Here is a 57,034-nt window from a genome sequence, read left to right as displayed (position 1 = left end):
GATGGCTGTCCTTGCGGTGATGAATCATCCGCACAAAGCGGTTCTCGTGCTAGTGGGAACCATGTTCATCATGGCGGCGATGCGCGCGGTGTGGCCTGGTCGCCCATGGTTTGCTTCACGTCGTCGGTGGGCCGATGTTGGGCTCTATGTCGTTCTTGGAGCGCTTATTTGGTACTTCTCTCCCTACACCGCAACCCTCGGCCTCGGTTAATGTGACCCAGTAAACATTTGTTTCATATTGTGGGCAGTGCTGACTTCTTGTTCTAAACCTGAGACTCTTGCCAAGTCCGTAATCAATCACAAGAGGTTTATGCAATGAGAAAGTTCCTCGAACAAAGCGGCATCCTTTTATGGGTGCTGGCGGCTATTGTTTTGGCTTTGGTCCTCGGCTCCGTCACCGTCGGTGGATCCCACATTATGCCCTCCGCTCTGGGCAATGTGTTCGTCACTTTCTCTACAATTTTTGGCCAGTTCCTCTCCTTCTCTATTCCGCTGATCATCATCGGCCTGGTAACCCCTGCAATCGCAGACCTCGGTAAGGGAGCCGGCCACTGGCTGGGACTCACCGCCGCTCTTGCCTACGCCTCGACGATGTTCGCAGGTTTCTTGACCTACGGCGTGTGTGCGTACTTCTTCCCGAAGGTTCTTGTTGGGCAGCTGACTCAGGTCGAAACTCCGAAGGAAGTTCTCAAGACCTACTTCACCATCGAAATGCCTCCGGTCGTCGGCGTGATGACCGCGCTCTTGCTCTCCTTCGTTATTGGAATTGGCCTGTCCTTGGTGCCTCGGGGCGTTCTGCGTAAGGGCTTCATTGAGTTCCGCGCGATCATCACCCGCTTGATCGAGAACATCATCGTTCCGCTACTTCCCCTGCACATCTTCGGTATCTTCTTGAACCTCACCTACACCGGCGAAGCGGTTCACATTATGCGCACGCTCATCCGCGTCGTCGTGATCGTGCTCATCCTCGAAGTTGTCATTCTGCTCACGCAGTACTTTGTTGCCGGTGCGGTTGGCCGCGTCAACCCCTTCAAGGCCATCTTCACCATGCTCCCGGCGTACTTGACCGCTTTGGGAACCTCGTCCTCGGCAGCAACGATTCCTGTCACCTTGCGCCAGACCCGAAAGAATGGCGTGTCGGATGCTGTCTCTTCGTTCACGATTCCTCTTTGTGCAACGATCCACCTGGCAGGATCGACCTCGAAGATCTTCGCCTTTGCCTTCGCGATCGTCTACACCCAGGGCATGACCGTGACCACTACGCAGTGGGTCGGATTTATCTTCATGCTCGGTATCACCATGGTTGCTGCTCCGGGTGTCCCCGGCGGTGCAATTATGGCGGCAACCGGTATCTTGCAGTCGATGCTGGGCTTCGATGATTCTGCAGTTGCTCTGATGATTGCCACCTACATTGCGCTGGACTCCTTCGGAACTGCAACGAACGTGACCGGTGACGGTGCAATCGCGATCATCATGGATCGCGTCACCGGCGGCAAGTTGGGGCCCGAGGGCGATTCCGAGCACACTCGTGAGCTTGCCTTCGATGGAATGGCATACCTCCACAAGGTTTCTGTCGAGGGCGTTGTGAGCCCCGAAGAGCTGGCAGAGTCTGCTGCTCTGAACGGCACGACCATCACCGAGAGCGGTCGTTCCTGAACAATTTCTCACCGCGAATTTAAGGTGGATGCAACGGCGTGCATTAAGCAATAGACTTAATGCACGCCGTTCACTGTTGATCACTGTGGGAATGGAGCATGACTGTGGAGCAAGTCGCCTTCGATAGCACGTCAGAACCGATAAAGATCGGTGTCCTTACCTCTGGTGGGGATGCACAGGGAATGAATGCCGCGGTTCGCGCAGTCGTTCGCACCTCTCTTGCCCGAGGCGCTCGCCCCTTTGCGATCCTCGACGGTTGGTCGGGCGCAGTGAAAGGTGGCGATAGCATTCGCCCCATGACCTGGACCGATGCCTCGGGAATTCTTGCACAGGGCGGAACGGTCATCGGTACCGCTCGTTGCCCAGAATTTCGCGAGTACGAAGGCCGCCACGCAGCGGCACTGCACCTGATCGAACAGGGGATCGACCGCCTCGTCGTCATTGGCGGCGATGGATCGCTGTCGGGAACCGAAGAATTCCGCACGGAATGGGCCCAGCACCTCAGCGAGCTGGTCAATGAAGGCCAGATCAGCGCTGAACAAGCGAAAGCGCACGAACGCCTCTACATCGTCGGACTGGTTGGTTCCATCGATAACGATATGGTCGGCACCGACATGACGATCGGCGCGGACACTGCACTGCACCGAATCGTTGACGCAATCGACCAGATCTCTTCAACCGCGGCCTCGCACCAGCGCACCTTCATTGTCGAGGTCATGGGACGTCACTGCGGGTACCTTCCCTTGATGTCTGCGGTCGCAGGCGGCGCAGACTATGTCTTCACTCCTGAAGACCCGGCTCGCGACGGCTGGGAAGACGAGATGGTCAACCTGCTCAAGGAAGGGCGCGCTGCAGGGCGACGCGAATCGATCATCATCGTCGCCGAAGGAGCAATGGATCGCACGGGAAATCCCATTACTTCCCAAGACATTGCCGATGCTTTCAAGGAACGTACCGGCGAAGATGCGCGAATCACCATCTTGGGTCACGTTCAACGAGGCGGTACCCCCTCTGCCTATGACCGCTGGATGTCGACCTTGCTTGGCTACGCTGCGGTTCAAGAAATCCTTAATCCCGCAGATCCTGATGTTGCCTCGATTCTGGGCGTGCGGCACAACCGCGTGACCCGCATTCCGCTCATGGAAGCGGTTCATGAAACTCGCGGCGTTAAAGACCTCATCAAAGCTGGGGATTTCCAGGCAGCGCAGGCTGCTCGAGGTCGTTCCTTCACTGTGATGGTGGGGATCAACCAGCTTCTGGCGACACCTCCTCATCTCGCGGACAATCCCCCGAAGGAACGCGGCAAGCGTGTCGCTATTCTGCACGCCGGTGGCCTCGCGCCGGGCATGAACACCGCGGCACGCGCAGCGGTCAGGCTCGGCATTGCCAAGGGATGGACGATGCTCGGAGTTGACGGCTCATGGGCCGGCTTGGCAGATAATCAAGTGCGTGAATTGACGTGGGAAGACGTTGAAGGTTGGGCTTTCCAAGGCGGTGCTGAACTGGGCACTCGTCGCCCGATTCCCCCCGTCAATGAATACTACGCACTGGGCCGCGCGATCGAGCGCAATGAGATTGATGCGCTCTTGGTCGTCGGAGGCCTGAACGCTTACCTTGCCGTCAAGGAAATGACGACCGAATTGGATCGCTACCCGGCGTTCCGCATCCCGATCGTTCTGGTTCCGGCCTCGATCGATAACAACCTCCCCGGTGCGGAACTGGCAATCGGTACCGATACTGCGCTCAACAACGCGGTGTGGGCGCTCGATCGGATCAAGGAAAGCGCCGCGGCCTCGAAGCGGTGTTTCGTAGCGGAACTCATGGGGCGCCGCTGCGGATACCTAACCCTCATGGCGGGCATCGCCTCGGGCGCGGAATACGCCTACTTGAATGAAGAAAACACGACTCTGGCTGAAATTGACCAGGACGCACATCGCATGCACCAGACCTTCGAAAACGGGCGTCGACTTTTCCTTGTCGTCGTCAACGAAGAGGCCGATGCGCACTATAACCGCGAATTCCTCGCTAACGTTTTCGAGGCCGAAAGTGGAGGTCTCTATGATGTGCGTTCCTCCGCGCTGGGCCATCTCCAGCAGGGCGGAACTCCAACTCCCTATGATCGTCTTCTTGCGACTCGCCTGGTCAATGCTGCTCTTAACGAATGCGCAGACCAGTTTGCCGAGGGGCGAGCACAAGCCGTCTACGTAGGCGATATGGGGAATGCAATTCAGGTGCGTCCTGTTGAGCACATGTTCGATGACCTCGACTTTGCAAACCGGCGCCCCTTCAACCAATGGTGGCGCGATCTTCGCCCGATTCTGGCTGCAGTATCGGTGCAAGCCCCGCCGCGTGAACTACAGCCAGTGACTATTATTCAGGCTGAGGGCTTTGGCCACTGAGCGGGAATACCGGAACTTTCGATAATCAGGAGAATGCACGATGAGCGCAATTGACCCGACGACGACCCCTGCCTGGGCGCAACTGGACGAACACGCGGAGGTCTTTAACCCTGACCTGCGCGCATGGTTCCAAGACGATCCGCAGCGCGCCCAAAAGTGGACGCTGAATGTGGCGGACCTGCATGTCGATCTGTCCAAGAACCTGATCGATGACGCGACTTTGGAACAGCTTCTTGCGCTGGCCGATCAAACCGAGGTCTTCGCTCTTCGTGACGCGATGCTGCGAGGCGATCGCATCAACGTGACCGAAAACCGTTCCGTCCTCCACACGGCATTGCGCCGCGCAGCGGGTGAGGAACTCATCGTCGATGGGCGCAATGTTGTCGCCGATGTTCGCGAGGTTTTGGAGCGTGTCTATTCTTTCGCAAACCGCGTCCGCTCGGGTGAATGGGTTGGTGTGACCGGCAAGCCCGTGAAGACCGTGGTCAACGTGGGAATTGGCGGCTCTGATCTGGGTCCCGTCATGGCCTACGAAGCCCTTAAGCCCTACGTCCAAGAGGGCTTGGAGTGCCGTTTCATCTCCAATATTGATCCGACCGACGTGGGTGAGACCACCAAGGATCTGGACCCCGAAACCACTCTGGTGATCGTCGCCTCGAAGACCTTCACCACCCTGGAAACCATCACCAACGCACACGCCGTGCGCGACTGGTTCTTGAGCTCCCTGCGTGCCAAGGGGATCATTAACAATGATCCCGAGCAGGAGAAGGATGCCATCTCCAAGCACTTTGTCGCCGTTTCAACGGCTCTGGACAAGGTTGCGGAATTTGGTATCGACCCGGCGAATGCTTTCGGATTCTGGAGCTGGGTTGGCGGACGCTACTCGGTAGATTCTGCAATCGGCACCTCGCTTGCAATCGCCATCGGTCCCGAGCATTTCGAAGAATTCCTCGGCGGAATGCGCGCAATCGATCAGCACTTCGCCTCGGCAGCGCCGAAGGAAAATCTCCCGCTGATCATGGGCCTGCTCAACGTCTGGTACTCGAACTTCTTGGGTGCTGATACCCACGCAGTGCTTCCGTATTCGCAGTACCTGCACCGTTTCCCCGCCTACCTCCAGCAGCTCACCATGGAGTCCAACGGTAAGTCCGTGCGCCGCGATGGCTCTCCGGTCTTCTACGACACCGGTGAGGTTTTCTGGGGAGAACCTGGCACCAACGGTCAGCATGCCTTCTACCAGCTGATTCACCAGGGAACCCGTATGGTTCCGGCAGACTTCATCGCCTTTGCCCGCCCGACTTGGCCGATCCGCGACGGCGAAGCTGATATGCACGAGCTGTTCTTGTCGAACTTCTTTGCTCAGACTAAGGCGCTGGCTTTCGGAAAGACCGCAGAAGAGGTTCGCGCCGAAGGAACCGCAGAAGAGTTGGTGTCCGCCCGAGTCTTTACCGGTAACCGTCCGACGACCTCGATTATGGCGCCCGCGCTGACCCCCGCTGTCCTCGGCCAGCTCATCGCCCTCTACGAGCACATCACTTTCGTTGAAGGCGCTGTCTGGGGACTGGATTCCTTCGACCAGTGGGGCGTGGAACTGGGCAAGGTTCTCGCCAAGCAGATCCTCCCCGCAATCGAGGGCGACCAGAGCGTTTTGGCCCAGCAGGATTCCTCCACTCGCGAGCTCATCGAGTTCTACCGTGCGAATCGCTAAGGGATAGCCGCAGGCTTGTGCGGGTCGTAGTCATTGCCGAGGCAGTGGCTGCGGCCCGCTTTTTTCTTGCCTGGGGTGGGGCTTAGGAATCCTTAGACGCTTCCTGCCCTCTGTAAAGGAAAGGTCCTTCAGTGGCGGAGGTGTTCGTGCTGCGCGTGCGAAATCGATTCAACTTGGAAGGTCGAATGAGCGATTTCGACAGGGAAATGGTGCATTGCGCACTCGTTCAGAGAGTGAATAATCTGGTCGCGCTGGCCGGCGGTAACCGCCTCGGAAACCTCAATATGTGCGGTAACGGTCACCAGGTTTGAAGCTACCGAGCTCACGTGAAGATCGTGAACATCCTCGACCAAGGGTATTGACAGCATGTGCTGACGGACCTGTTCAAGATCAATCTCTGCGGGCACTTCTTCCATCAAAATCCGCAGGGTTCGAAGCAATAACATGCACGCACGCGGAGCCATCAAGAGTGCGATGAAAATCGAGGCTAGTGCATCCGCGCGACTCCATCCGCCAATTAATTCAACAGTTGCAGCAATGATGACTGCAAAAGAACCCAAAGCGTCGTTTGCCACTTCAAGAACGGCTGCGCGCATATTGAGCGATGCGTGGCGCCCACCGATCAACACCATCAGCGAGAGCGCATTCGCGACCAAGCCCAAAACCCCGACCCACAGCATGGGCGCTGCGTGGACCTCAACGGGGGAGACCAGACGCTGGATGCCTTCAATGGCAACCAAAAGACTGATGATAACCAACATGCCTGCTTGGAAGGCTGCAGCAAGAACTTCCGAACGTGCCCATCCCCACGTCCGTCGATTATCACGAGGGCGCATGGCCAGGCTCGCAGCGATGAATGCAATGATCAATCCCGCAGAGTCAACCGCCATGTGTCCGGCATCAGCGGCAAGAGACAAAGAAGATGTGAAGAAAGCAGCAACAAGTTCTGTGAGGAAAATCGTTGCTGTGATTGCTAGTGCGATCGCAAGCCTTTTCCGAGAAGCACTGTGGCCGTGTGAGTGATCATGTCCATGCGAATGATCATGACCGTGGGAATGCGTGTGTTCGTGGCGGCTCGCTGATACTTTTTCCGCAGTATCTTCGCAGGCATTCTCGCTCTGCCCAGCGCAGCACCTCGACTCTGAGTGTGATTCCTGAGGGCTTGGCGTCAGTGGGGATTCGGACATAGTGAATAGCATAGTGCCCTGTCTTCGGCGAAGACAGGGCACTGAGAGCGAACAGTCCTGTTGATCAGAGTGTCAACATGACCTTCGTCGCGCGACGTTCATCCATGGCAGCGTAGCCCTCGGCTGCCCGCTCAAGAGGCAGAACCAGATCGAAGACAGCGCCCGGGTTGATCTCGCCGCGGTAGATCAGGTCGATCATCGTGGGTAGGTACTTGTGCACGGCCGCAGGTCCGCCAAACGTGTGGACCTCGGCAAAGAACATGCGGTCCATGTCCAGTGAGACGCCGTGGGGAACGCCCACGAAGGACAGGTGACCACCGGGACGCACGCAGCCGAGCGCCTGATCGAAGGATGCCTCGTTGCCGACCGCCTCGACGACGCCGTCTGCGCCAAGGCCGTCGGTCAGTTCCTTGATGCCGGCGATGCCCTCCTCGCCGCGCTCTTCTACGATGTCCGTCGCGCCGAACTGACGGGCCAGCGCCTGGCGATCCGCGTGACGCGACATCGCGATGATGCGCGAGGCGCCCAGCTGCTTCGCACCGATGATCGCGCCGAGGCCCACGGCCCCGTCGCCCACGACGACGATCGTCTTCCCGGGAGCTGCCCCGGCCTCGTCAGCGGCGAACCAGCCGGTGCCGAGGACGTCGGAGGCGGCAAGGAGGGAGGGAATCTGCTCCTCTGTTGGCATCGCAGGGGTCTTCACCAGAGTGCCATCCGCGAGGGCCACGCGTGCGTATTCGGCTTGGGTACCGCCGGCGCGCATGGCACTCCTTGGGTAGAAGAATTTATTCCCATAAAGCTAGTCCGTAAATAGCTGAGGCTGCAGTTGATAGAGCGCGATTTCACTGAAGGCAAAGAATGCTTTCCCAGCCCGCTGATTCGTAAGCAAGTACACTGAAGCCCATGGCTTTCACTGTTACCAGCGTTAATGTCAATGGAATCCGTGCCGCACACCGCAAGGGTATGATGGAGTGGCTCGACGCCAACCCCTGCGATGTTCTTCTTCTCCAAGAAGTCCGTGCGGATGAAGAAATCGCCACCGAACTACTGGGCGATTCATGGGAAAGCATCATTCTTCCCTGCCGAATTAAGGGACGTGCTGGCGTTGCAGTTGCAGTGCGCAAGGATAGCGCTCACATCAGTGGAGAACCGCGCCTTTTCCTGGATGACCAGGAAACCGATGTTGATTCTGGACGCTGGCTAGAAGTGGTGGTTGAAACCAAGGCGGGGCGCGTTCGCGTCGTTTCCGCCTACTTCCACTCGGGTGAAAAAGACACTCCCAAGCAGGACGCGAAGATGGCGCATCTTCCGCGTATTGGCCGCCGCATGGGAGAACTCTTTGCCGAGGCCGCGCAGGGGCAAACGGGCGTCCTCGGGACCGTCGTTGCTGGGGATTTCAACATTGTTCGCAGCCGCTCCGATATTAAGAATTGGACCTCGAACCACAACAAGCGCGCGGGTGTGCTCGATGAGGAAATCGCATTCCTGGATCAGTGGCTCGACGCTGGATGGCATGACGTCATGCGTGATCTTGCCGGTGATGTTCAGGGGCCCTACACCTGGTGGTCCCAGCGCGGCCAAGCTTTTACCAATGACACGGGTTGGCGCATCGATTACCAGTTTGCGACTCCCGCGCTTGCGGAGAAGGCAACCTCTTTCGCGATTGGTCGCGCGGCCTCGTACGAGGAACGCTGGAGCGACCACGCACCGCTGTCGGTGAGCTACGAACTCTAAATACTCAGGCGCTTTCGAAATCAAAAAGCGCCATGGAGGAGTAGACGCCGTTCTCGTCCACGCGGTCTAAGCGGAATCCGGGAACCATCCACGAGGCCTCGTAAGAGCCGATGCTCATCGCGCGGTCCAGCGCCTCATCGGACACACCCTGCGCAAGGGTTACGTGTGCGTGATAGGGGAATCGAGCCTCGGCGTACAAGGGACCGGAGCGGATATCCTCCGCCAAGAAGGTGCACTCGCGCGCGCCCTCGGCAAGAGAAAGATAGACAACCGGTGAAACCGGGCGGAAAGTTCCCGTCTCACCCAAAGTCACTCGGAAAGGCGTGTAGCGCTGCGCAACCGTGCGCAGGTGCTCGATCACGTCCTCGCGGCGGTCCTTATCCACTGCTGTTGGTGGAAGAATCGTGATGTGGGCGGGCACTTTTGTTCCCTGCTCATCGCCCAAACCGACGCGAATATCCGTCAGCGCGCTCACCCAGGGTTCAGGTATCGCAACGACAACGCCGAGCCATTCTTGGCCCGGTAAACGCTGAGGGAGATACATGAAACTACCTGAAATGGGGAATACGAACTCGCCCATGGTACATGGGGAGACCGGCGTCGAGCACATCGAGTCCACAAGCATATCGGCGTAAGGAAGATGCCCAATGCGCTACGCTGAAGACACTGTATTGATCGATTCACCCAAGGAAGTGTGCACGTGGATCTGTCCTGGTCAGCCGCTCTGAGCGCCCAAGAAGGACGCAAACTCGCCGGCGAACTTTTTGAAGAAACTTTCGGCTACCAGCCGCTCGATGTATGGTCGGCACCCGGGCGCGTCAATGTTATTGGCGAGCACGTCGACTACAACGGGGGCCCCTGTCTTCCCATCGCACTCCCGCATCGAGCCTTCATCGCCTACGCCCCCCGCGAAGATCGTCTTTTGCGCTTAGTTTCGCCTCAGACTCGCGAGGCCGTCGATGAGCTGGACCTCGACAAGGTTGCGCCGCGTGGCTGCGAGGGCGAAGTTATTGGCTGGGCCTCGTATCTTTCCGGCGTTGCGTGGGCGCTTGAGAAGGCCGGTTATGGGCCGATTCGCGGCTTTGACGCTGCACTCTACTCCTGCGTTCCCCGCGGTGGTGGGCTTTCTTCCTCTGCTGCCCTTGAATGCGCAATGGCCGTCGCCATTGACGAGGCCGAAGACCTAGGCTTGGCCGGCCCGCTGAGTGCGCCCAGCGATAAGGGGCGAGCAATCCTCGTTGAGTGTGCGCGCCGCGCAGAAAACGAGATTGCGGGAGCAAACACCGGGGGACTGGACCAGACCGCGTCGCTGCGTTGCGAAGAAGGCCACGCCCTTGCATTGGATTGCCGCGATATGAGCGTCGAACACATCCCCTTCGATCTCGAATCTCAGGGGCTTGCGCTGCTCGTTATCGATACGCGGGCTGCGCACTCCTTGGCGGATGGACAGTACGGACAACGCCGCGCTGATTGCGAAGAGGCCGCCCGACTCCTGGGCGTGGAACAGCTCGTTGAGGTCGAAGACCTGCAAGGTGCCAGCGAGGCTTTGGAAGATGAGAGGCTCCGTAAGCGTATGCGTCACGTTGTCTCTGAAATTGCGCGCACTCGCGCGTTGATTGACCTCCTCAAGGAAGGCCCACTGGAAGGCTCGCGTGTCCAGGTCGTCGGTGCGCTCATGAATGATTCGCATGATTCTCTGCGCGATGATTACGAGGTGTCGTGCACGGAACTTGATGTCGCTGTGGACGCTGCGCGCGGCGCGGGTGCCTATGGTGCGCGAATGACAGGTGGGGGATTCGGAGGCAGTGCCATCGCCCTGGTTGATCGCGAGCGTGTGGAGGAAACCGCGCAGGCGGTTGCGCGCGCATTCGCTGATCATGAGTTGGGGGAGCCGGCGTTCATTGTTGCCGTTCCTTCTGCTCCCGCCGGCAAACTCTGAAGTACTCTCAACGCATAACTTCACAGGTGTGCCACCTTCTTCCTGGACGCAGATGCGGGGAGGGGGTGGCACAATCGTTCTATGACTTCAACGGATCCTTGGATGGTTGTGGGCCTGGGTAACCCGGGCGCACAGTACGCGAATACCCGTCACAATGTCGGGCACATGCTCGTGGATCTGCTCGCAGCCAATGCGGGAGTACAGCTTGTCGCCCATCGTTCAGGGACCCACTGTGCTGATATCCGACTGGGAATGCTTCCCGGGGGCGTTCCTGGACCGCGAGTGATTCTGGCAATCAGCGATTCCTACATGAACACTTCTGGAGGTCCCATTGGACGCCTCGCGAAGTTCATGAATGTCGCGCCTTCGCGTCTCTTGGTCGTTCACGATGATCTTGACCTTCCTGAAGGTACTCTGCGCTTGAAGACCGGGGGCGGAGAAGGCGGCCACAACGGTCTCAAATCAATCTCCCAGGTCCTGGGCACACGTGACTACAACAGGCTACGAATCGGAATTGGTCGCCCACCGGGGCGTATGAATCCCGCTGATTACGTGCTTGCGCGAATGAATCAAAACCAACTGACCGAGCTCGCAGTGACCATCGCCCAAGCAGGAGACGTTGTCGAAGATATCGTCACCACAAGTTTCAGTGAGGCGCAGCAGCGCTTGCACACGCAACAGGGAGCCTAAGTGCCGCAGTTTTCCTCTCTTCTCCCATCATTCGAAGGCGACGCAGCACTATCGCAGGTGCTCGAATCCGTTGACCAGGGGATCTCTGGTTGTGCAGTTGCTCCCGCTGGCGCGCGTATTCCCCTCATTGCATCGATGGCTGCTCGCCGAGGTGGAACAACCTATGTCGTGACCCCAACCGGGCGCGAGGCCGAAGAAACGGCGCTCGCCCTGCGCGCGTGGATCGACGAAGTCGAGGTCTTTCCTTCGTGGGAGACACTGCCGCATGAACGCCTCTCACCTCAAGCAGACACCATGGCTCAACGCATCGCGGTGTTGCGGCGCCTTGTTCACCCGCAATCGGGCGATGAACACGCGGGAGGTCTCAATGTTGTTGTGATTCCCGTTCGAGCGCTCATGCAGCCCATCATTCATGGGATTGCTGATCGTGCCCCCGTGCGCGTGAAGTCCGGGGATATCGTTGACCTCCCGCACTTGGCTCAAGACCTTGAAAACCTGGGCTACGAGCGTGTCGATATGGTCGAGCGGCGCGGACAATTTTCGGTTCGTGGTGGCATTCTTGATCTATTTCCCCCTCAAGAAGCGCACCCTTTGCGCATCGAATTATGGGGAGACGAAGTCGATGAAATCCGAGCCTTCTCCGTATCTGATCAGCGAACTTTGGGGGTTGTGGAGTCCGGTGTGTGGGCGGTTGCCTGCCGGGAGCTACTGCTGACCCCACAGGTTCGTGCCAAGGCCCGAAATGAAATAGACCAGCTTCCCGGCGCAGCCGAAATCCTGGAATTGGCATCGCAGGGAATCGCGGCTCCCGGCCTCGAATCTCTCGCTCCAATCTTGGTCGGGGGAATGGATTCTTTCCTCGATCTCATTCCTGCTGGCGGGCTCTTTGTTGCCGTTGACCCCGAGCGCATTCGTGCTCGCGGGGCGGACCTGGTTGCAACCACAGAGGAATTTCTCGCCGCGGCCTGGTCTCAGGCTGCCGGTGGGGGAGCAGTGCCCCTTGAAGCAGGCCAGGCCTCGTTCATCCCATTGGAAGAAATCTGGGGAGCGCAGGGGCGTCCTTGGTGGGACCTGACGGCTCTTCCTCCCGCGCAACTTGCTCAGGCAATCGCTGAACAGGGTGGAAGCCTCGCGAAGAATGAAGACGAAGAGGCGCAAACCTCGGGAGCGCTCCTGAAGAAAGAAGCACACTCCGTCGTTGTTTCAGACGAACTGGTTGCTCTGGGTGCGCGGGACGTGCGCCCCTATCGAGGCGATTATGCGCGTGCTCTCGACGATATCCGGACTCTGCTCCGGGCAGGATGGACGCTCATTCTTGCGGCTGAAGGAGAAGGCCCTGCCCGTCGTTTGAACTCCATTGCGACGGATGCGGGAATCGGAAGTCGCATCGTTGAAGAGTGCGATCCTTCGCAGGACCCTTCGGTGCTCTACGTTGTCTCAGCTCCGCGAACTCGCGGTTTTGTTGCGCCCGAACTCAAACTTGCGATCATCTCCGAATCGGACCTATCCGGGCGCGTGGGTGCAACAACCCGAGATATGCGGAAAATGCCCTCGCGCAGGCGTAAAGGAGTCGATCCCCTCACGCTTCATCCGGGGGATTACATCGTTCACGATCAGCACGGAATTGGGCGATTCATTGAGCTTGTCTCCCGCACTGTTGGACGCGGGGAAGGACAGGTTACTCGCGACTATTTGGTCTTGGAATACGCGCCCTCAAAGCGTGGCCAGCCCGGTGATCGACTTTTCATCCCAACCGACAGCTTGGATCAGATCTCGAAGTACACGGGTTCCGATCAGCCCGCACTGACCAAGATGGGCGGCGCCGACTGGGAGAAAACCAAAGCAAAAGCCCGCAAAGCCGTCAAAGAAATCGCGCAGGAACTCATTCGCCTCTACGCGGTGCGTCAAGCAACGAAGGGACACGCTTTCGGTCCGGACACCCCGTGGCAACGCGAGTTGGAAGATTCCTTCCCCTACGTGGAAACACCCGACCAACTCGTCACTATCGACGAAGTGAAAGCCGACATGGAAAAGCCCATGCCCATGGATCGCCTTCTCACGGGCGACGTGGGCTATGGGAAAACCGAGATCGCAGTCCGCGCGGCCTTCAAAGCAATCCAGGACGGCAAACAGGTCGCCGTCTTGGTTCCAACGACGCTTCTCGTCCAGCAGCATGCCGAAACTTTCGCGGAACGTTACGCGGGATTCCCCGTCACCATCGGCACGCTCTCGCGCTTCTCGACGCCCAAGGAAGCGGAAAAGGTCAAGGAAGGCTTGGCCTCGGGAGGAGTGGACCTGGTCATTGGTACCCACTCGCTGCTCTCCGGTGCCATTACCTTCAAGGATCTGGGCCTAGTCATCATCGACGAGGAACAGCGTTTCGGTGTCGAGCACAAGGAAACACTCAAAGCCCTGCGAGCCGATGTGGACGTCCTTTCAATGTCCGCAACGCCCATCCCCAGGACCTTGGAAATGGCAGTTTCGGGTATTCGCGAGATGTCGATTCTTCAGACCCCGCCCGAAGAACGCCAGCCCGTCCTCACTTTCGTCGGAGCACACACCGACGCGCAGGTCAGCGCAGCCATTCGACGCGAGCTTTTGCGCGACGGTCAGGTCTTCTACGTGCACAACCGCGTGGACTCCATCGCCTCGGTCGCCGCGCATATCCAAGAACTTGTTCCCGAGGCGCGGATCAGAGTTGCCCACGGAAAGCTCAACGAGCACCAATTGGAAAGCGTCATCGTTGATTTCTGGAACCATGATTTCGACGTTCTGGTGTGTACTACCATCGTGGAAACCGGCCTCGATATCTCCAACGCGAATACTCTGATTGTTGATCGTGCGGATACTTTCGGCTTGTCCCAATTGCACCAGCTGCGTGGTCGCGTGGGCCGAGGCCGTGAACGTGCGTACGCGTACTTTTTCTACCCCTCTGACCGCCCTCTTTCAGAGATGGCACACGAGCGCCTACAGACGATCGCCCAGAACGCTGATCTGGGTGCGGGACTTGCGGTTGCCCAGCGAGATTTGGAAATCCGAGGCGCTGGTAACCTCTTGGGCGGCGCGCAGTCGGGACACATCGAGGGCGTGGGCTTCGACCTCTACGTCCGAATGGTCGCAGACGCGGTCGCTGCCTTTAAGGGGCAACGAAAGGAAGAAAAGAAGGATCTGCGTCTGGACATTACCGTCGATGCACACATCCCAGAGGGCTACATCTCCGCTGAACGCCTACGCCTTGAGGTCTACGGCAAGATCGCGGCGGTTGAAACCAGCGAGCAGGAAAAAGATCTGCGCGAGGAGCTGGCTGACCGCTACGGTCCTATTCCCCAGCAGGTTGACTTGCTCTTTGAGATTGCTCGTCTTCGTTCGCTCCTGCGTCGCATGGGTATTGATGAGCTTGCAACGCAGGGAAAGTACTTGCGGATTCACCCCATCGAATTGAAAGAATCTCAGGCGATGAGGCTCAAGCGCCTGTACCCGGGATGCGTCGTGAAAGCTGCCGTTCGTCAGTTGCTCGTTCCTCTGCCGATGACGGCGCGTATCGGTGGTGTCCCCTTGACGGATCGTGCACTCATCGACTGGATCGAAAACCTGATGACGAAGGTACTCAACCCACCGCAGGCGTCTCAGGCCTAATCAGAGCGCTACACTGACACCTATACAGAGTGATTTTCCGGAGGATATAGTCATGGTTTCTCTTTCACGCGCATCGAAGGTGGCGGCAATCTTGGCCGTGTCTGGATTGGGCCTTGGAGCCTGCTCCGCGCACCCGGGAACTGCAGCGATCGTCGGTGATTGGAGCGTGAGCGAGGCAGAACTGGACCTGTCCAGTCAGCAGCTCAGCGCATTGATGGGACAGCAGGTCGATGCAGCGCAATTCCTTCCGGATATGAGTTCTTCACGTGCAGTGGGCCAAGTTGCTGAAGAAAACGGCGTGACGGTGAGCGACGAAGAGGTCATGCAACAGTTCCAGCAAATGGGGGAGCGCGTTGTTGCTCGTGGAGGACAGAGCACCCCTGTGGCAGAACCGACCCCCTTCTTGAAGACGATCGTCAAGGATACTTTGGCCCTGCAAAAGCTTCGTTCAATGGGATTTTCCTCCGAAAAATCCCAGGAGCTGAGCAACCAGATTTCGCAGATTATGCAGTCGACAAAGGTTGAGATCAATCCGCGCTACGGCACCTACAATGCGCAAAGCAATGAGCTGACTCAGACAGTTTTCGGCGACGTCGTCCGCTCGAGCTCTGCCGCTCAGCAGGGGAGCCAGAACTAGTCGGCGGCTCCGCGTGGGCGTATGAGTCCCACGTGTCTGAAATGTGATGTATCGCCCACCCGTGAGGGTGGGCGATACGGCATTTATGGGGACCTATGTCTAATTTGCGCCAATGTGTCCTTGATCGTGACGAGGAAAACGCGTGTGAGTGCCCGCGTAGTACTGATGGAGTGGCCCCGAATGTACTAGCGTTAGATACGACAGTAGTCACGTAGTTAATCGATTGGAGAATTAACGTGGCAAGCATTGAAGCAATCGGAGCTCGCGAGATCCTCGACTCCCGCGGTAACCCCACCGTTGAGGTTGAGGTCATTCTTGAAGATGGCACTTTCGAGCGCGCAGCAGTTCCTTCTGGCGCCTCCACCGGTGCATTCGAGGCCGTTGAGCGTCGCGATGGCGACAAGGGTCGTTACCAGGGCAAGGGCGTTCAGGACGCCGTTGATGCAGTGAACGACATCATCGCCCCCGAACTGATTGACGAAGACGCTTCCGACCAGCGTCGTATCGATGAAATCATGATCGAGCTGGACGGCACCCCCAACAAGGGCAAGCTCGGCGCCAACGCAATTCTCGGTGTCTCCCTTGCTGTTGCAAAGGCTGCTGCCGAGTCCGCAGGTCTGCCCCTCTACCGTTATCTGGGCGGCCCCAACGCTCACATCCTGCCCGTTCCCATGATGAACATCCTCAACGGTGGCTCTCACGCAGACACCAACGTTGACATCCAGGAGTTCATGATTGCTCCTCTGGGTGCACCGACCTTCCGCGATGCCCTCCGCTGGGGCGCCGAGGTCTACCACACCCTCAAGGCTGTCATCAAGGAACGTGGCCTGTCCACCGGTCTGGGCGACGAGGGCGGTTTCGCACCGAACCTCTCCTCTAACGCCGCTGCACTCGACCTGATCATCGAGGCCATCGAAAAGGCCGGCTTCAAGCCCGGCACCGATGTTGCACTCGCCCTGGACGTCGCCTCCTCCGAGTTCTTCAAGGATGGCCTGTACCAGTTCGAAGGCGAAGGCCGCTCGACCGACTACATGGTCACCTACTACGAGAAGCTCATCCGCGACTACCCGCTGGTCTCCATCGAAGACCCGTTGTCGGAAGACGAATGGGACGCATGGACCGCTCTGACCGCCGAAATCGGCGATCGTGTCCAGCTCGTTGGCGACGACCTCTTCGTCACCAACCCCGAGCGTCTGCGCAAGGGCATCGAGCTGCGCGCTGCTAACGCTCTGCTCGTCAAGGTGAACCAGATCGGCTCCCTGACCGAGACCCTGGATGCCGTGGAAGAAGCACACCGCAACGGCTACCGTTCAATGACCTCTCACCGTTCCGGTGAAACCGAGGACACCACCATTGCGGACCTCGCGGTTGCCACCAACTCCGGCCAGATCAAGACCGGTGCTCCCGCTCGCTCCGAGCGCGTGGCGAAGTACAACCAGCTCCTGCGCATCGAAGAGGATCTCGACGTTGCAGCAGTGTACGCGGGTCGTTCTTCCTTCCCCCGCGCTTCCTTCTGAGAAGCACATACTGACACGCTCCTAGGAGCGTGACCTAGGGGTGGGTGATGAGAAATCATCACCCACCCCTTCGTTATGCGATTCAGCCCTCAATTGGGAACACATGAGTTTTATGTTCTGCCCGTCTTGCCGGCTTGAGGCACCATAGGGATATGGCTCAGAAACCCAGAAAAGGACGCCCAGTCGTCCCCAACGCCCGCAGACGTCAAGCTGCGGCTGAGCCTGATACCCAGCGACGGCCTCGTCAGGTGGGAAAAACCCCGCACGCGCGCGCTCAAGGGACTCAAAGCACACCAAGCGTGCGCACAACAACGCGAGTGCGTCCGGAACGCGAAGCTTCCAGATCCCGCGCCCAAGCCACGGAAAACGTCGCGAAGCGCCCCAGCTCGGTCTCTTTCGGCGGTATCGAAATCTCAATGCGTATTTTGGGATTGCTCCTTCTTGGGGCTCTTCTCGCGCTGCTCCTCGTTCCTTCCTTCATGCAGCTGTGGAGCCAAGAACGCGAACTTGCAGCGATCAAGGCAAAAGTTCAACAAACCCAGGCGGACAACGACGCAAAGCGTCAACAACTCGAACTGTGGTCGAACCCGCAGTACATCGCCTCACAGGCGCGAGAACGCCTCGGATACGTCAAGCCCGGAGAAACTCAGTACTCCGTCTTGGACCCCGGTAAGGACTACCAAGACCAAGCCCAAGTCGCGGCAGCACGCGAGGCCGGCCCCGCTCGCCCGTGGATGCAGGTTCTCTCAATGACGGTCGAAGAGGCAGACCACCCGACGGGAAATATCCAGACCGCACAAACAGGCGGAAATGCGCCATCTCCCTCGCAGTCGGCGACTCCTGAAACCAGCGCAAGCACGCAAGGAACTGGCAACTGATCGCGGCGTGCCACGCCGGCCAGATCCACTGTGTGGAAACACTCCCTCCCTCAAGGCTTTTCGCGTAAAATAATCCGGGTTTGTCTGAATGTGGAGGAATGATGAACGCAATTACGCCGGCTAGCACCGAGGATCTTCAAGTTCTCGAAGAACAATTGGGACGTGTTCCCAGAGGGGTCGTCGGGATCGCCGCGCGTTGTATTTGCGGGAAGCCAACCGTTGTTGCGACGGCGCCCAGGCTCGAAGACGGAACTCCTTTCCCGACAACGTTCTACCTGACCAGTCCCGGAGCGGTCCGCGCTTGCTCGACACTTGAAGCAACCAAGGTCATGGAAGACTTCAATCAGCGCCTCACCGATGATGAGGACCTCCGCGCCGCCTACCAGCGCGCTCACGAGGCCTACATTGCTTCCCGCGAGCAACTCGGCAAGCAGCTTGAGCTCGACGTTCCTGAAATTCACGGGGTATCCGCCGGCGGAATGCCCACGCGCGTCAAGTGTCTGCATGCAGTGGTCGGTCATGCGCTGGCAGCGGGGGAAGGCGTGAACCCGATCGGTGACCTCGCGCTCGAGATGATGCGCGAACGAGGCCTGTGGGATCGCCAGTCCTGCACCTGCTGATGCGCGGTGCGTGTCAATTTCTAGAAGAAGTGAAATCCCCAGAAGGAATGGAACGATGACGCGGGTAGCGGCAATTGACTGTGGAACAAACTCAATTCGACTTCTTGTTGCAGACGGCGAAACCCAGGGTGAGCGCGTGATTTTGAACGATCTCACCCGTCAAATGCGGATCGTGCGCTTGGGACAGGGCGTTGATCGTACGGGGCGCCTTGCTCCCGAGGCAATCGAACGCACTCTCGCAGCGGTGCGCGAGTACAAGCGGATGATCGACAACCTGGGTGCAACGGACATTCGTTTCGTGTCGACATCTGCAATGCGCGACGCTGAAAACCGTCAGGAATTTATTGAGCCGGTGAAAAACCTCCTAGGCGTCTACCCGGAAGTTGTTCCCGGCACTGAAGAGGCCGCCTTGTCTTTCGCCGGTGCTGCAAGCAGCGTGCACGCCTACGATCGCGGGAAGGTGTTGGTCGTCGATATCGGCGGCGGTTCAACGGAAATGGTCGTGGGAACTCTCGGTAAGGGAGTTGACGCGGCATATTCAGCCGATATGGGTTCTGTTCGCGTGACCGAGAAATTCTTTGCGGGATGCGCAAGCGATCAGCCGATTCCCGACGGGGTCCAAGCCCAGGCCAGTGAGTGGATCGATGCACGCCTTGACGAGGCCGAAGAAATTGTCGATTTCTCTAGCGTCCGAGGCGTGGTGGGCGTAGCAGGCACCATCACAACGATTGCTGCACACGTGCTGGGCTTGGCCTCGTACCAGCCGGAAAAGATCGATGGCGCATTTTTGAGCCACGCGGATACCGATGCCTCGGTCCGTTTCATGCTCGAGCAGCCACTGGCGGTCAAGGCAGCCCTCGGGTTCATGCCCGAGGGGCGCGCGGACGTCATCGCAGGTGGCGCCCTGATCTGGAAGCGTGTCATGGACCGCGTTACTCTACGCTGCGAGAATACAAACCACCCGATAGCGGGCGCCCACGTCTCCGAACACGATATCCTTGACGGTATCGCGCTTTCGATGCTGGCTCGTCGCTAGCGGCGATGCCCCCATAGCCCAATTGGCAGAGGCAACCGACTTAAAATCGGTGTGTTGTCGGTTCGAGTCCGACTGGGGGTACTCAATAGATACTGAACCGAGGGAAAGGAAATCTCATGACAAACCCCGTGTTCTCAAAGATGGAGCGAGACTGGTCTCGCGCCGATTCGACTCCTGCGGGCTATCCGGCGATGCCCGGCTACCAGCCCACGAATGCTCAAGCTTCCGGGACAACCGTTGTTGATCCCGCGCGCTACCCCTACGCTCAGCCTCAGGCCTCGACCTATGGGACCCAGGCTCAGGGCGGCTACGCTGGCGCACCCAGCGTTGACCCCTCCGTGTATGCCGATCTCCAGCAGGCCTACCAGGCGCCTTCCGCGGACGCGGTTGATCGCGGTCGCATGACCTATGACGACGCCTTGATGAAGACCGGAATCTCTTTCCTCATCCTGCTTCTTGGCGCCGCCCCTGCGTGGTTCCTCGCTGCAATGAACCCCTCGCTGGGCATTTTTGCAATGGGGCTGGGCGCGTTGGTCGCTTTCATTTTGGCAATGGTGAATTCCTTCTCGAAGACCATTCGCCCGGGCCTCATCATGGCCTACGCCTTCGCAGAGGGTGTCTCGCTGGGTGCCCTGTCCTCCTTCATGGAAATGATGTACCCGGGCATCGTCGCTCAGGCATTCATCGCAACCCTTGCCGTTACAGGAATTACCCTCGTCCTCTTCACTTCCGGTAAGGTGCGCAATTCGCCCAAGCTCGCAAAGTTCACCTTGATCGGGATCTTGGCTCTTCTCCTGACGCGCATTGCAAACGCGGTTTTGGTCGCCTTTGGAGCGATGTCTCCGATCGACACGATCTACGTCAAGGGCATTCCGCTGGGCGTGGTTGTCTCCCTCATCGCCGTTGTCCTTGCAACCCTGTCCTTGATCGGTGACTTCGATACCGTCAAACAGGGCGTTGAACGAGGTGCTCCCGTGCAATTCGCGTGGTACTGCGCTTTCGGCATCATGGTCACGGTCGTGTGGATGTACGTCGAAATCCTCCGAATTCTTTCGATCTTGGCGTCTCGTCGCTAACAAGTTGGGGTCGCGCTCGCTCGAGCGTGGCCCCTTCTGCATCCTTCGGGATGCCTCATTGAATGCTCAGTCCTCTACCGCAGTACTTCCCTAAGGAGAAACCATGGAAAACCTAACTGTGACAGGTGAATTTGGCCGAAAGCCTACTCTGGAATTTGCTGATTCCACCCCCAGTGATGAGCTGCTCGTCGAGGTCCTCCATGAGGGCGACGGCCAGGTCGTCGAAGCTGGAGACACCATCCACTGCCACTACCTGGGGCAAGTCTGGGATGGAAACGTCTTCGATAACTCCTACGACCGCGGTGCTGCGCTGAGCTTCCAAATCGGCGTGGGAATGGTCATCCGCGGCTGGGATGAGGGACTCATTGGTCAGCGCGTCGGCTCGCGCGTCCTGCTGTCGATTCCTTCCGAATACGGTTATGGTCAGCGCGGTGTTCCCCAGGCTGGGATCCGCGGCGGCGATACCCTTGTTTTCGTCACCGATATTCTCGGTGTCGCCTGAGCCAACAAACTGAAAAGACGAGGCCAAGCATGAGCGAAAAGGATGCGCAGCAACAAGCATCAACCCCCGATCAACGCCCCAGCCGTACAGATAAGGGAGGAGGGGGAGCCGGCTCAAGCTTGGCCTCGTCGCTTCTGAAACCTCTCGAACAGATCAGGCGCCGCGTTCAAGAGCAGCGTTCTCATCTCCAGGGGGACAGGCCACAGCGCGTTCGCGTCGTCGTTGAGGACGAACCCACCAGCCGGGATGCTTCCGAGGCCGTGCCGTGGTCCCTGCGCGTGGGCGCGGCAGTTGCGTGGCGTGCGATCGTCGTTATCGCGGCGGTAGCTCTGCTGATTTTCGGAATGACTTTCGTTTACGGGATTATCGTTCCGATCGCGGTTGCGCTTCTTCTCGCGGTCTTCCTTAACCCGATGGTGTCGTGGCTACATCGCAAGGCTCACTTCCCGCGTGCCCTTGCTGCCCTCAGTGGTTTGCTTGCCACTGTGGTTGTTGTAGGTGCAGCGCTGTCGACCGCTGGGGCTCAGATCCTCTCGCAGGTTCCCTCACTGCTGACCCGCGCAAACGAAGGTCTCACCACGCTCCTCGAGTGGCTGCGCACCAGCCCATTGGGAATCGACACTTCCGGTATCGATTCGCATCTGGAAAACCTGCAATCCGAAATTGTCGCCTGGGTTCAATCCCACGCACAGTCCCTGATTTTCGGCGCGGTAAATGCGACTTCTTCAGCGATTTCTATCGCCACCGGTTCGGTGATCGCTCTCTTCTGCCTCTTCTTCTTCCTCAAAGATGGCCGCGATATCTGGGTTTGGTTCGTGCGCTTGCTTCCTAAGGGCGCTCGCGAACCCGTTCACGAGGCCGCAATTCGCGGGTGGGCAAGCATGGGTGGCTATGTGGTCGGCCAGATGCAAGTTGCCTTCATCGATGCGCTGAGCATTGGCATCGGTGCCTACTTCTTGGGCGTCCCACTGGTCATCCCGATCATCGTTTTGGTGTTTTTCGGCTCTTTCATTCCGATTATCGGTTCCCTGATTTCGGGAATTATTGCAGTCTTGGTGGCCGTCGTGGATCAGGGCTTCACCGTCGGTTTGATCATGCTGGTCATTATCTTGCTGGTCCAGCAAGTCGAGGGTAACCTCCTTCAACCACTTCTGATGTCCAACGCCGTATCTTTGCACCCGCTGGTTGTTTTGCTCGGTGTAACGGCAGGTTCGATGGTTGCCGGAATCGCGGGGGCGATTTTCTCCATCCCGATCGCAGCCTTCATTAACTCCACTGTGCTCTACCTGCACGGACACGATCCTGAGCCTGCGCTAGCGACAAAGCTTGATCGTCCAGGCGGGGCTCCGGGTACGCTCGATGCTTTGATTGCTCATTCCTACGGCGAGGATCTTCCCCTCCTTGCAGGGGAGGCAGTTGATGCACACACCTACGCTGTCAACGAGGAACTGAGCGAACGCATGGTGACTGCTGGCACTGCAGAGCCGGGCGATAGCGTGGGGACGCGTGTCGCTGATGAAATTGAGCAGAGCGCTGAAACGGATGAAGAAGACAGCGAGGCATGAGGCTGATTGAAGCTGAAAGCGCCTTGTTCTGACTGAACGCGTAAAACTGTGGGGGCTCCAGAGTTCAACTCTGGAGCCCCCACAGTTCGTTTGGGTTTACTCAGCCAACGAAAGGCGTTGCATCCAAGATCTCAACGGTGATCTCGCGGCCATTGGGGGCCTCGTAGGTGAGGGTATCGCCCTTGCGGTGTCCCATCACTGCTGCGCCCAGAGGAGCCTGAGAAGAGAAGACCTGCACTCCGAGATCGCCGCCGGCATCGCGGGAACCCAGGAGGAACTTCTGCTCGCGGCCTGCAACAAGAGCGGTGACAACCATTCCGGGTTCGACGATTCCATCATCAGCGGGGGTTTCGCCAACCTCAGCGTTGCGCAGCATTTCTTCGAGTGCCTGGATACGGGTCTCGTTGAGGGACTGCTCGTTGCGAGCGGCATGGTAGCCGCCGTTCTCGCGCAAATCGCCTTCTTGGCGAGCCGCGTCGATTAGGCGAGCAATCTCAGGACGACGCACCTCGACGCGATCCGTGAGCTCCGCCTGGAGCTTGTCATACTGAGCTTGAGTCAGCCATTGGGTATCAGCCATTACTTATGCCTCCGACATGTGCCGACGGGCGTCGGCCTTTACATTGATTCTATAGATTTGCCAGCGTAGCAGCCTTCAGCCTGGAAATGTGGATTTTGCGCTATCTGTGGAAAATTTACAAAACTGTCAAATACACGGCAGTACAGTGGCACGCCCACGCAAGAACCGTAAAGGTATGGAAGAACTCGTGGAACCCGAACCATCGAGGCGATAAATCGGGTTTCTTTGTTGCGTAGACGATCGCGCCGATCGTGTACAAGATTCCGCCAGCTAAAAGAAGCCAGACCACGGCCGGTCCCGCAAGCGCCCAGAATTGCGGGAGGTACCACAGAGCAACCCACCCCAAAGCAACGTAAATAAGCGTTGCGAGCCACCTGGGAGCGGTTGGCCAGAAGAGATTGAGCAGGATCCCGGCAAGCGCGCCTCCCCAGACGATTGACAAGATTGTGACCGCTTGGTCGTGAGGGAGCACTGCGACCGAAAGGGGAGTGTAGGTGCCGGCGATGAGCAGGAAGATGTTGGAATGATCGAGGCGATTCCAGACAATTTCCCATCGCGGCGACCAGTAGAAACGGTGGTAGAGCGCTGAAATGCCGAAGAGGATCAGCGAGGCAGCGAGGTAGATCGCCGAACCCCACTTGGATGCCCCACTGGGAGCGAGGCAGGTGAGGACGATAGATGCCGCCAAAGAAAGAGGCGCGGCGACTAGGTGGATCCATCCTCTCAAGTGAGGCTTGACCGAGACCTTCTGTCCGGGGAACCACTCAGTGGGTTTGAGGGAAGCGATTTTCATTGCTGCCTCCTCTAAAAACTCTACCTACGTTTGCGTAACTTACTACACCGTAGGGTACGCCAATCTCGCGGAAAATTCATCGCTTGTGGCGGTATATGTGAGGTAGCTCAGGGTTGCGGACGAATATGCAAGTGGCGTGAGAATCGCGATACCCTTAAACGGTATTGACACTCTTTCGCGCGGAAGGGACTGAAAGTGTCGCAGTGGAACATGCTCTATGACGTGTATGAGAAGCGCTTACGAGCATCTTTATCGGGGCGCCCAATCCCTCGCCACGTCGGAGTAATTCTTGACGGAAACCGGCGTTGGGCGAAGTCGATTGGCTTCACCGCTTCCCAAGGACACCGAGTCGGCGCGGGGAAAATCGCTGAGTTCCTTGGGTGGGCCGAAGAAGTTGGCGTCGAAATCGTCACTTTGTGGATGCTCTCGACCGATAACCTCTCGCGACAAAGCGATGAACTTGCTGAGCTCCTGACGATTATCGCGCAAACCGTGAGTGCCCTCAGTCAAACCGGAAAATGGCGCTTGCGTATCGTTGGGGATCTGCGCCTGCTCCCGGATGACATTGCCGATTCCCTCCGCGAAGCCGCAAAGGAAAGTCCTGCCACCAGCGCGCTCAGCGTCAACATTGCCGTCGGTTACGGCGGGCGCCATGAGATTGTCGAGGCCGTGCGCGAGGTGATCCGCGATGCGGGCCAGCGTGGGGAGAGTCTTGAAGAATTGGCTTCGCGATTGAAAGACTCTGATATTGCCGAGCATTTGTACACGGGAGATCAACCCGACCCTGATTTGGTGATCCGCACATCGGGAGAACAACGGCTGTCGGGTTTCATGATCTGGCAGTCTGCGCACTCAGAGTTTTACTTCTGTGAAACCTACTGGCCAGATTTTCGTAAGATCGACTTCCTGCGCGCCTTGCGAGCCTATGCGCAGCGCGAAAGGCGAATGGGGAAGTAAGGTCAGCGAGGTTCCTATGGGGCGAGGGCATAGGCTCGGTCGCCACTGAAGAAAAGCGTTGCACGATGAAACTTAGATAACCTTGGGGGGCTTGAATCCTGTGGATTCAAGCCCCCCAATGAGTCTTTTAGCGCTGAGAGATTGCCCTTCTTAGGCGAGGAACTCGGCGAGTTCCGACAACCAAGGCGGGTTCGCGCCAGCGCGGGAGACAGTAATGTCACCGATGGTTGCAGCGCGCTGCAAGATGAAGTCGACCTTTGAAGCATCCAAATCGCGCAGAGCAGGACGCGACATGGCACCGACCAGGCCGAGCGACCACAGTGCGTCGATCAGGCCGCCCATGAAGGAGTCACCGGCACCGACGGTGTCTTCGACCTTGACGTCTCCGGCGGGGATTGAACGGCGAACACCATTCGAAGTGAAGGCCGCTGCGCCATCCTTACCCTTCGTGACAACGATCAGCGAGGGGCCGGCTGTGAGCCAATCGCGCACGACTTCGTCGATTTCGCGTCCGTTGGTCAGCCACGCGATGTCTTCGTCGGAAACCTTGACGACATCGGAGATACCGATGAACTTGTTGACGATAGCGAGCGCCTGCTCGGGGGTGCCCATGAGTGCAGGGCGCGCATTGGGATCGTAGGTGATGATCGCGTGCTGACGCGCGGTAACCATGGCATCCAAAACGGCATGTGCACCCGGCTCGATGACTGCAGCAATGGAACCGGAGTGAACGATTCGGGCCTGAGTCGAAACCCAGATCGGGCTTGGGGGACACCAATCCAGATCAAAGGTGTAGCTTGCTGCGCCCTTTTCATTGAGCTTTGCTAGGGCAGTTGGGGTGTGGTCCGCGCCGAAGGATTCCTCGGTAATAAGCACATGCGAGGCTGTGAAGTGATCTTCAATAATCTCGCCACGTTCGTCGTGTGCAAGCCAAGTCTGCAGGCCGACGTTACGGCCCAGGCGCCCAAGAGTCATTGCGACGTTAGCGGGCGAACCACCCGGGATTTCGGCAGTTGGAACGGGGCTGTCCGCTGGGACAACGATATCCATCAGTGCCTCTCCGATGGAGAGGATGTGGGGGTCGGTTGCGAGGTCCATATTTCCTCCTGTTTCCAGACCACTTTGGCTGGTTCCACTAACAGATGACGCTTTAAGTCTAACCATTCCCAGCTGATTGCGGGACCCGGAGTCTACTGGTCGGACTGGGGTGATTCTGCTCCTGCTTGCATGCGCTGAGTTGCCGCGTCGAGGATGGAACGGCAACGCGTTGCAAGGGCCTCGCCGCGCTCCCACATGGCAAGAGTGTCTTCAAGGGGAGCCTGTCCGCTTTCAAGCGTCTTGACGATCGCAACGAGTTCATCGCGCGCTGCTTCGTAGGACAGTGTTTCGGGTGCGGGAAGGGATGTTTCTGCCATGGGAACCTCCGGTAGTGACAAGTATGGGCGGTAGTTGAGTGTGAAGGGGACGTTTACTGTGGGGATTCGGGTGCACGCGTAGCGGGCGTTGAACCGACAACTTGAGCAACCAAGCGACCCTGCGCCAAGATTCCCTCCACTAGAGTTCCCTTAGGAACTTGCGAAGCGTCGCGGACAAGCTCCCCTGAGGGAAGACGCAACATTGAGTAACCGCGTTCCAAAGTCGCCTGGGGGGAGAGGGCCTGAAGCGTTGCCGAGGCCTGAAGGATGCTCTGACGTTCAGAGCTCAAGCGACGCTCAACCTGAGTGCGCAGTGAGGTGAGAACGGAGTCAATGAAAGTCCGATGCGGCTCCAAAGTTGCAGCGGGAGCTAAGAAAATTGGACGAGACACCAGCAAATCGAGGTTGTAGCGCTCCTGATCAAGCCGACGCTGGATTGCACTACGCATTCCTTCGCGTGCTCGAGCAAGGCCATCAAGTTCCTGAACGAGATCGGGGACAATCCGGCGGGCGGCGTCGGTCGGCGTCGAGGCGCGGTAATCCGCAACGTAGTCCAAAAGGGGAGCATCCCCCTCATGACCGATGGCTGACACCAAAGGAGTTGAGGTTTGCGCGGCGGCGCGTACCAAGGCCTCGTCAGAGAAGGGGAGAAGATCCTCAACGGAACCGCCACCGCGGGCAACGACAATGACGTCCACCTGGGGGAGGGAGTCCAGTTCCGCGATTGCTTGGGTGACCTCGCGGACGGCGTATTGTCCCTGGACTGCGACCTCGCGGACCTCGAAGCGCGCACCGGGCCAACGCGCGCTCGCGTTGACGATGACATCGTCTTTAGCTTTTGCGTTTCGGCCACACACCAGGCCGATCACTCGCGGGAGGAAGGGAAGAGGCTTCTTGCGATCTGCATCAAAGAGGCCTTCGGCGGCCAGGCGCTGGCGCAAGCGCTCTATTTGAGCCAGCAGGTCGCCCAAACCCTGAAGATGAACTTCGGCTGCCTGGAGGTTGAGGCTTCCGCTGCGCTCCCAAAAAACGGGCTTGACGCGGGCAACGACTTTCACGCCCTCCTCAAAACCGGCACCAATCGCAGTGATGACATTGGGGAAGGCCGTCACGGTCATGGACGTGTCAGATTCCGTGTCGCGCAGTGTAAAGAAAGCCATGCGCGAACCCGGGCGCGGGTTGTATTGAACGACTTGGCCTTCAACCCAGAGCGGTGACATGCGATCCACGTAGATCTTGATGTTCTGGGTAAGCCTGCTGAGCCGCCACGGGTTGTCACGCGTGGTGTCGGCGGCTTTTGCAGCAGGAGGCATCTTTTCTGGCACGAAACAAGCATGACACAGGCACCTAGCATTTGCGTCCAGTGTGAGGAGCATCAGTGGTTTCGGCTGCGCGGATACTAGCGCCTACCTGTACCGTTGAATCATGACTGTTGACGACCAGACGCTGGGCAGCCTTGAACAAAAAAATGCCGGTGGGAAGATCTTGCTGGCAGCGCCACGCGGATATTGCGCGGGCGTTGACCGCGCAGTTGATGTCGTAGAAAAAGCGCTGGATCTGTACGGCGCTCCCGTGTACGTGCGCAAAGAAATCGTTCACAACAAATTCGTTGTGGAATCCTTGAGCAAGCGCGGGGCAATCTTTGTTCAAGAGACCGACCAGGTCCCCGAGGGCGCGCGCGTCGTCTTTTCCGCACACGGAGTTTCCCCTCAGGTTCATGAGGTCGCAGCGCAGCGACACCTGGCAACCATTGATGCGACATGCCCACTGGTGACCAAGGTTCATCGCGAGGCCGTGCGCTACGCGAAGGACGATTACGACATTATTTTGGTGGGCCACGAAGGCCACGAAGAAGTTGAAGGGACCTTTGGCGAGGCCCCTGAACACATTCAAGTCGTTGGAAGTCCTGAAGAAGTCGACAACTTGGTGGTGCGTGACCCCGAGCGGGTCGTGTGGATTTCACAGACCACTTTGTCGGTTGATGAGACTCGCCAGACTGTTGATCGCCTGCGCGAGCGTTTCCCGGCTCTTCTTGATCCGCCATCGGATGATATTTGCTACGCGACACAGAACCGCCAGGGGGCCGTGAAGGTCATTGCGCCGCTGGTCGATGTCATGGTTGTTGTGGGCTCGGCGAATTCCTCGAACTCGGTGCGTTTGGTTGATGTCGCGCTCGAATCGGGTGTGCCCGCTGCGTATCGCATCGACAAGGCCGAGGAACTCCAAGAAGAATGGTTTGAGGGTGCCTCGACGGTTGGCCTGACTTCGGGTGCTTCGGTGCCCGAGATTCTTGTACGCGATGTTGTTGCTTGGCTGCAAGAACGCGGTTTCCCAACAGTTGAAGAGGTGCGGACCGAGACGGAGACGACGACTTTCGCACTTCCTCGCGATCTGCGTTCAGACCTGAAGAATGCTGGACAGATTGATGTGCGCCCTCACGCTCGCCGCACTGCGGGGCCTGATCACACCAGCTGAGCGCAAGTTCACCCGCTTTTTCACGCACTTTCTATGCGTGCGGGCAAACGGGAGTGCGGCCTCGTCGGATAGGATAGGGGCGTGTCTTTAACTATTGGTATCGCTGGCCTGCCCAACGTTGGCAAGTCCACCCTGTTTAATGCCCTGACCCGCGCGACCGTTCTGGCTGCGAACTACCCCTTCGCGACCATTGAACCGAACGTCGGTGTGGTCCCTCTTCCTGACCCGCGCTTGAACAAGCTTGCCGAGATCTTCGGCTCCCAGCGCATCGTCCCCGCGACCGTGTCTTTCGTTGATATTGCGGGTATTGTGCGTGGTGCGTCTGAGGGTGAGGGCTTGGGTAACCAGTTCCTTGCGAACATTCGCGAGGCCGACGCCATTTGCCAGGTGACGCGCGCCTTCTCCGACCCTGACGTCGTGCACGTTGACGGCAAGGTTGATCCTGAGTCGGATATTGAAACCATTAAGACCGAGCTGATTCTGGCTGACATGCAGACGCTCGAAAAGCAGATCCCCAGGCTGGAAAAGGAAGTTCGCGGCAAGAAGACCGAGGCAATTGTCTTGGAAACCGCGCGCGAGGCAATGGAATTGCTCGAAAAGGGTGAACTGCTCAGCGGCCCCGCGGGCGCAAAGCTCGACCAGGATGCATTGAAGTCTTTCCAACTGATGACCTCTAAGCCCTTCATCTTCGTGTTCAACATGGATGCGGCGGAGATGGACAACCAGGAAATGCAAGACGAATTGCGTGCTCTGGTTGCTCCGGCTGAAGCGATCTTCTTGGATGCGCAGTTTGAGTCCGAGCTGGTCGAGCTCGATGAGGACGATGCGCGCGAAATGCTGGCTGAGTCCGGTCAGAGCGAATCGGGCCTGGACAAGCTCGCACGCGTTGGCTTTGACACCCTTGGCCTGCAAACCTACCTGACCGCTGGCGAGAAGGAAGCACGCGCCTGGACGATTCACAAGGGCGACACAGCTCCCAAGGCCGCAGGCGTCATCCACACGGACTTCGAAAAGGGCTTCATTAAGGCTGAAATCGTCTCCTACGACGATCTGATCGAGGCCGGTTCCATGGCCGCCGCGAAGGCTGCAGGTAAGGTCCGCATGGAAGGCAAGGACTACGTCATGGAAGACGGCGACATCGTCGAGTTTCGTACGGGGCTTACGTCTGGAGGTAAGAAGTGAGTGAAGACCGCTCCTCCGCCCTTGATGCCTATGCCTATCCCATCAAGTCATGTCGGTCGTTGAGTTCAAATTTTAACTTACCGTGGTAGTCCTGATATGCGCCTGACGTCCGCCGAGTCAAAATGGTCCAAGATAAGGGAAGGGACGCGATGGATGAAGTGGATGTGATTGTCGAGCGATTCCGTGAGCTTGCTCGAGGCGAGTGTGACTCACTGCTTACTTTCCTCCCAATTTTTGAGGAAGCTGTCACAATTCCCGGGACATCGACTCTCGTCAGAACGCACTTTCTGGCGCACGATGCCAATGGTGTTCCTGCTACGGATTCCCTCGCAGGGGTTATGGCAAACGCAGCCGTTGATTTTTGCATACCTCGCGCTAAGGCTGCGCAAGCGTATGCGGATTACGAGAAGACCAAGTCAACCGAAGCCATAATCAGCTTAAATGAACAAGCTCGAGACTTGTTTGTCGAATCAGAGAGCTCAGGTGAAGGTGGTGAACTCCTTCTGTTCCTACTCCTAGAACGAGTTCTGCAACGACCACAACTGATTTCGAAGATGGCACTGAAGACGAACCCCCAGGTGCACGTGCACGGATCGGATGGTATCCATGGGGGTCTTGCGGATGACGGTGTTCTGGACCTCTACTGGGGTGAGTCAAAGCTCTACCACTCGAGTTCAGATGCTTTTAAAGACTGCTTTGAAAGCATTGCTCCATATCTGTTGCCTGATGGAACGGACCGTCGGAAGCAGGATTTGCTTCTGGTGCGAGATCACCTGAATGTTCCCCAACCTGAGTTGGTTTCTTATCTGCTCGAGTACTTCGACGAAACGAACCCAAAGACGTTGAAGGTTCGATGGAACGGGGTTTGTCTAGTCGGTTTTGATCTTGACAACTACCCGAACATCGCTGCCCTTGATGAGGCTCAGAAAGAGGACCTGTCGAAGATGGTTAGACGGTGGCATAACACCATTGGTAGCCGAGTCAATGAGTTCAAGATTATAACCGTGAACATCGATCTTTTCTGTATTCCTATGCCGAGCGTTGCTGATCTGCGTGCACACGTTCTGAAGCGGATAGGCGTCAAATGACTAGAAGTACATCCTTGGAAGAAGTTGTCTTCTCCTCACAAAAATTCAGAGAGGTGCTAGAGGACGCTCGCAAGCTGATGATTCGTTTGGAGTTTTCATCGGTGGAGTGGGATAGTGCGCCTTCTGCGATTGACTGGGGATTTGCCTTGCTCTACGCCAGCGCGATTACATCGATACAATCCGAGCGTGCGCAATCTGCGGTCCTCAGAATCGCAACGGCATGTATTCTTGCTTCTGACGCAGAGGAAGCTCATAAAGCAGCCGCTGCAGCGCTTCTCGAACGCTGTGGTAACCATATGGCGGTTGAACTCGCTGAGTCTCGAGATCGGATTTCACCCGAGGCTTGGCGTCGTCTGCCCGCCGCACTCAGGCTCGAGGTTATTCGGAGTCGCATTGACTACTCAGTCCGTCTTTCCGATGAGAGACTTCTGGCGGTCAACCCATTTCAGAGCAAATTTTGGGAAGCAGTGAGGTCAAATGACTGGTTGAGTGTATCTGCGCCGACATCCGCTGGGAAGTCTCGCATCATTAGAGAGTACTTCTTGGAGAATACACGCCAAACGGATTCGTTCACCCTGGTCTATCTCGTGCCAACACGTGCCCTCATCGAGGAAGTTTCGCGTGACCTGCGGCGGGAATTGCCTTCGGATGTCGGAGTCTTCACGATGCCCTGGGATCCTGATCTTAAGGAGTCATCAAAGACTGTATTGGTCGTTACACAGGAGAGACTTCACCTAGTATTAGAACTGATCCCATCGCTTACAGTAACCCTCTTGTTCGTTGATGAAGCGCAGTCCCTGTCCAGTGATGAGCGGGGGATTCTTCTTCAGTATGCAATCGAGCGCACTATTAGGCGCAGTCCAAAGGCACAGGTACTGTTCGCGAGTCCACTCACCTCCAACCCAGAGATGTTCATCGAAAACGCGCCTCCTAATCAGCGTTCCGACTCCTTCGTATCTGAGACGGTTACGGTGAATCAGAATCTCCTCTGGATTGAGGGCATTAGTCGAAAGCCTAAACGTAGAGCCGTCTTCCTGGTGTCGGACGAGGGAAAACACAGACTTGGTGAACTTGTGCTCGCCCAGCGCACGGTAAACGTGCATATGCGCATCGCGTTAGTGGCTTCTGCGCTGGCCGGAAATACCCCCGGCAATATCATCTATGTCAACGGTCAGAGCGAGGCCGAGAGTGTTGCGAAGGCTATATTCGAGCAGCTGCCGCCCGTGATGGAAGTTGACAAGGAGATCGAGGATCTACAGGAGCTAATTAAGACTGCAGTTCACAGTAAGTACTTACTTGTCGACGTCTTAGAGCGGCGCGTAGCCTTCCACTACGGGAATATGCCGCTGGTAGTGCGTACGGAGATTGAACGTCTCTTCGGCGAGGGGAAGATCTATTACCTGATTTGCACGTCAACCTTGCTTGAGGGCGTAAATCTTCCATGTCGAACAATATTTATGCGTAACCCCAAGAAAGGGACTGGTAATCCGTTAAGTGAGGGTGATTTCTGGAACTTGGCAGGACGTGCAGGACGCTGGGGTAAGGAATTTGCAGGCAACGTCGTATGCGTCGACACCGATGATGACAAACTTTGGCCTAATCTCCCCCAGGTGCGAAAGCGGTCGCAGATCACCCGTGCAGTTAGCAAAGGGCTTGACGAAACATCTGGGCTAATATCGTTTGTGCGCGCAGCTGATGAAGTACCCAATGATAGCGTCTCTGAAAGTCTCTTCGCGTACTTATGCTCACGGTATCTCGCGGGCGAGTCCAATCAGGCACTTCTCGATCATGTTCCGCACGAATCAGAACGTAGCGAGATCGAGCGTGCGGTTAAATATGCGACAACCGATCTTAAGATCCCCGCCGAGATTATTACGCGACATACAAGTATTGCCCCCATATCAATGGAACGCCTGCTTGACAATTTTCGTCAGTCTGGAAAAATGCCGAACGATCTCGTTCTGCCGTTGCCCGAGGAATCTGATGCGAAGGAGCGGGTTCAGGAGGCGCTTGTGCGGATCGGTGCAACAATGACAAACGTCTTCGGGAAGCCTCAATCAGATAATGATCGACGCAAGTGGCAGCTCGCCAACCTCATCGTCAATTGGATGAAGGGCATGCCCTTGGCGCGGTTGATCGATCAACGGATCAGAACCAACAAGAATTCCAATATTGCGGCGGCAATCCGAGATGTCATGAGAGACATTGAGACAATAGCACGATTCCACGCGCCTAAGTACCTCGCTTGCTATGCTGATTTGCTCGAGGTCTACTCAGGAGAGTTCGGGCTAAGAACTACTGCGCAGGTTGACTACGCGATGATGCTCGAACTTGGTGTCTCCCGCTCGAGTGAGGTTGTGCTTATGTCGCTTGGCCTTTCTCGGACAACTACTGTTGCTTTATCCGAATTCATCGGCGTCGACGAGTGGACGCGGGCTGAAGCTCTTGAATGGCTTGCGGCCCAGAACTTCGATGGGCTTGGAGTGCCAGTTCTCCTGCAACGAGAGATAAACGACATGCTTGAAAACGCTGCTACATGCGATCGAACTGAACCGGAAGCCCAATAGACAGTATGGGCCTCATGAATCAAGAGATGGTTCAGCGTCAACGGGGGTACGTTGATACCCCGTTGGTCGATGTAGCCCGCTCAGTTCGAGACAGGGGACTGCAACCAGCTTAGAGGGGAACTGAACAGAGTTTGAATTGAGATTTAATGTTTAATCACTCCTGAATGGGGCAGTGGCCGGGTCGCGCGAGGGCGTGGCCCGGTTTTGCTGTTGTAAGTTCTTGAATCAAGGGTGAACGTGGGATGGGGTGTTGAAAAATAACGTCTTGCGTTAATAACGTTTTACGTTATATTGTTGCGTCATGATCCAGTCGTTCGGTGATCGTCAGACTGAGCGGTTGTTTGCGAGGGAATCTGTTCCTTCCTTGGACTCGCGCATCGCACGTGTCGCGTTGCGCAAGTTGCGTCAGGTCGACGCTGCGTGTCGTTTGGAGGACCTCCGGATCCCTCCGGGCAATCGGCTCGAGCTTCTGCGCGGTAATCGAGCGGGGCAGTACAGTATCCGAATCAATGATCAGTGGCGCATCTGCTTCAGGTGGAGCGATGCTGGTCCAGAAGGGGTTGAGATCGTTGACTACCACTAAAATTGCTCCGATTCACCCGGGCGAAGTCCTCATGGAGGACTTCATCGAGGGGTTCGGAATTACGCAGCACAAGCTTGCTGTTGCTATTGGGGTTCCGCCTCGTCGTATCAATGAAATCGTCCATGGGAAGCGTGGGATCACGGCGGATACTGCGATGCGGCTGTCCCGCTACTTCGGCACAACCCCGGGGTTCTGGATGAACCTTCAGATGCGCTACGAACTCGACTGCGCCGAAGATACGATGGGGGATACGTTGAGCGGAATCGTCCCTCTCACGACGGTGGAAGTCGCTTGAGTCGACGGAGGCTGATAAGGCTGTGGCCGGGGCGCGTGCGCCCCGGCCACAATCTCATTACGCCTTCACAAACCCCGCTTTCTCGGGCGTCGTCCCAAGGCGCGTTGCGATTAGTTTTTTGTCCTCATCCGAGGCCAAATCCCGCACCCACTCCACGTAAGTCGGCTCATCTGCGTGAACCTCCTGCGTGAAGGGATTGCGCTTCTTTGAGACGATTACATACACGTGGCGGCCGAAAACCCAAACATTTGCAAGCAAGGCGGCCGCAGAGATGATGAACATCGCGCTTGGGTTGTGCGCGCTGCGGTGCGCAAACATCGAGTCCTGCATGAAATGCGGGAAAGTGAGCACCACAGCCGACCAGAAAGTCAGCGTGTAGGCCCGGTACTGGATCCACGCGCCTCGTCCAAACTTCATGAGAGCCGGAATCGTACACGCCGCCAACAGTGCCACGCCCGAATACCATGCGCGGTCCGCTAGACAGTTGTAGACGTAGGCGAAATTCCACAGGTCGTAGGCGATAATCCACCCGATCGTCAGGTCACCCCAAACAAGCGCGCGCTCCTTGCCTTTCGACACGAAGATCCCAATCCACCCCGAGATTGCGAGCAGATTCAAAATGCCCGCGATCCCGTTCATGATGTTCCAGGGGCCTCCCCACGTCACCATGCCCTGGGAAGGATCCACCCCGTGAATGCCGAAGCACTGGAAATCGCGCACCACGGCCTCGGCAATGTTGACGGAAAGGATCACCGGCGGAATTAGCAGGTACCAGCGGTTGTGCCGCAGCCTCGGGAATACTTGAAGCGCGACCAAGCACAGGGATCCCGCCAGCGCCGAGTATTGCTTGACGATTGGGAACCAACCTGCCGAGGCCGTGCCTTGCGTCGAGTGCGGCCACCAAAAGATCGTGAGCGCAAGCGGGATGACGATGAAAACAGCGAGGACCACCCACATATTGCGTTGGGCAAGCCACGCGGTAAAGGCGAGGGCAGCGATGACCACGAGGAGCATCGCATAATCCCACCACTCGCCGGCCTCGAAAAAGAAGAGGGTCGGATAATCCGGGGGAGTGATCGAGCCCATCAGTGTTGCTCCTTGCCCCAATCGGTGAGGTAGGTGCGCTCCATCTTCTGGCGGATCTGCTCATCCCACGAGAACGCAGGTTCGCTCCATCCTTCGAAGTACGAGGCGTCAACTTCGCTTTCCCACGGCGTGCCCGGGCCCGTCGGTGGCCACGAAGGATCGTCGGTGACGGGCGGTCGGATCTCGGCGACGGCCGGAGCGCTGCGTCCAAAACGGAACCACTGGGTGTAGGTGTCCTCGAAGAGGGGAGTGCCATCGTAACGGCCAGCTGGAGTCTCACTGTTGACGAAACGGCCGCCGAGCACGCCTCGCATGAAACGACCCGTCAAGTGTTGCTTCTTGCGGAACTCAAGCACGCGCTTAACGTAGAGGTTTTGTAGGTGCGTCATGCACCCGCCGATGAACTCGATGTTCACCCAGTTGAGTGCGGTCATTGCGCGCGAGGGCGGTTCGTAACCGATGCGCCAATGGTTGATGAGGCGCGTGCGACCACCCTCCAAGGGGACCATGTAGAAGCACCATGCTGCCGCAAAGTGCTTCATTCCGGGGAAGCGGAAAGCGTAGGAACCGGGTGCCTTGGGCGGGTTCTTCGTGTCGACCCACTGGACCAGGTACTTGCCGGGCACGATGTCGGCCCATTCCATGGACATGCCATGGAAGTCAAAGGCCGCGATGTCGCCCGGCACCATTGAATCGGGCTGTTGGAATTCTTCTTGGATCTCGTAGGAGTTGAAGAAGGGGAGTCGGGCAAAGACGCGCTCGAGGAATTCGGAGGAGAACGACCCCGACTTTTCCGCACCGATCTGCTTGAAGAGCCGCCACACCGCGTAGGCAGGGGCGTCGATGGTGATCGCGTAGGTGGAGGAATACCCGTTGTCGTAGTTGGCGTCGATGAGGTCGTCGCCCGGGTAGCGCCATGCCTGTTCTTCGGGGGTTGCTTTGCCGCTGAGTTGGCTGAAGGCGTACATTCCGCCCAGTAGTGCGCCTCCTCCGACGAGGCCGAGGCGGCAGAGTCTGCCAAAGCGTGACGAGTGTCGTTTCATGATCCTCCTCCTTGAGGGTCAGTGTGTGGGTTGCGTGTGGAGGGTGACGGCGTCGCTTCCATTCACTGCAGAATATGTAGTAAAGCTCACATCTTTGTGTGGTTAAGGCACTATGATAGACGAAAATACTCAGCTTAGTTACAGGTTCGAAGGAGAATGCTGTGGACTCGCTCTTCCTCTGGGAGCTCGGAACCCCAAAGGTCTATCTCATCTGGCTGCTCGTCTTGCTCGCGCAAATCCTTGTCGCCGAGATCAATCGCCGATGGAACTGGACGATCTTTGCCGTATGGACGGTTGGCGGCATTTTGCTCATGCCCTATGCGTGGATCCACGGGACTCCCATGGTTGGCTGGTTCCCCTTCGGTAAGTACGCGATCATGATCCTGACCGCCACCATGACCGGAACCGTCTTGGTTTACGCCAAACGCAACCCGGATAAGGCACACAAATACGCGATTTGGTTGGGCGTGGCCCTGTGGGTCGGTTTGGCCGTCAACATCATGGAGGCGAACATCCGGGACCTCACGATCTACTTCAATGCTGACACCTACTATGCGTGCGGCGCCGATTGGCAGTGCCTGAAGGGTGTCAATGACGCGCACACAATCGACATGATCGCCGGCCTGCCCGAGGCGCGAGGCGTCAGCGCAGAGCTCCACTCAATGCAGTGGTATCAGGAAGTTGCAGCGAACCTGTCTTCTCGCCACGTCGGTATTGATCCTGAAACTGGATTCCGCACGATCGGGGGCTACTGGAACCTGCTCTCCGCGCTGGCCGGCCTGCTCAATATCATCACGATCACCGGCCTCGGGAAAATCATAGCGACCTCCCCGGGGAAGCAGAAGGTCCGCGGGCTGATCTGGGTGGACATGGTGTGGCCGTGGGTTATCGCTTACGACCTGTGGAACCACGCGTTCCTCTACAACTCGCTGGCTGACTACACGTGGTACTGCACGCTTGCGCTACTGCTGGCGTGCACGATCCCCGCGTTTACGTGGGCGAAGGGACAGTGGATCTGGTTCCGCTGCTTCACGCTGGTTTTTTGGATTTCGATGAATACTTTGCTTCCCGAGGTCTTGGTGCCTCCCTCGGATATCTTTAATTTTGCGACCATGGACCCGAGAGCGAATATTGCTTGTGCGGTGGTTGCCTTGGTGGCGAACGTGATGCTCTTCGCCTACTGGCTCTACAAGATTGTGGTGTTTAAGCGCAATCCGATCACCGGAGTTTTGTACTGCGAACTGGGGGAGTTCCGCACGATTGTGCGCGAGCACTGCGACGATAAGGATAAGTACTTCCTCGTCGACGGAATTCCGCAGACTCCTGAAGAACTTGGTTATGAGCCCTCGTCCAATACGGCGCCTGCCGATGGATACGCCTCGTGGATGCCGTGGTGGAAGGGCGAGGACCGGCGGTATCCCACGAAGCGTGGGTAGTACCTGCTTCCAGTGGAATCACATTACCTATTTCGGGTGTCACTGAATGAAAAGAGACAAGCATGATTCAGGGCGATGACGAACGCGAAGATGAGCTCCTTGTGGAGCCGATTATCGAAGGCCAAATCATCGAGGAAGACGATGCGGTTTCCCTGGTTTCTGAAGCATCTTCAGACCAGGACCAGCAGGCCTCGGTCTATGCCGTCTTCTTCTTGAAGAAGCTCGTTCGCCTGCGGGGAGTGCGGATCTCGCGCGATGACTTCCTGCGCCAGGAACTGCGAAAACTCCACCTGGGTGATGCTGAGATTGAGCGTGCTATTGCAAGTGATCCTGTCTCTGCAGGGATTTCGCGCAAGTCTTTGGACAAGCTGGCCAATGATGCGATTTCTTTCGAAACGAAGAAATCTACCGCGCTCTCGTTTGCTGCAGGGATTCCAGGTGGCTTTGCGATGCTCGGAACCATTCCCGCCGACCTCACTCAGTACTACGTTCACTCGCTACGCATCATGCAAAAGCTTGCGTACCTCTACGGGTGGAGAGAGTTCTTGACGGATTTGGACGACGTTGATGATGAGACAATCGCCCAGATGGGCCTCTTCTTCGGCGTCATGCTGGGAGTTGCAGGAGCTGCAGAGTCACTGCGCGACTTTGCGCGAGTGATCGTTGCTCCGGCAATCGAAAAGAGGATCGCGCGCAAAGCCCTCATGAAGACGACGTGGTACCCGGTCGTCAAGAAGTCTCTGAAAGTGATTGGCGTTTCGGTCACGAAACAAAGCATGGCAAAAACCATGTCAAAGATCGTTCCCCTGATCGGGGGAGTGATCTCAGGCGGAATGACCTTCGTTGCTCTACAAACTCAAGCGACACGGCTCAAACAGCACCTGCGTCAGCTCCCGCCTCCGGGCCTCGATGCCGCGGAGTGGAAGCAGGTGAGTAACTGAGGCCCCTACTTTCCTCGAAACACCCTCCACGCCCCGCGAATCAGAGGAATCTGAAGCGGTAGTCGAGCATACGCAAGTGCCTGTGCGCCCGCAGGCTTTCCTTCCTTGCGATAATCCACGGCCATCTTGATGTTTGCGGGGAAGACCGCGACATACAACGCGCTCGCAGCCAAGCCAGCCAGTCGCCTCGTCAATGGAAGCGCAAGGCCAGCGGCAATTGCCAACTCGGCCGCGCCGCTCACCAAAGTGTAGGTTCGGGCGTTCCCGGGGAGACTCCGTGGCACAATGGCGTCATAAACCTGAGGCGCCTTGAAGTGTATAACCCCTGCTCCTGCAAGCAAAAGTGCATGCCAGTGTGCTGTCTTCATGAGGACTCCTAAGCTTCGGCCTCGCGGCGCATGATGAACTCGCGGTCAGCGTGGTCGCCGACCATGAACTTGTACTCGCCGACCAGCTTAAACCCGTGGCGCCCGTAGAGTCGCTGTGCCCCGAAGTTTTCGCTGAAGCAGCCAATCCACAATGGACGCGGCCCATCGGCAAGCAGGTAATCGATTGCGTGCCGGAGCATCATCGATCCGCGCCCGCCACCTTGGTATTCCCGCAGCAAATACAGGCGCTGAACTTCTCCGTCGGTGGGCTTGACGTCGGGGTGGGGGAGGTGTGCGGGGCAAACGGTCACGTAGCCAATCAGTTTGCCTTCCGAGACCGGGCGCGCATCAGTACACTCTGGTGCAGTCGTGTCGGCCTCGCTTCCCTCAAGGAAAAGCAGCCAGGTTGGGCGCTGGGGGTCCGCAAGCTCCGCGCGAAGGACTTCGGGGGAGTAGGCCTCGTGAATGAAACGATCAAGGTCTTCGGAAGAGTAAAGCTGCCCAAAAGTCTGGATGTAGCACGTGGACGCAAGTGCGGATAGTGCCTCTGCATCTTCGGGCGTTGCGCGGCGCAGCATAATCTCCCCTCCTTGGGCTAGCCGATGACCATAAGAACGGTTCCGGCGCATAAACCAGCGATTCCCAATAAATACCGTCCCGAGACGCGCTCGCGCAACATGAGCGCCGAAAACGCAACTGTCACTAGTATTGAGAGCTTGTCGATGGGAACAATGATGGACGCGGGGCCTTCCTGGAGCGCTCGGTAGTAGCACAGCCACGAGGCCGTGGTTGCGATTCCCGAGGCTGCGATCCACGCGTGGTCGCGCAGGGGGATTGTGTGGATTGACGCCGGTTTCGCATGGAGCGCGACAACGATCCAGGCCATGAGCAACACGACGGAAGTCCTCACTGCGGTTCCCAGATTGGAATCGACCCCTGTGATTCCTATTTTCCCAAGGATCGAGGTAAGGGCGGCGAAAACTGCAGACGCTAACGCAAAGATCATCCACGAGGCCGCGGGTGCCTTTTGTGCGTCGGGCAGTGGGGTGCTCGCAGAGGTCTTTGATCGCTGGGAAACAAAGCCCCTGAATAATCCAGGTTCAAGGGTGAGAACGATTCCGATACCCAGAATCAGAACGCCCACAAGGGCGATGGGAGAGAGGCTCTCGCCCAAGAAAATCACTGCGAAAGCGATAGCGATGATGGTCGAGGACTTATCGATCGGGCTGACGAAAGTCACTGGAGCTTTGGAAAGCGCAGCGAAGAAGCAGAGCCACGATGCGCCGGTCGCAAGCCCGGAGAGAAAAAGGAACAGATAGGTGCGGGATGAAATGGAGGTGAGCTCTGAAAGAAAGTGAGCGTGGAGGCTAATAGCTGCAACAATCCATGCACCCAGGAAAACGACCGAAGTCCTCAAAGCTGTGACGAGCGTTGAATCGTGACCGTGGATTCCCAGCTTCGCAAGTACGGCGGTGATGCCGGCGAAGAATGCTGAGCCTAAGGCGAAGAGAATCCACATGTTTTCAGGGTAACGCGAGTCGATGTTTGTGAGTGAGTGGCGTCTACAGGTGATTGAAAATTTATTCTGTCCAGTATCGGTAGCCAAATTGAGGGAAGCGCCTGAAATTTCCTCAAAAAATTCCCGATACATTTATGAATGCAAACTGTTGCGAGTGTTTTGCCCTGCCCTCATACTGTCTGTAGACAGTACAGGTGCAGGTTGACGCCCTAGCCTAAAACCTCAATATCCGCCCATACCTCACCACGAGGTACCGACGAACAGGGAAGGCCATGCACGTTTACTCTGCACGCCCAGAGCACATCGATAAGCTCGCTGAAATCGCGGGTGCTGCCTTCGAGAATTACCCCCTTCACACAGCAGTGAAGGGACTACTGGCCGATCCGGAGGAATTCCCCAACTGGATTCGCGATGTCCACGCCGTCATGATTCATGTATTCGCGCGTTATCACACAGTTCTGGTCCTTGAAGACCAGGGTGAAATCCTTGGAGTTGCCCTCCTGAATCATCGCCCGCCCGGGCTGCTTGAATACCTTCGCTACTGCAGGCCGCTCCTGGGCTATATGCGCTTTGATCGCCTCGTGCGTTTCTTTGCCTTTACCGAGGCCGCAGATAGCGTAGTGCGTCGCGAATCCGATTTCGATTGGTTCCTGACCGTTATTGCCGTCGATCCTTCACGCCAACATCAGGGAATCGGTCGGCGCTTCCTTGAGAAAGGAATCGAAGGATACGTGCGCTCCCACGGAAGTGGACGCCTCGCATTCATTACCTGCACTCCCACGAATGCGCGCTTCTATTCCTCGGCTGGATACCGAGTCGTGGGGGAGCACTCGGTTTCTTTAGACGGGAACGAGGTGCCCGTGTGGTCTTTTGAGAAGGTCGTCGAGTAGATACCCGCTGGCGCGTTCGAATTGGAGGGAAGAACGCACCTGAGGTTTCGACGATGAGTTTGGGGGCTTGGTATCAGGTGATACCAAACCCCCAAACTATCTATCGAGATCCAGCTCGTTATTGCTGCGCGGGTCCCTGTTGTCCCCAAGGATTAGGCTGCTGGCCCTGCTGATTGGGCTGTCCGCCTTGCTGCGGAGGCTGCCACTGCTGGCCACCTTGCTGGCCCTGCTGGGGCGCGGCACCATTGGGCTGTTGGCCCCACTGTTGTGTGGGCTGGCCTTGCTGTGGTTGCTGGCCCCATTGCTGTGCGGGTTGCCCCTGCTGCGTGGGCTGACCGGACTGGCCGGCATACTGCCGCCACTGGTCGCCTTGCATACCCTGCTGCTGCCCCCACTGTTGTTGTCCTTGTTGGGGAGCGGCTCCGTACTGCTGCTGGCCCCACTGCTGGCCACCTTGCTGACCCTGCGGGGGCACGGCACCGTTGGGCTGGCCCCACTGTTGTGCGGGCTGGCCTTGCTGCGGCCGCTGACCCCACTGAGGCGCAGGGGCAGGTTGCTGAGCAGGTGCCGGGGGAACGTACGAGGGACCCCACTGTCGGGGAGCAGGAGCATATCCCTGCTGGCCATAGCCGGCTCCCTGCTGCGGAGGCAGAGGCTGGCCCCACTGTTGCGGTGCAGCCGTTGGTTGCTGGCCAGGAAGCGGAACGTAGCTCTGTCGCTGGCTTTGCCTGGTCTGCTGCGGGGGCAGAGGCTGTCCCCATTGCTGTTGCTGCGGTTGCTGCTGCATGGGGGCTGCGCCGTACTGCGGTTGTTGACCCCACTGCTGGGGAGCTTGCGCGGGCTGCTGCGAGGCCATCGGCGTGTAGCCGGGCCGAGGCTGCTGTACGTACGGCGTTGGTGCCGGAGCAGGTGCAGGAGCGGGTGCCTGTGGCTGGACCTGTGGCGTGGGCGCAGGCTGATACTGCGGAAGCGGCGTGGGCGCCGGAGCGTGCTGAGGCTGAGCCTGAGGCTGTGCCACGGGTGCTTGCGCGCCTTGCTGAGAGTAAAGCTGCGGTTCTTGTGCCGGTGCCGCTGCCGGTGCCGGACTGGAAACGGGCGCCGAATCGGCCTGAGCCTGAGGTTTAGGCTGCGCTTGTTCAGCCTCGTCGTGTGCTTGTGCGGGAACAGTCTCTTCGACCGGTGCAGCTTCTTCTGCAGGTGCAGCCTCTTCCGCCTGTGTGGGCGCGAAGGCCTCGGCCTGCGGTTCCTGAGGAGCCGCTTCCGGCTCGCTCATCTCAGGCAGTGCGGATTCTACAACTGGTGCCGGCTCATCGTTTGGCACGGTAGCCGGGGCTACAGCTGCAACCGGCTGCTCGGGCTCTGTGGACGCATGACGCGCCTCTGCCTGCGCGGGGATTTGAGCCGCAGCGAATGACGGGACGCCAGCCTCTGTTTGAGAGGGTTCCGGAGTGTGTTCCTGCGACGAGGCCGGCGCGTGAGCTGGCTTGTACGCCTGCTGGGCCGGCTGAAGCGGAGTGTGCGGAGCGGACGCCTGAGCGCGTTGAGCCTGAGGAACCTGCGGTTGGACAGGCGTCGATGCTGCGGAAGTAGGCGTTGAAGATGCACCAGAGGGAGCACGAACTCCTCTGACGGGAGTCGCAATAGGCATTGAAGCTGCAGTGCCAGGCGTTGCCCCGGGGGCCGTAGGTGCTGGTGCTGCCTGGGTAGAACCACCGAGAGGAAGAGCTCCCTGCGACATAGGTGCGGATGCAGTGGCCCCACCCTTCGCGCGCTTGCGATCCTCGCGAGCTTGACGCTTCGCTGCGCGGGCCTCTTCACGCGCCTGCTGACGCTGAGACTTTGCAGTCGAATCTGCCTTTCGCGAACGACCGCGGAGAACAAAGATGGCAATTCCTGTAAGAACAACAAGGCCGCCAGCAACTGCTGCAATGATGATCCATGTGGTTGAAGAAATTGAACCGATGAGAGAGCCTGACTTTGCTGCAGCAGCAGTGCGGTTACGGTCGGGTGCAGCAGGATCCGTCGGCGCCGGTGTCAGAGGCTCAAAAGAGGGAACCGGCGTACCGTACTGTGCGGCGACTGTCGCATTGCCCTGGTAAGCATCAGTCTTCTTCCCGTGGACGGCGACCTTTCCATCAGGCTTATTCCACAGAACAATCTGTCCGGTGGGGGAGTATTTTGAATCGCCTCGCTGATCAGCCCAGAAGTCGGTGAACTTTGCCCCTGCAGATGCGGAATCAAGGTCAAAAACCAGAGGGCGGATGCTGATATAGCCAATGTCGCGCGGGCGGCCGAGGAATTCTGTTTCCTGCATCAACTGTTCGCTTGAATAGACAAAAATAAACTCACCCTTGTCATCAAGCGAATAGTACTTTCCTGCATTTTCGGGGCCTTCGAAAGGCGGGAAGATTGAGCAACGAGTGAAGTTATCACCCTGGGCGAACTCGATGCGGTAGTCATTATTCCCATTTGAAAATGACTTGCACTTACCTTCGTCGATCTGCTTCGTGCGGTCATACACTTCAAGCGCGTGTCCGACGCTTCCCTTGTTGTAGACGCTCAATGTCACCGAGACAGTCAAGTCTGAATCTGCGGCCTGCGCAGTTGTTGCAGTAGGGAGCACCAATGCTCCTGCAAGCAAGAGTGTGGCCGCTGTCGAATACAAACGCTTCATTGAGGCATCCTTTGAAAGTGAATCACGCTATTTCAAGCATATCGAATTGTGAGGGGTGCGCAAAAACAGTTATTCCGAGGGCGGGGCAAAGGGGTTTTTCCCCTGTTCTGTCTGGGAATCCCCGGGGAAAATCTCACTTTTGGCCGATGAAGACGAGGGCTGCGCGGGTGGTGAATAATCCTGAACGGAGGGCACAACAGGCGCATCTTCCACATGAAAATCATCTGAAAGTTTGAAGGGATTTTGCCCGGTGTCTCCGGGAGTTAGCGAGCCGGAAAAACCTGTCCCACTTTGGTAACTCAGCGGAACTGCGAAACCTCGCTGTTCGCGTTCCTTTCTCCTGCTGTTTGCGCGCATGATCATGGGAACGCCGATGATTAAGAAGAGACAGACAACCGGAACCAGAATGATCTTGATAATCGTCCCGATCCCGCGTGCAGGTCGGTAAGCAGTGGGGCTGGGGGATGGGGTATAGGGCGTGATGGAGCGGGTGTGTACTACTGCCTCGAGATCAGAAGGAAGATCGGCGGGAACGACACCGTTCATTGCTTTGCGCTCGATTGCGTGGAAGTCGCTGAACATCTGCACGCTTCCCTTCGCGCCGATCAGTGTTTCCGATGTGCTCATCCACTTCGCTTCGTCAGCAGAGCTATCGTCTTCGTCCAGTACTGCTCCCGGGCTGAGTTCTGAAATGGTCAGGTAGCTCCCCTGCAGGTATGCGTCATGGCGCGTCAGTTTGACGTCACTGGGAAGCCCTAGATTGAGCTCCTCAAGTTTCAGGAGTTTTGCGGCGAAAGTAAGGTTTCCTTGGTCATCGATCTCGATATAAGGATTAACAAAACGATTGAACTTTGTTGTAATTCTGCAATCATTCGAGTAAGTTCCCGCCTCAAAGTGCACTTCGGACCATTCCGTTACCTGGGGTACTGCTTCGCATGCTTTCTGATCGAGAGTCTTGGAATAATCGCTGATATAGACCGAGTAGCTCACACTCGATGTGCCAACAAAGAAGTACTCGGAAAGATCGACCTCGTTTCGCGCGGCGTGTGCCGGGGAGGCGCCAAGTATCCCGCCGACAATGCTCAGCATGCACATGCATGCAAGGAAAAGGGTTTTCGTTTCTCGTCGTAAGACCTGCAATGGTGATTCCTCGTCCGGTAGCGTCAGATTACCGAGGCTGTGCCCCAGCGGCGTGCGTTTAGTTCGATGGTGGTGCGTAGGGGTTCGTCGGCCCCTGAGTTGACGAAGAGGGCTCAACGGCAGAAGGAGTTGAGTGCTCGGCAGAAGGAGTAGAAACCTCGTCTGCTGAAAGAGTGAAGGGATTCTTCGTCTGCGAAGCGGAAGTAGGCATACTCGGCTGATACGCGGTGGGGATGACGAAACCACTGCTCTCTCGCTCGCGGCGCTTCTTATTCGCCCTCCTCACTAGGCCAATCGCCCCAAATACGATGACAATGATGCCGAACATGAAGTACTTACCAATAGAACTTGTGAGGAGGGATGGGGTAGGAAGGGCGCCGGTGGCACGCCACGTAGGGCGTGGGGAAGAAGAGGTCTGGAGCGCTTGAAGATCGGTCGGCATGTCGGCAGCAGCTATGCCCTTGTGCTCTTTGCGTTCTTGGGTGCGGAAATAATCATTCTGCTCGAGGGTTCCCTCTGCGCCAAGAACTAGTGCTGGTGCATTTTCCCAGGTAACGGTGTCGGAGTATTCGCTTCGATCGAGAGCCGCACCCGGGGTTGCTTTTGTTCCTCGGAAATAAGTACCGCTCAGAGAAAAACGGCGGGAAGTAATCGAGGCGTCATTTGGAAAAGTGAGTCCCAGATCGTCAAGAGTGACTTGCTTTGCAGCAAAAGTAACCTTTCCGTTGCTATCGACGCCGATATAAGGATTGACGTGACGATTGAAGTCCGTCGTGATCTCACAACGGCTGTAGTACTTACTTGTCGAAAAATCGACGATTGACCACTCCTGGACAAATGGCAGAGCAGTACACGTATCCTCAGTGATCGTCTGAGATTCGTCGGTCACAGTGAGCCTGTATTGAGTGCGACCATCGCGCTCAATACGAACGTCCTCGTTGATTCTGATGTCTTTGTCCAAGGCATGTGCGGGCTGAGCCCCAGCGATGGGGAGAAAGAGAGTCAGCGCGCAGGCGCATGCAAGGACAAGGGCGCGTGTGTGTCGATGAAGTGGCAGGTGCATGCATGACTCCTTTGAGCGAGGTGGCCGTGAAGCGGCTGCGTCTCAGTGTGAACAATACTAGTTTGTCGGTGGTGCAAAGCGGCTTCGCGGGGAAGACGAGGGATCGTCTGGCGTAACACCGCTTTGCGCGGAAGACTCCGGCGGAGTGGGGATTCTCTCTTCGGGAGGAAGAACGAAGGGGGAACGAGGCGAAGAGCTTCCCTCCGTGTGATCATCGCTGAGTTGCTCATCGACTTTCGCTTTGGCCTGACGGGTTTTTTGAGCGTCCTGCTGCTGTTTCGCGTTCCATATGGAGTACACGCCGAAGGCTGCGAAGACGAATACGCTGAGCCCCATGATCTTTTTGATGAGAGCATCACCGTCGATGTCCACCAGTGGTGTATGCGTTGGTGGAACCGAAGAAGAACGCTGTGTTCTTGTGGCGCGTGGTGTCGCTTGCGTAGATGGTGTTGAAGTTGCGACTACTTCAAGGTCTGTCGGAAGCTCATCGGGCGCGACTTCCGGCTTTGAAACCCGCCTCGTCGAGTGAAAATCGCCTGCAGGCGAAAAAGTGCCAACAGCCGCAAGGGAAGAGCCAAGATCGCCACTCCACCGGACGTTCACGCTGTTTCGTGGCCCGTCGCTCACAGTGCCACCAGGGCTCATTTTTGAGATCTTCATGCTGATCCCCCCGAAGCTGAGATCTCGAGTCAGATAGGACGTGCCCTCTGGGAAGGAAACCTTGAAGTCCTCAAAGCGAACGGGACGCGTGACAAAAGTGAAGGATCCATCCTCGTTGGCCTCCACATAAGGGTTGTTTAATCTGAAGAATGTTGCCCTGATCGAGCACGTCTTGCGCTGTGGATCAGTGGAATAGCTGGTCTGGGCATTATTTCGCGCTTGAGGAAGGGCCTTGCAGCTTTCCTCTGTGATCGTCCCCGAGGAGTCAAAAACCCACAGTTCGTATGACAAAAATCCCTGATTGGAGAAAACGAACGACTCGTGAATCGTCACGCGATTATTCACGGCATGCGCAGGAGTCCCCTGGAAAAGAAGAAGAAAAGCTCCCGCGCACACGCAACTCAGGACATAAGCAAGCAATCGCCTCGGCAATGAAAAAACCACGCGCGCTCCCAATGCTTACTGGCCCAAGCCAGGGGAGGGGAGGGGAGGCGGAGAAGAAGGACGCGAGCGCTTACGAGCCGAGCGCGCGAGTATCGCGATGCTGATAATCAAGATCACCATCGATGGGATGAGTAACTTCGAGCTCGGGCATGAACATGTCTCACGATCTCCGCGATAAGGCAGCGCTCCCGTCGCCGGAGTCACAGGCGTGCTCGTTGTCGAGGGCCTCGCCGGAATATCCTCGAGGCCAGTGGGAAGCTCGACGGGGGCGATTCCCTGATACTCAACGCGATTAGTCGTGCGGAAATCTTCCGCTTTCTCGATGGTCCCTGCCACGCCAACGATCTGAGGAACATCGTCCTTCCACGTAATAAAGCCCTTGACGCTATCGCTGACTTTTCCTCCGGGACTCATCTGTGAAAGTTGACCGGTATCAGCGCTGAAGTGGAACTCGTGCTCTGTTAGGGAAGTTCCCGCGGGAAAAGTGATGTTGAGGTCCGACAATTGGATGCTCTTCGCTGCGAAGACAAAGTTCCCTTTTTCGTCAGTGCCAACATAAGGATTCTTATCACGCGTGTATTGCGTAGCGATCTGGCAGTTGCTTGCTGCTGGCGCAGCATTAAAGTGCACTTCAGACCACTCGATGACCTGGGAGAGGGAATTGCACGTGTCCAGAGTGATGGTCTTCGTTAAGTCGACAATCTTCAAGCGGTACGTGATTGAGCCTGAGGCTGAGAGTGAATACTGCTCCTCGATCTGAACGCCCTGATCCTGAGCGTGGGCGGGCGTTGCGCTCAGCGCGGCGGTAAGAGTGAGCGCGCAAGCGAGGGAGGCGGCGCGCTTCAGTAGAGAGAGCGTCATCAGGATTCCTTCCGTTCAGCGGTTGATTTCCGAGGCCGGAGCGGGCTTGGTGCGTCTGTGAAGTGGGGGAGCGGTGGAGAAGACAGTGGGGCGAACGCTTTGACCGCGCTCGCCCCACCGGCTGTTCAGGTTTGAGAGTTACTCAGGCCTGAGGGTACTGTCCGGGCTGCTGTCCCTGATCGGGGTACTGACCCGGCTGCTGGGGGTATTGACCCTGCTGCGGGTACTGCTCAGCCTGCGGATACTGCGCGGGCTGCTGCGGGTACTGCCCCTGCTGCGGGTACTGCGTCGGATCCGTGGGAGCCTGGCCGGTCGGAGCGGGGTACTGTCCGGGCTGAGGCATCGCGCCGGGGTAGGCGCCCGGGTATGCGCCGGGGGCGCCCATGGGCTGTGCCTGAGTCTTCTTGCGGTTGCTCATGACGACGAAGACAACGATGCCGCCGATAACGACAACGGCCAAAATGCCAAGAAGAACCCACTTCATGCTTGAAGACGAAGACGAGGAAGAAGAAGTGCTGCTCTTATCGGAGGAGGTATCCGAAGAAGACTTGCCAGAGGCTGCACCTGAACCATCGGTGGTGCCCTTAACGGAAACGTCATCGCTCACGTCGGTCCACGTAACGGTTCCGGTCGCCTTGTCAATGGTGCCGCCGTTGTCTGCGGTTGTGGGGACCATACCGCCAGAGAACTTTGCGGTGACCTTCTGCATTGTGATGCCGGGCATCACTGATGACAGACGCGAGATAGCAGTCTCTGTCTGGGAGGTGAAAGTGAAGTCCTTGCCGTTGACCTTAAGGACCTCATCAATTTCACTGCTCTTAAAGGACTGGCTGACATCGCAGATGTGGGAAGAGCCGCTGGTGCGGAAAGCCGTGGTTGCTCCGGCAGTCTTCGCACTCTTGCACATGGACTCTGAGATCAGCTTGCCGCTGGTGTCGATCATGCTCAGGGTGTAGCTTCCCGATGTGGTCGAGGTGAATTCATAGGTTTCTTCGAGGTCAATGCTCGGATCTGCAATAGCTGAACCGGTCGCCATGGCAAAGCTGCCGGCAAGCGCCAGAGTTCCGATGACTCCAAGAGAGCGTCGCTTCATGAGTGTTCCTTCTCGGTATATGAGGACAGACAGATAAAAGAATAGGCACAATCGACTCTGCTGACGAATTGTGTATCGTTTAAATTACAGAATGCTGAGTGGTTGCTGAATGCGCGGCTTGGGGGTTAGCCCTGCGGGTACTGGCCGGGCTGTTGCGGATACTGCCCAGGTTGTTGCCCCTGCTCGGGCGGCTGCCACTGTTGTTGCTGTGGATTGAACTGTTCTGGCTGTGGATTGAACTGTTCTGGCTGTGGCGGAGGTGCTGCCTGCCACTGCTGCGGGGAAACTTGGCCCTGTGGGGGGAAGTATTGAGCGTCCAGGGGGTATTGCCCCGGTTGTGGCATAGGTTGCTGGGCGAAGGGGTCTGGGTATGTGCCTGGCGCAGGCATGGCCTCTAAGTGGGGTTTCTTCTGACCTCGCAGCACCAAGAAAATTGCGGTGCCGCCACCAATGATGATGAGGACAGCAACCGCGAGGAATATCCAGTTGTTATTTGAAGAGGAAGAAACGGTAGAACTTGGCGAGGAACTTGAGGAGGGGGCCGCTTCAGACGTGGCTGAAGCTCCGGCTTTGGTGGTTCCCTTGACCGTCACATTTCGGGTGATGTGTGTCCAGGTGACGGTTGTCTGTTTCTCATCGATTTTTCCGTCAAAGTCTGCGGTCTTTGCGACCCAACCTTTAGGGAAGGTCACGCTGACTTCCTTAAAGGACATTCCTTCAAAAGTCTTATCGATCAAGACGGCAGACATGGAAGTAAAAGTGAACTCTGCGCCGTCGATCTTTAGTCGTTCGCTGACTGCGTCATCTTTAATGACCTGAACAAGGTCGCAAATACTGTTGGTCCCTTGCACCCGGAAGTATGCCTGGGTGTAGTCTCCGGGTTCGCTCGTGCACTTGTCTTTGGTGATCGTTTGCCCGGTGGGGTCAATCATGCTGACAGTGTGTCCAATTTCAGTTGGAGAGGTGATCTGGTAGCTGTCTTTTAACTCGTAGTACGGGTCGGCAGAAGAAGGGCTTCCTGCCAAAGCGCAAGTTAGAGCGATTGCAAGTGCGCAGATTGTTCCCAGCGTGCGTTGCTTCATCACAATTCCTTTGTCCAAGGTAAGACTATTCAAAGAATAGGCATTAAAAGAGATCGTGACGAATTTGAATGTTGTGTAGAAGAGCGGGCGGTGTGCTCGCGGATCCACAACAGGCATATAACTTTGCTCACACTCCTGTCCAAAAGGTAAACAAAGCGAAAAGCTTAGGTCATGCAATGGCACACTATGAGAACCAGAGTCGGCGGCGTCCGGCCGCGGACCGATAAACCATAGGAGAGTGCGGCATGGAAACGCCGAACCCACGTGCAATGGAAGTGAACCTTGAGACTGACCAGCAGGTACAGTCCAAGGACAAGCCCCAGCGCACGGAACTCAAGCGTGGTTTATCAGCACGCCACATGCAGATGATCGCTATCGGCGGCGCAATTGGCACCGGCCTCTTTGTCGCCTCGGGCGCAACAATCTCGACCGCAGGCCCGGGCGGAGCTCTCGCGGCCTACGCAGTCATCGGCCTCATGGTCCTCTTGCTCATGCAATCTCTTGGTGAGATGAGCGCACACATGCCCGTCGCGGGATCGTTCCAGACCTACGCCACTCGCTTCGTGAGCCCCTCATTCGGCTTCGCGATGGGATGGAACTACTGGTTCAACTGGGCGATCACCGTCGCAGCCGAACTTGTCGCCTCGGGACTTGTCATGTCCTACTGGTTGCCGAGCGTCCCTTCCTGGGTCTGGGCAATCTCCTTCCTCTTCCTTCTCACCTTCCTCAACGCGCTGAGCGCGCGGGTCTATGGTGAGGCGGAATTCTGGTTCGCCCTGATCAAGGTCATCACCGTCATCGTCTTCCTGATTTCAGGCACCCTGATGATCTTCGGGATCTTCAACGACTCCCCGGGAGTTCAGAACTGGACTGCTGGAGATGCTCCCTTCCACGGCGGATTCTTGTCCATCATCTCGGTCTTCATGATCGCAGGATTCTCCTTCCAGGGAACCGAACTTGTCGGTGTTGCAGCAGGCGAATCCTCTAATCCTCGCCGCGACGTGCCCCGAGCAATCAAGACCGTGTTCTGGCGCATCATGTTCTTCTACATTGGCGCAATCGCCATCATCGGAACACTGATTCCCTACACCGATCCGAACCTCTTGCGTGACAGCGCTGCAGACATTGCCTACTCGCCCTTCACCCTGGTCTTCGAGCGCATGGGTGTTGCCGCTGCAGCCGCGGTCATGAACGCCGTCATCTTGACCGCAATCCTTTCCGCAGGAAACTCAGGCCTCTACGCCTCCACGCGAATGCTGCACTCGATGGCACTCATCGGGCAGGCGCCTCGCTTCTTTGCAAAGGTCACGCGTCACGGCGTACCGATCTACGCAATGCTGGCCACCTCCGCCGTCGGCGCACTCGGATTCGTTGCCGCACTGGTGAGTGAAGATACCGCGTACACATGGCTGCTCAATGTTTCGGGTCTGTCCGGATTCATTGTCTGGCTGGGTATTGCGGCCTGCCACTGGCGCTTCCGCAGGGCCTATGTCAAGCAGGGCCACTCCCTTGACGAGCTTCCCTACAAAGCACCTTTCTTCCCCTTCGGTCCGATCCTCGCCTTTGGCATGTGCTTGATCGTTCTCCTGGGCCAAAATTACGAGGCCGTCTTCCGCGGACAGCTTCTGCAAGTTGCCTCCTCGTACATCGGACTTCCGGTCTTCTTGCTGATCTGGCTGGGATATCACCTGGTGAAGAAGGATCGCACCGTCAGCTTGGATGAAATGGATGTTGAAGGCGTCACCGTAACGCCTGAAAACGCATAGTGGTGAGCTGGTAAACGGCGTTCGGGGGAGGCAGAAACTGCCTCCCCCGAATTGTCTATTTTCGCAGTGGACTGCGCAGTCTTTGAATGTCTACTTCGGTGGTTCGACGCTTACTTGTGCGGGCAAATTGAGGATCCCCACTGGGCACGTCACACCATTGGGGCCATGATTGCAATAGCCATCGGGATTCTTCTCCAAGTAGGCCTGGTGGTAGTCCTCAGCGAGGTAGAAAGGGCCACCCGACTGAGCAAAGCACGCCCCGGCCTCACCAATCGTCGTATAACAGCGGGCTGTCGGCATCGCGCGCTCCAACTCGGCCACCCACGCACCGCGCAGAAGCGACGCCACCTCGGCCTGCCTCGGCGTCGTTACCCAGATTGCGCTGCGGTACTGCGTACCCACGTCGTTCCCATGACGGTTGGGGCGGGTGGAATCGTGGTTTTCGAAGAAAGTTTTGATTAGGCTCGCTCCGCCCTCACCGGTCACGGAGGGATCGTAGACCACCGCGACAGTCTCGGCGTGGCCCGTGCGCCCCGTGCATACCTCTCGGTAGGTCGGGTTTGCGTTCCCGCCGCCCATGTAACCAACAGCAGTCGCCCACACGCCCTTTTGGCGCCAGAAGATACGCTCCACACCCCAGAAACAACCGGCGGCAAGGTACAGTACCTCGAATCCGTCGGGAACCGGATCGGTTGCGCGCGTCCCATTCACCGGGTGAAGTTCAAGCTCGGCCAGGATTGGGTGCCTGCCACCCGGCATATCCGCCGGAAGAGTGCCCGCAGTGGGGGAGTCCAAGTAGCGCTCTGCCCCCTCCGATAGACGAGGCCACGCCTGGTGCTCTCCTGCAGCGTAGCGCTGGGTGGTGGGGGAAGGATCAGTGGCCATCTTTGGCTCCTTCAGTGTGTGGCGGGCGAGGTGCACTCTGCCGTGGATGGATGGGGTTATCTGTCCCCCGTATTCTATGGCGATACTTAAGCCCCGGCAGATAAAAATGTGGCCCCTGCAGTTTCCTGCAAGGGCCACATCAAGCGTTTAGATCAGCCGAGCGACTGGACGCGACGGGCAAGCTTGGACTTGCGGTTCGCGGCCTGGTTGCGGTGAATAACACCCTTCGAGACGGCCTTGTCGAGCTTGCGCGATGCAATGCGCAGAGCTTCGATTGCTGCTTCCTTGTCGCCAGCCTCGACGGCTTCGCGAGTCCTGCGCACCAGGGTCTTCAGTTCAGACTTGACAGCCAGGTTGCGCTGACGGCGCTTCTCGTTGGTGCGGATCCGCTTGATCTGAGACTTAATGTTCGCCACAGTCGGATTACTCCTTGGTCTTTCGTACGTACAGGTCGGTGAGGGCTGTGTCAGTGCCGGGACTGGGGCATGGGGACACCCGCAAACGGCTCTAACCAGACCCCCTGCCCGACCAGGCTGGGAGTCCGATCGACAACTCTACCAGAAAAATAGGCACCTAACGACCCCCGGAATGCTCACATCTGCTTGATAAATGGTGAGAACGCACACCCTATCGGCGTGGAATTGGCATGCCCATGCCTACTAATGGGACGATAGACCAGACGTCACAATCCTTCCGGAGGTCCTGTTTGTCCCCGATTCCTACTCCCGAGCAGGCCAAGCTGATTCAGCCCTCGGCCACCCCGCAGGAACGCATCCGCAATTTCTGCATCATCGCTCACATCGATCATGGCAAGTCCACCTTGGCTGACCGTATGCTTCAGCTCACCGGGGTGGTTGCAAGTCGAGATATGCGCGACCAATACCTGGATCGCATGGATATTGAGCGCGAACGTGGCATCACCATCAAAAGCCAGGCCGTGCGTATGCCTTGGGCCTTCGAAGGGGAACCTTTTGCTCTCAATATGATCGACACCCCCGGACACGTCGACTTCACCTACGAGGTCTCAAGGTCCCTGGCCGCCTGCGAAGGTGCAGTCCTTCTCGTCGATGCCGCCCAGGGGATCGAAGCGCAGACCTTGGCGAACCTCTACCTAGCTTTAGAGAACGATCTGACCATCATCCCGGTCTTGAACAAGATCGATCTTCCGGGCGCGCAGCCCGAAAAATACGCACAGGAAATCGCTCAACTCATTGGCGTGGAACCAGATGATGTTCTGCGCGTCTCCGGTAAGACCGGTGAGGGTGTTCCCGACCTCCTTGACGAGATCGTTCGTCAGATCCCCGCGCCTACGGGCAACCCCGAGGGGCCGACGCGTGCGATGATCTTCGACTCTGTCTACGACACGTATCGAGGCGTCGTCACCTATGTCCGAGTCGTCGACGGCATGCTCTCCACTCGCGAACGCGTGCGAATGATGTCTACCGGAGCAACTCACGAACTGCTCGAAATCGGTGTTATTTCACCTGAACCGACTCCTGCTCCGGGAATTGCTGCTGGCGAAGTTGGCTACCTTATTACCGGCGTGAAGGATGTTCGTCAGTCCCGCGTTGGTGACACCATGACCTCGGCTGTTCGAGGCGCTGAAGAACCTTTGGCTGGCTATCGCGACCCGCGCCCCATGGTCTTTTCGGGAATTTATCCCGTTGACGGCTCCGACTTCCCGGATCTGCGCGACGCTTTGGAACGCCTCCAGCTCAACGATGCGGCATTGACCTTCGAGCCTGAATCCAGCGCGGCCCTGGGCTTCGGCTTCCGGTGCGGATTCCTCGGGCTGCTGCACCTGGAAATTATCCGCGAACGCCTCGAGCGCGAATTCAAACTGGACCTGATCGCAACCGCACCCAACGTCGTCTACAAGGTCGTTGCAGAAGACGGAACCGAGGTCCAAGTCGATAACCCCTCTGAATTCCCCGAGGGGAAGATCTCCGAAGTCCGCGAACCCGTCGTGAATGCGACAATCCTGACCCCAACTGAATTCACAGGAACGATCATGGAACTGTGCCAAGATCGTCGTGGAACCATGCGAGGAATGGACTACCTCTCAGAAGATCGCGTCGAACTGCACTACCAGCTTCCCCTCGCGGAGATCGTCTTCGACTTCTTTGACCACCTCAAATCGCGCACTCGCGGCTACGCCTCGCTGGACTACCACGAGAGTGGCGAACAGGTCGCTGACCTCGTCAAGGTCGATATTCTCCTCAACGGAGACCGAGTTGACGCTTTCAGTGCGATCGTCCACAAGGACCAGGCCTACGCCTACGGTCTGCGCATGACGAAGCGCCTCAAGGAACTCATCCCCCGACAGCAATTCGAAATCCCCGTGCAGGCAGCTGTCGGCGCCCGCGTTATTGCTCGCGAGAACATCAGGGCTCTGCGCAAGGACATGCTTGCGAAGTGCTACGGCGGCGATATTACCCGTAAGCGCAAGCTGCTCGAGAAGCAGAAGGAAGGTAAAAAGCGCATGAAGTCCATCGGCCGCGTGGACGTGCCGCAAGAAGCCTTCATCGCTGCTTTGACCTCCGACGTCCCCACCGGAAAGAAATGACCGTGGCAGACCATAATGAGGCCGCGCTTGAGGGAGAGCCTTGCGCTGCTCATGCGGGTGAGCCGCGTCAAGGCGCGGGAGGCGGCCGCCGACCCGGAGACGTCCCAGAGGGGACCGTTTTCATGAGCCGGACGAAGTCCTTTACGCGGCGTAGCCGTGAACTCCCCGTCAACCTTGCGCGCACATGGGAAGCGCACGCCGGACGCTATGTCATTGAACCTCGACGAGGCGTTGGCTACACGACTGTTGCAGACGATTTCCACCTGGACGCTGAGGAACTTTTTGGCAGGCAAGCGCCGCTGACCCTTGAGATTGGTTCGGGGACGGGCGAACAGATCGTAGCCGCGGCAGCGGCCAACCCCGATCGCGATTACCTTGCACTCGAAGTGTGGGTGCCCGGGATCGCCAAGCTGATCTCCAAGGCAGTTGACGCGGGCGTCGATAACATTCGAGTCCTCGAGGCCGATGTTGCGCAAGCGCTTCCGATCATGCTGGGTGATGCCTGCCTTGACGAGGTCTGGACATTCTTCCCCGACCCGTGGAGGAAAGCGCGCCACCGCAAGCGCCGACTCGTCAGTGGTGAGTTTGCGCTCCAAGTTGCCCGAGTGCTCCGCGATGGGGGAGTGTGGCGTCTTGCGACCGACTGGGATGACTACGCCTGGCAAATGCGAGATGTGATCGAAGGTTGCCCACTCTTTGAGAATCCTTACGTGGGGCAAAGGCCCGATCCTGAGGATCCCGAAGCAGAACGCGGTGGTTTCGCACCGCGCTATGAAGGACGCGTTGTGACTCATTTTGAAAC

51 protein-coding genes, 1 tRNA gene and 1 pseudogene (2 of these 53 only partly in view) are annotated in these 57,034 nt (G+C 57.5%); 31 read left to right on the top strand and 22 right to left on the bottom strand.

All coding sequences use genetic code 11. From position 1 onward, the window contains the following. The 4 genes from ACWNMW_RS02120 to pgi all read left to right on the top strand — a co-directional run. On the top strand, window positions 1–211 hold the 3' portion of the coding sequence (locus ACWNMW_RS02120) for a DUF3017 domain-containing protein (RefSeq protein ID WP_034502089.1). The gene continues 80 nt to the left of window position 1, outside the view; the window shows 211 of its 291 coding nt (coding positions 81–291); its start codon lies beyond the left edge, outside the window; it ends in the stop codon at window positions 209–211. 104 nt (window positions 212–315) lie between these two features. Next, the gene (locus ACWNMW_RS02115; RefSeq protein WP_034502087.1) at window positions 316–1,656 is read left to right on the top strand and encodes a dicarboxylate/amino acid:cation symporter; all 1,341 of its coding nucleotides are present in this window, start codon (window positions 316–318) and stop codon (window positions 1,654–1,656) included. Between the two features lie 98 nt (window positions 1,657–1,754). Beyond that, window positions 1,755–4,055 (top strand): 6-phosphofructokinase, encoded by a 2,301-nt coding sequence (locus tag ACWNMW_RS02110; RefSeq protein ID WP_449489882.1) that lies wholly within the window; start codon window positions 1,755–1,757, stop codon window positions 4,053–4,055. 40 nt (window positions 4,056–4,095) lie between these two features. Further along, window positions 4,096–5,763, top strand: a complete 1,668-nt coding sequence (gene pgi / locus ACWNMW_RS02105) for a glucose-6-phosphate isomerase (protein ID WP_449489881.1) — start codon at window positions 4,096–4,098, stop codon at window positions 5,761–5,763. Between the two features lie 128 nt (window positions 5,764–5,891). Here pgi and ACWNMW_RS02100 read toward each other — a convergent pair whose 3' ends face one another. Then, window positions 5,892–6,950 carry a cation diffusion facilitator family transporter gene (locus ACWNMW_RS02100; protein WP_449489880.1) on the bottom strand — a complete coding sequence of 353 codons (1,059 nt, stop codon included), beginning with the start codon at window positions 6,948–6,950 and terminating at the stop codon, window positions 5,892–5,894. 64 nt (window positions 6,951–7,014) lie between these two features. Beyond that, window positions 7,015–7,713: pseudogene (locus ACWNMW_RS02095) on the bottom strand (zinc-binding dehydrogenase); the annotation flags it as partial. A gap of 140 nt (window positions 7,714–7,853) precedes the next feature. On the opposite strand from ACWNMW_RS02095, the gene ACWNMW_RS02090 reads away from it, so the two are divergent. Beyond that, entirely contained in the window at window positions 7,854–8,684 is an 831-nt protein-coding gene (locus ACWNMW_RS02090; protein ID WP_449489879.1) for an exodeoxyribonuclease III, read from the top strand. A 4-nt stretch (window positions 8,685–8,688) separates the two neighbouring features. Here the strand turns inward: ACWNMW_RS02090 and ACWNMW_RS02085 are convergent, their stop codons facing one another. Beyond that, on the bottom strand, window positions 8,689–9,228 hold the full coding sequence (locus ACWNMW_RS02085) for a 2'-5' RNA ligase family protein (RefSeq protein WP_072457862.1): 540 nt from the start codon (window positions 9,226–9,228) through the stop codon (window positions 8,689–8,691). A 156-nt stretch (window positions 9,229–9,384) separates the two neighbouring features. Here ACWNMW_RS02085 and galK point away from each other — a divergent pair, with 156 nt between their 5' ends. The 12 genes from galK to ACWNMW_RS02025 all read left to right on the top strand — a co-directional run bounded on the left by galK (window position 9,385) and on the right by ACWNMW_RS02025 (window position 22,780). After that, window positions 9,385–10,623: a galactokinase gene (gene galK, locus ACWNMW_RS02080; protein ID WP_449489878.1), complete on the top strand. Its 1,239-nt coding sequence runs from the start codon at window positions 9,385–9,387 to the stop codon at window positions 10,621–10,623. A gap of 81 nt (window positions 10,624–10,704) precedes the next feature. Then, on the top strand, window positions 10,705–11,313 hold the full coding sequence (pth, locus tag ACWNMW_RS02075) for an aminoacyl-tRNA hydrolase (RefSeq protein WP_295894522.1): 609 nt from the start codon (window positions 10,705–10,707) through the stop codon (window positions 11,311–11,313). Further along, a complete protein-coding gene (gene mfd / locus ACWNMW_RS02070) occupies window positions 11,314–14,949 on the top strand; it encodes a transcription-repair coupling factor (RefSeq protein ID WP_449489877.1) in 3,636 nt (1,211 codons plus the stop codon). It abuts the gene before it with no gap. Window positions 14,950–15,001: 52 nt separating this feature from the next. After that, a complete protein-coding gene (locus ACWNMW_RS02065) occupies window positions 15,002–15,586 on the top strand; it encodes a hypothetical protein (RefSeq protein WP_449489876.1) in 585 nt (194 codons plus the stop codon). Between the two features lie 236 nt (window positions 15,587–15,822). Then, the gene (gene eno, locus ACWNMW_RS02060) at window positions 15,823–17,103 is read left to right on the top strand and encodes a phosphopyruvate hydratase (RefSeq protein WP_072457502.1); all 1,281 of its coding nucleotides are present in this window, start codon (window positions 15,823–15,825) and stop codon (window positions 17,101–17,103) included. 152 nt (window positions 17,104–17,255) lie between these two features. After that, on the top strand, window positions 17,256–17,981 hold the full coding sequence (locus ACWNMW_RS02055; RefSeq protein ID WP_449489875.1) for an FtsB family cell division protein: 726 nt from the start codon (window positions 17,256–17,258) through the stop codon (window positions 17,979–17,981). A 98-nt stretch (window positions 17,982–18,079) separates the two neighbouring features. Then, window positions 18,080–18,601, top strand: coding sequence for a DUF501 domain-containing protein (locus ACWNMW_RS02050; protein WP_449489874.1), 522 nt, complete (start codon window positions 18,080–18,082; stop codon window positions 18,599–18,601). Between the two features lie 55 nt (window positions 18,602–18,656). Further along, window positions 18,657–19,637, top strand: coding sequence for a Ppx/GppA phosphatase family protein (locus tag ACWNMW_RS02045; protein ID WP_449489873.1), 981 nt, complete (start codon window positions 18,657–18,659; stop codon window positions 19,635–19,637). Between the two features lie 7 nt (window positions 19,638–19,644). Next, window positions 19,645–19,718 (top strand) — tRNA-Leu (locus ACWNMW_RS02040). 35 nt (window positions 19,719–19,753) lie between these two features. Next, entirely contained in the window at window positions 19,754–20,713 is a 960-nt protein-coding gene (locus ACWNMW_RS02035; protein WP_314212194.1) for a Bax inhibitor-1/YccA family protein, read from the top strand. Window positions 20,714–20,816: 103 nt separating this feature from the next. Continuing rightward, window positions 20,817–21,215 (top strand): FKBP-type peptidyl-prolyl cis-trans isomerase, encoded by a 399-nt coding sequence (locus ACWNMW_RS02030; protein ID WP_449489872.1) that lies wholly within the window; start codon window positions 20,817–20,819, stop codon window positions 21,213–21,215. Window positions 21,216–21,244: 29 nt separating this feature from the next. Further along, the gene (locus tag ACWNMW_RS02025) at window positions 21,245–22,780 is read left to right on the top strand and encodes an AI-2E family transporter (protein WP_449489871.1); all 1,536 of its coding nucleotides are present in this window, start codon (window positions 21,245–21,247) and stop codon (window positions 22,778–22,780) included. 100 nt (window positions 22,781–22,880) lie between these two features. Here the strand turns inward: ACWNMW_RS02025 and greA are convergent, their stop codons facing one another. Together greA and trhA are read right to left on the bottom strand one after the other, a co-directional pair. After that, entirely contained in the window at window positions 22,881–23,360 is a 480-nt protein-coding gene (gene greA, locus ACWNMW_RS02020) for a transcription elongation factor GreA (protein ID WP_034502055.1), read from the bottom strand. A 115-nt stretch (window positions 23,361–23,475) separates the two neighbouring features. Beyond that, the gene (gene trhA / locus ACWNMW_RS02015; protein ID WP_449489870.1) at window positions 23,476–24,153 is read right to left on the bottom strand and encodes a PAQR family membrane homeostasis protein TrhA; all 678 of its coding nucleotides are present in this window, start codon (window positions 24,151–24,153) and stop codon (window positions 23,476–23,478) included. Window positions 24,154–24,348: 195 nt separating this feature from the next. Between trhA and ACWNMW_RS02010 the strand changes: the two genes are divergently transcribed. Continuing rightward, on the top strand, window positions 24,349–25,110 hold the full coding sequence (locus ACWNMW_RS02010) for an isoprenyl transferase (protein ID WP_034502052.1): 762 nt from the start codon (window positions 24,349–24,351) through the stop codon (window positions 25,108–25,110). Window positions 25,111–25,260: 150 nt separating this feature from the next. On the opposite strand, the gene ACWNMW_RS02005 is transcribed toward ACWNMW_RS02010, so the two are convergent. The 3 genes from ACWNMW_RS02005 to xseA all read right to left on the bottom strand — a co-directional run bounded on the left by ACWNMW_RS02005 (window position 25,261) and on the right by xseA (window position 27,838). Beyond that, complete coding sequence (locus ACWNMW_RS02005; RefSeq protein ID WP_034502050.1) at window positions 25,261–26,208, bottom strand: carbohydrate kinase family protein; 948 nt, start codon at window positions 26,206–26,208, stop codon at window positions 25,261–25,263. Window positions 26,209–26,300: 92 nt separating this feature from the next. Continuing rightward, the gene (locus tag ACWNMW_RS02000; RefSeq protein WP_034502049.1) at window positions 26,301–26,525 is read right to left on the bottom strand and encodes an exodeoxyribonuclease VII small subunit; all 225 of its coding nucleotides are present in this window, start codon (window positions 26,523–26,525) and stop codon (window positions 26,301–26,303) included. 53 nt (window positions 26,526–26,578) lie between these two features. Next, window positions 26,579–27,838 (bottom strand): exodeoxyribonuclease VII large subunit, encoded by a 1,260-nt coding sequence (xseA, locus tag ACWNMW_RS01995; protein WP_449489981.1) that lies wholly within the window; start codon window positions 27,836–27,838, stop codon window positions 26,579–26,581. Between the two features lie 112 nt (window positions 27,839–27,950). Between xseA and ACWNMW_RS01990 the strand changes: the two genes are divergently transcribed. The 6 genes from ACWNMW_RS01990 (at window position 27,951) to ACWNMW_RS01965 (ending at window position 34,715) form a co-directional block, all read left to right on the top strand. Further along, a complete protein-coding gene (locus ACWNMW_RS01990) occupies window positions 27,951–29,000 on the top strand; it encodes a 4-hydroxy-3-methylbut-2-enyl diphosphate reductase (protein WP_072457525.1) in 1,050 nt (349 codons plus the stop codon). Window positions 29,001–29,081: 81 nt separating this feature from the next. Then, entirely contained in the window at window positions 29,082–30,182 is a 1,101-nt protein-coding gene (gene ychF, locus ACWNMW_RS01985) for a redox-regulated ATPase YchF (protein ID WP_449489869.1), read from the top strand. 149 nt (window positions 30,183–30,331) lie between these two features. Continuing rightward, window positions 30,332–31,270 (top strand): HamA C-terminal domain-containing protein, encoded by a 939-nt coding sequence (locus ACWNMW_RS01980; protein ID WP_449489868.1) that lies wholly within the window; start codon window positions 30,332–30,334, stop codon window positions 31,268–31,270. A gap of 14 nt (window positions 31,271–31,284) precedes the next feature. After that, on the top strand, window positions 31,285–33,837 hold the full coding sequence (locus ACWNMW_RS01975) for a DEAD/DEAH box helicase (protein WP_449489867.1): 2,553 nt from the start codon (window positions 31,285–31,287) through the stop codon (window positions 33,835–33,837). 301 nt (window positions 33,838–34,138) lie between these two features. Continuing rightward, window positions 34,139–34,420, top strand: coding sequence for a type II toxin-antitoxin system RelE/ParE family toxin (locus ACWNMW_RS01970; RefSeq protein WP_449489866.1), 282 nt, complete (start codon window positions 34,139–34,141; stop codon window positions 34,418–34,420). Continuing rightward, window positions 34,347–34,715 (top strand): HigA family addiction module antitoxin, encoded by a 369-nt coding sequence (locus ACWNMW_RS01965; protein ID WP_449489865.1) that lies wholly within the window; start codon window positions 34,347–34,349, stop codon window positions 34,713–34,715. The genes ACWNMW_RS01970 and ACWNMW_RS01965 overlap by 74 nt, the downstream gene beginning before the upstream one ends. Before the next feature lie 57 nt (window positions 34,716–34,772). Here the strand turns inward: ACWNMW_RS01965 and ACWNMW_RS01960 are convergent, their stop codons facing one another. Further along, on the bottom strand, window positions 34,773–35,801 hold the full coding sequence (locus ACWNMW_RS01960; RefSeq protein WP_449489864.1) for a DUF5692 family protein: 1,029 nt from the start codon (window positions 35,799–35,801) through the stop codon (window positions 34,773–34,775). Then, window positions 35,801–36,844, bottom strand: coding sequence for a hypothetical protein (locus ACWNMW_RS01955; RefSeq protein WP_449489863.1), 1,044 nt, complete (start codon window positions 36,842–36,844; stop codon window positions 35,801–35,803). The genes ACWNMW_RS01960 and ACWNMW_RS01955 overlap by 1 nt, the downstream gene beginning before the upstream one ends. Window positions 36,845–37,005: 161 nt before the next feature. Between ACWNMW_RS01955 and ACWNMW_RS01950 the strand changes: the two genes are divergently transcribed. Continuing rightward, window positions 37,006–38,280, top strand: coding sequence for a DUF5692 family protein (locus ACWNMW_RS01950; protein ID WP_449489862.1), 1,275 nt, complete (start codon window positions 37,006–37,008; stop codon window positions 38,278–38,280). A 62-nt stretch (window positions 38,281–38,342) separates the two neighbouring features. After that, window positions 38,343–39,221 (top strand): hypothetical protein, encoded by an 879-nt coding sequence (locus ACWNMW_RS01945; RefSeq protein ID WP_449489861.1) that lies wholly within the window; start codon window positions 38,343–38,345, stop codon window positions 39,219–39,221. A 5-nt stretch (window positions 39,222–39,226) separates the two neighbouring features. Here ACWNMW_RS01945 and ACWNMW_RS01940 read toward each other — a convergent pair whose 3' ends face one another. The 3 genes from ACWNMW_RS01940 to ACWNMW_RS01930 are packed head-to-tail and all read right to left on the bottom strand — an operon-like array spanning window position 39,227 to window position 41,108. Continuing rightward, window positions 39,227–39,589, bottom strand: coding sequence for a DoxX family protein (locus ACWNMW_RS01940; RefSeq protein WP_449489860.1), 363 nt, complete (start codon window positions 39,587–39,589; stop codon window positions 39,227–39,229). 8 nt (window positions 39,590–39,597) lie between these two features. Beyond that, on the bottom strand, window positions 39,598–40,167 hold the full coding sequence (locus ACWNMW_RS01935; protein WP_449489859.1) for a GNAT family N-acetyltransferase: 570 nt from the start codon (window positions 40,165–40,167) through the stop codon (window positions 39,598–39,600). Window positions 40,168–40,184: 17 nt separating this feature from the next. After that, complete coding sequence (locus ACWNMW_RS01930) at window positions 40,185–41,108, bottom strand: EamA family transporter (protein ID WP_449489858.1); 924 nt, start codon at window positions 41,106–41,108, stop codon at window positions 40,185–40,187. Between the two features lie 272 nt (window positions 41,109–41,380). Here ACWNMW_RS01930 and ACWNMW_RS01925 point away from each other — a divergent pair, with 272 nt between their 5' ends. Then, window positions 41,381–41,998 carry a GNAT family N-acetyltransferase gene (locus ACWNMW_RS01925; protein ID WP_449489857.1) on the top strand — a complete coding sequence of 206 codons (618 nt, stop codon included), beginning with the start codon at window positions 41,381–41,383 and terminating at the stop codon, window positions 41,996–41,998. A gap of 118 nt (window positions 41,999–42,116) precedes the next feature. On the opposite strand, the gene ACWNMW_RS01920 is transcribed toward ACWNMW_RS01925, so the two are convergent. The 4 genes from ACWNMW_RS01920 to ACWNMW_RS01905 form a co-directional block, all read right to left on the bottom strand. Further along, the gene (locus ACWNMW_RS01920) at window positions 42,117–44,672 is read right to left on the bottom strand and encodes a hypothetical protein (RefSeq protein ID WP_449489856.1); all 2,556 of its coding nucleotides are present in this window, start codon (window positions 44,670–44,672) and stop codon (window positions 42,117–42,119) included. Window positions 44,673–44,741: 69 nt separating this feature from the next. Continuing rightward, the gene (locus ACWNMW_RS01915; protein ID WP_449489855.1) at window positions 44,742–45,812 is read right to left on the bottom strand and encodes a hypothetical protein; all 1,071 of its coding nucleotides are present in this window, start codon (window positions 45,810–45,812) and stop codon (window positions 44,742–44,744) included. Window positions 45,813–45,870: 58 nt separating this feature from the next. Further along, a complete protein-coding gene (locus tag ACWNMW_RS01910) occupies window positions 45,871–46,875 on the bottom strand; it encodes a hypothetical protein (protein ID WP_449489854.1) in 1,005 nt (334 codons plus the stop codon). A gap of 57 nt (window positions 46,876–46,932) precedes the next feature. Beyond that, a complete protein-coding gene (locus tag ACWNMW_RS01905; RefSeq protein ID WP_449489853.1) occupies window positions 46,933–47,247 on the bottom strand; it encodes a hypothetical protein in 315 nt (104 codons plus the stop codon). On the opposite strand from ACWNMW_RS01905, the gene ACWNMW_RS01900 reads away from it, so the two are divergent. Then, window positions 47,240–47,404 (top strand): hypothetical protein, encoded by a 165-nt coding sequence (locus ACWNMW_RS01900; protein ID WP_449489852.1) that lies wholly within the window; start codon window positions 47,240–47,242, stop codon window positions 47,402–47,404. The genes ACWNMW_RS01905 and ACWNMW_RS01900 overlap by 8 nt on opposite strands. Window positions 47,405–47,994: 590 nt before the next feature. Here the strand turns inward: ACWNMW_RS01900 and ACWNMW_RS01895 are convergent. The 3 genes from ACWNMW_RS01895 to ACWNMW_RS01885 form a co-directional block, all read right to left on the bottom strand. Next, on the bottom strand, window positions 47,995–48,840 hold the full coding sequence (locus ACWNMW_RS01895) for a hypothetical protein (RefSeq protein ID WP_449489851.1): 846 nt from the start codon (window positions 48,838–48,840) through the stop codon (window positions 47,995–47,997). 142 nt (window positions 48,841–48,982) lie between these two features. Further along, a complete protein-coding gene (locus ACWNMW_RS01890) occupies window positions 48,983–49,933 on the bottom strand; it encodes a hypothetical protein (RefSeq protein ID WP_314212164.1) in 951 nt (316 codons plus the stop codon). A 125-nt stretch (window positions 49,934–50,058) separates the two neighbouring features. Then, entirely contained in the window at window positions 50,059–51,015 is a 957-nt protein-coding gene (locus ACWNMW_RS01885; RefSeq protein WP_449489850.1) for a DUF3824 domain-containing protein, read from the bottom strand. Between the two features lie 245 nt (window positions 51,016–51,260). On the opposite strand from ACWNMW_RS01885, the gene ACWNMW_RS01880 reads away from it, so the two are divergent. Continuing rightward, window positions 51,261–52,781, top strand: a complete 1,521-nt coding sequence (locus tag ACWNMW_RS01880; protein ID WP_314212161.1) for an amino acid permease — start codon at window positions 51,261–51,263, stop codon at window positions 52,779–52,781. Window positions 52,782–52,871: 90 nt separating this feature from the next. Here the strand turns inward: ACWNMW_RS01880 and msrA are convergent, their stop codons facing one another. Both msrA and rpsT read right to left on the bottom strand, forming a co-directional pair. Beyond that, entirely contained in the window at window positions 52,872–53,540 is a 669-nt protein-coding gene (gene msrA / locus ACWNMW_RS01875) for a peptide-methionine (S)-S-oxide reductase MsrA (protein ID WP_449489980.1), read from the bottom strand. A gap of 278 nt (window positions 53,541–53,818) precedes the next feature. Then, a complete protein-coding gene (rpsT, locus tag ACWNMW_RS01870) occupies window positions 53,819–54,082 on the bottom strand; it encodes a 30S ribosomal protein S20 (protein ID WP_034502464.1) in 264 nt (87 codons plus the stop codon). A gap of 236 nt (window positions 54,083–54,318) precedes the next feature. On the opposite strand from rpsT, the gene lepA reads away from it, so the two are divergent. Both lepA and trmB read left to right on the top strand, forming a co-directional pair. Next, window positions 54,319–56,232, top strand: coding sequence for a translation elongation factor 4 (gene lepA, locus ACWNMW_RS01865; RefSeq protein WP_399540503.1), 1,914 nt, complete (start codon window positions 54,319–54,321; stop codon window positions 56,230–56,232). Between the two features lie 122 nt (window positions 56,233–56,354). Then, window positions 56,355–57,034, top strand: partial view of a tRNA (guanosine(46)-N7)-methyltransferase TrmB gene (gene trmB / locus ACWNMW_RS01860; protein WP_295893452.1) — the 5' portion only. Its footprint extends 70 nt past the window's final position; the window shows 680 of its 750 coding nt (coding positions 1–680); it begins with the start codon at window positions 56,355–56,357; the stop codon falls past the right edge of the window.

It is taken from the genome of Actinomyces sp. Marseille-QA0893, assembly GCF_976954355.1.
This window is presented reverse-complemented; position numbering and strand designations above follow the sequence as displayed.

What these genes read in the sequence shown, in the direction of transcription:
- ACWNMW_RS02055 (WP_449489875.1), top strand. Translation starts at nt 17,256, where the DNA reads ATGGCTCAGAAACCCAGAAAAGGACGCCCAGTCGTCCCCAACGCCCGC.
- ACWNMW_RS02035 (WP_314212194.1), top strand. Translation starts at nt 19,754, where the DNA reads ATGACAAACCCCGTGTTCTCAAAGATGGAGCGAGACTGGTCTCGCGCC.
- ACWNMW_RS02115 (WP_034502087.1), top strand. Translation starts at nt 316, where the DNA reads ATGAGAAAGTTCCTCGAACAAAGCGGCATCCTTTTATGGGTGCTGGCG.
- ACWNMW_RS01935 (WP_449489859.1), bottom strand. Translation starts at nt 40,167, where the DNA reads ATGCTGCGCCGCGCAACGCCCGAAGATGCAGAGGCACTATCCGCACTT.
- ACWNMW_RS01990 (WP_072457525.1), top strand. Translation starts at nt 27,951, where the DNA reads ATGACTGTTGACGACCAGACGCTGGGCAGCCTTGAACAAAAAAATGCC.
- ACWNMW_RS01955 (WP_449489863.1), bottom strand. Translation starts at nt 36,844, where the DNA reads ATGAAACGACACTCGTCACGCTTTGGCAGACTCTGCCGCCTCGGCCTC.
- ACWNMW_RS02100 (WP_449489880.1), bottom strand. Translation starts at nt 6,950, where the DNA reads ATGTCCGAATCCCCACTGACGCCAAGCCCTCAGGAATCACACTCAGAG.
- ACWNMW_RS01880 (WP_314212161.1), top strand. Translation starts at nt 51,261, where the DNA reads ATGGAAACGCCGAACCCACGTGCAATGGAAGTGAACCTTGAGACTGAC.
- ACWNMW_RS02030 (WP_449489872.1), top strand. Translation starts at nt 20,817, where the DNA reads ATGGAAAACCTAACTGTGACAGGTGAATTTGGCCGAAAGCCTACTCTG.
- ACWNMW_RS02085 (WP_072457862.1), bottom strand. Translation starts at nt 9,228, where the DNA reads ATGTATCTCCCTCAGCGTTTACCGGGCCAAGAATGGCTCGGCGTTGTC.
- ACWNMW_RS01965 (WP_449489865.1), top strand. Translation starts at nt 34,347, where the DNA reads ATGATCAGTGGCGCATCTGCTTCAGGTGGAGCGATGCTGGTCCAGAAG.
- ACWNMW_RS01960 (WP_449489864.1), bottom strand. Translation starts at nt 35,801, where the DNA reads ATGGGCTCGATCACTCCCCCGGATTATCCGACCCTCTTCTTTTTCGAG.
- ACWNMW_RS01945 (WP_449489861.1), top strand. Translation starts at nt 38,343, where the DNA reads ATGATTCAGGGCGATGACGAACGCGAAGATGAGCTCCTTGTGGAGCCG.
- lepA (WP_399540503.1), top strand. Translation starts at nt 54,319, where the DNA reads ATGCCTACTAATGGGACGATAGACCAGACGTCACAATCCTTCCGGAGG.
- ACWNMW_RS02045 (WP_449489873.1), top strand. Translation starts at nt 18,657, where the DNA reads ATGACGCGGGTAGCGGCAATTGACTGTGGAACAAACTCAATTCGACTT.
- ACWNMW_RS02005 (WP_034502050.1), bottom strand. Translation starts at nt 26,208, where the DNA reads ATGGACCTCGCAACCGACCCCCACATCCTCTCCATCGGAGAGGCACTG.
- ACWNMW_RS02000 (WP_034502049.1), bottom strand. Translation starts at nt 26,525, where the DNA reads ATGGCAGAAACATCCCTTCCCGCACCCGAAACACTGTCCTACGAAGCA.
- ACWNMW_RS01940 (WP_449489860.1), bottom strand. Translation starts at nt 39,589, where the DNA reads ATGAAGACAGCACACTGGCATGCACTTTTGCTTGCAGGAGCAGGGGTT.
- ACWNMW_RS01980 (WP_449489868.1), top strand. Translation starts at nt 30,332, where the DNA reads ATGGATGAAGTGGATGTGATTGTCGAGCGATTCCGTGAGCTTGCTCGA.
- ACWNMW_RS01970 (WP_449489866.1), top strand. Translation starts at nt 34,139, where the DNA reads ATGATCCAGTCGTTCGGTGATCGTCAGACTGAGCGGTTGTTTGCGAGG.
- ACWNMW_RS02090 (WP_449489879.1), top strand. Translation starts at nt 7,854, where the DNA reads ATGGCTTTCACTGTTACCAGCGTTAATGTCAATGGAATCCGTGCCGCA.
- pth (WP_295894522.1), top strand. Translation starts at nt 10,705, where the DNA reads ATGACTTCAACGGATCCTTGGATGGTTGTGGGCCTGGGTAACCCGGGC.
- trhA (WP_449489870.1), bottom strand. Translation starts at nt 24,153, where the DNA reads ATGAAAATCGCTTCCCTCAAACCCACTGAGTGGTTCCCCGGACAGAAG.
- ACWNMW_RS02025 (WP_449489871.1), top strand. Translation starts at nt 21,245, where the DNA reads ATGAGCGAAAAGGATGCGCAGCAACAAGCATCAACCCCCGATCAACGC.
- pgi (WP_449489881.1), top strand. Translation starts at nt 4,096, where the DNA reads ATGAGCGCAATTGACCCGACGACGACCCCTGCCTGGGCGCAACTGGAC.
- greA (WP_034502055.1), bottom strand. Translation starts at nt 23,360, where the DNA reads ATGGCTGATACCCAATGGCTGACTCAAGCTCAGTATGACAAGCTCCAG.
- ACWNMW_RS01900 (WP_449489852.1), top strand. Translation starts at nt 47,240, where the DNA reads ATGTCCACCAGTGGTGTATGCGTTGGTGGAACCGAAGAAGAACGCTGT.
- ACWNMW_RS02050 (WP_449489874.1), top strand. Translation starts at nt 18,080, where the DNA reads ATGATGAACGCAATTACGCCGGCTAGCACCGAGGATCTTCAAGTTCTC.
- ACWNMW_RS02110 (WP_449489882.1), top strand. Translation starts at nt 1,755, where the DNA reads ATGACTGTGGAGCAAGTCGCCTTCGATAGCACGTCAGAACCGATAAAG.
- ACWNMW_RS01910 (WP_449489854.1), bottom strand. Translation starts at nt 46,875, where the DNA reads ATGCACCTGCCACTTCATCGACACACACGCGCCCTTGTCCTTGCATGC.
- msrA (WP_449489980.1), bottom strand. Translation starts at nt 53,540, where the DNA reads ATGCCGGGTGGCAGGCACCCAATCCTGGCCGAGCTTGAACTTCACCCG.
- ACWNMW_RS01890 (WP_314212164.1), bottom strand. Translation starts at nt 49,933, where the DNA reads ATGAAGCGACGCTCTCTTGGAGTCATCGGAACTCTGGCGCTTGCCGGC.
- ACWNMW_RS01930 (WP_449489858.1), bottom strand. Translation starts at nt 41,108, where the DNA reads ATGTGGATTCTCTTCGCCTTAGGCTCAGCATTCTTCGCCGGCATCACC.
- ACWNMW_RS01920 (WP_449489856.1), bottom strand. Translation starts at nt 44,672, where the DNA reads ATGAAGCGTTTGTATTCGACAGCGGCCACACTCTTGCTTGCAGGAGCA.
- ACWNMW_RS02065 (WP_449489876.1), top strand. Translation starts at nt 15,002, where the DNA reads ATGGTTTCTCTTTCACGCGCATCGAAGGTGGCGGCAATCTTGGCCGTG.
- xseA (WP_449489981.1), bottom strand. Translation starts at nt 27,838, where the DNA reads ATGCCTCCTGCTGCAAAAGCCGCCGACACCACGCGTGACAACCCGTGG.
- ACWNMW_RS01925 (WP_449489857.1), top strand. Translation starts at nt 41,381, where the DNA reads ATGCACGTTTACTCTGCACGCCCAGAGCACATCGATAAGCTCGCTGAA.
- ACWNMW_RS01895 (WP_449489851.1), bottom strand. Translation starts at nt 48,840, where the DNA reads ATGACGCTCTCTCTACTGAAGCGCGCCGCCTCCCTCGCTTGCGCGCTC.
- ACWNMW_RS01885 (WP_449489850.1), bottom strand. Translation starts at nt 51,015, where the DNA reads ATGAAGCAACGCACGCTGGGAACAATCTGCGCACTTGCAATCGCTCTA.